This window comes from Nitrospirota bacterium (assembly GCA_040757595.1).
In the GTDB taxonomy this organism is placed as follows: Bacteria; Nitrospirota; Nitrospiria; order Nitrospirales; family Nitrospiraceae; genus JBFLWP01.
The window spans coordinates 165290-221892 of the sequence record JBFLWP010000001.1 but is presented as its reverse complement, the minus strand read 5'-3'; the positions used below and the strand labels follow the sequence as shown (position 1 = coordinate 221892).

Sequence of the window (56603 nt, the reverse complement as noted above, 5' to 3'; positions counted from 1 at the left end):
CGGCCTGGACCGGCGGGGCGCCGAGCAGGCCGTGGCCTACGTGGCGGCCGGCCGCTCGGTGCTGGGCGCCGTGCCGACCCAGGAGACGGTCGTGGCGGAGCGGTTCTTCGACGAGGGCGGCGGGATGCAGTTGGTCCTGCACGCGCCCTTCGGCGGCCGCCTCAACCGGGCCTGGGGCCTGGCGCTCCGGAAGCGGTTCTGCACGACCTTCGACTTCGAGTTGCAGGCCGCGGCGACCGACGAGGGGCTCGTGCTCTCGCTGGGCGAGAAGCACAGTTTCCCGCTGGATTCGGTCTTCGGGTTCCTCCGTCCGGAGAGTCTGCGCGAGGTGCTCACCCAGGCGATGCTGACCGCCCCGATGTTCACGAGCAGGTGGCGGTGGAACGTCACCCGTGCCCTGGCGGTGCTCCGGTTTGCGAAAGGGAAGAAGGTCGCGCCGCAGATCCAGCGGATGAAGGCGGAGGATCTGCTCGCGGCGGTCTGGCCCGCTGCGGTCGCCTGCCAGGACAACCACCGGGGCGAGCCGAATCGTGGGCCGGTGCCGGACCATCCGCTCGTGCAGGAGACGGTGCGGGACTGTCTCACCGAGGCGATGGACGTCGAGGGGCTCAGGGCGCTGCTCCGTCGGATCGAGCGGGGCGAGGTCCGCTGCCTGGCCAGGGATACGCCGGTCCCGTCGCCCTTCTCCCACGAAATCCTGAACGCCAATCCCTACGCCTTCCTGGACGACGCCCCGCTGGAGGAGCGGCGCGCCAGGGCCGTCGAGATGCGGCGGAGCCTGCCGCCTGAGCTGGCGGGCGAGGTCGGCGCCCTGTCGCCCGAGGCGATCGCCGAGGTGGCGGAGGAGGCGTGGCCGGTCGTGCGGGACCCGGACGAGCTGCACGACGCGCTGCTCACGCTGATCTGGGTGCCGGAGTCCGAAGCGTCAGCCTGGGCGCCACATCTTCCGCCCTTGATCCAGGCCGGCCGCGCGGTAGCCGTGACGGTGGGACGCGGGGACGCGGAGACGCGGGGATCCGATCACGCCGCGTCACCCCCTCCCCCCCTCCCCGCGTCGGCATCTGTGCGCGGTTGGATTGCTACGGAGCGGCTGGCGATGATCCGAGCTGCGTTTCCCGACGGGTGGTTCGATCCGGATATCAGCCTCGCCGGAGGGGAGACTCTGCCGGAGCGGGAAGAGGCGGTTCGTGCGATCGTGCAGGGCTGGATGGAGAGTCTCGGCCCCGCGACCGTGGCCGAGCTGGCAGCCAGGCTGCACCTTCCGCCCGAGGCGGTGCACGGCGCCCTCGTCCGGCTCGAAGCCAGCGGGCAGGTCCTCCGCGGCCGTTTCCGACCTTGCGGTCAGGCGCGAGGCGCGGGGCGAGAGGCGACAAGGAGTTTAGAAGGATCTACCCCCGTGCCCCCAGCCTCTTGCCCCGTGCCTGTTGAAAAAGAGTGGTGCGACCGCCGGCTCCTCGCCCGTGTCCATCGCCTGACGATCGGTACCTTGCGGCGCGAGATCGAGCCGGTCACGGCCGCGGACTTCATGAAGTTCCTGTTCCAGTGGCAGCATCTCTCGTCAGGCGCGCGGCTGCACGGGGAGGCCGGCTTGCTTGAGGTCATTCGGCAACTGGCCGGATTCGAAGCGGCCGCCTCCTCCTGGGAGCGGGCGATCCTGCCCCTGCGGGTGTCCAAGTACGAGCCGGACCTGCTCGACCGGCTCTGCCTGGGCGGGCAGGTGACTTGGGGCAGGCTGACGCCCCATCCGCGTCTGGAATCGGAGGCGCGCGATCAGCCGGAGCCCGGTCGGGCCAGACGGCCCAATCGGCTCAATCGGGTCGTGCCGACCAGCCTTGCGCCGATCGGTCTCTTTCCCAGGGACGACGCCGAGTGGCTGCTCCGCTGGTCCGGACCGGCCGGGCTCCAGGGATCGGAAACGGCGCTCAGCCCGGTCGCCCTGGATCTCCGACGGCAGTTGGCGACGCGCGGAGCGAGCTTCTTCGCCGACCTGGCGAAGGCGACGGGGCACCTGGCGTCCCAGGTGGAGGAGGGGCTCTGGGAGCTGACGGCGGCCGGGCTGGTCACGGCCGACGGGTTCGACAATCTCCGGGCCCTGCTGGACCCGCGACGCCGGCGAGCGGAGGGAAGGGAACGGGCCAGACGACCCAGGTACGGAGCCGGCCGCTGGTCGCTGCTGCGACCCATCGTCACCCATCACCCGTCACCCATCACCGCTTCGGAGCCGCTCGCCCGGCAACTGCTGCGGCGCTACGGGGTGGTGTTCCGCGACCTGCTGGGGCGCGAATCCCTCCCGGTCGCCTGGCGCGACCTGCTGGTCCAGTATCGGCGGATGGAGCTGCGCGGCGAGGTGCGCGGGGGCCGGTTCGTCAGCGGGTTCGTCGGCGAGCAGTTCGCGCTGCCGGAGGCGGTGGAATCGCTCCGGGCCATGAGGCGACTGGGCGTCCAGCGGCAGGAGATCCGGATCTCGGCGGCGGACCCCCTGAACCTGGTCGGAATCATCCTGCCCGGGCCGCGCGTCCCGGCGGTTCCCTCCAACTTCGTCCTGTTCCGAGACGGAGTTCCGGTCCGCTCCGGCACGACCGACGACCGGGATCGTGCCGAAGACGTGCGGCCGGGAGTGGCGAGAGACGTTATCTGAGGGTCGGGCTGGACAGGACTTCGCTCCGCAAGGCCGCCAACATCTCGCCCGGCGTCGTGCGGTCCGAGCGGAAGAGCGTCTGATACTTCTCCTGCGTCAGCGCGAAGAACTCAGGCTGCCGGGACTGAGGCACGGCCAACAACGTGCCCAGTGAGGCCAGGTACTCGCCCCGTCCGATCGCCATGTCTTGCTTCAAGTTCTCATAGTTCAACGAGGCGAAGGCTTCGGCCTTGTACTCGTCCTTCACCAACCCGTCTTCCGTGAACCAGGTCTTGCCGCTCGTGCTGGACAGGATGTCGGTCGTGGGATCCGTCGTGGCCTTGATCGTGCCCTTGGTCGTGCAGGCGGGCAGGGTGAAGGCCAGCGCCAGGACGGGCAACAGGCGGAGAGCTGTCACAATGACACTTTTCATGACGACCTCCTGAATCGCCGGTCACGCAGGACCGCGAACCGGGGGCAAGCTAACAGGTTGCCCCAGACCTGTCAAGCCGGGAACTGGGCCGCATGGCGGTGCGTCCGGCCTTCGAGCCTGTTATGATACGCCCGCAAGGGCCATGGGACAGGAGTGGATCGAAGTCCGGATATCGGCTCCGGTGGACGGAGCTGAATTGCTCAGCCTGCTGGGAGACCCTGGCGTGACCGGGGCCTGGGAGGAAGACGGAGTCGTCCGGCTCTACTGGCCGGCCGACCGCTGGAGCGGGGACCGGCTGGCCGAATTGAAGCGGACCCTGCACCGGCTGGCTCCGGCTGCGTCCGGTCCGGTCACCGTCGGCACCCTGCCGGCCGAGGACTGGAACGAGCGCTGGGCCCGCTCGGTCAAGCCGCTCCGCATCGGGTCCCGCCTCGTCGTCCGGCCCAGGTGGGAAGCTGCGACCTTGCGACCGGGCGAGATCGAGATCATCCTGGACCCCAGGCAGGCCTTCGGCACCGGCCATCATGCGACCACGCGGATGCTGCTGGAATGGCTGGAACAAGGCGTCCGTGGCGGGGAGTCGGTGCTGGACGCGGGGACCGGCAGCGGCATCCTGGCGATGGTCGCGCTCAAGCTCGGCGCCAAATCGGCGCTGGGCCTCGATCACGATCCGGTGGCCATCGCCTGCGCGAAGGATTATGCGGCCCTCAATGGATTCGGGGATGAATTGGAGCTGCGCGTCGCCGCGCTCGACGACCCGACGAACGGCGAAGGACGCGGATACGACCTGGTGCTGGCGAACCTGGATCGTGGGACGATCCTGAATTCGGTCAAGACCTTCGAGCGGCATCTCCGGTCCGGGTCCCGGCTCCTTTTGTCCGGGCTGCTGGCCGAGGACCGGGCGGAGGTCGCGGCGGCTTTCGCCTCGGTCGGCGGCCTGGTCCGGAAGAGCCGGGAGCAGGAGGGCTGGCTGGCTCTGGAACTGATCGCGCCGGAATCCTGCGAAGGGGGCGACTCCCGTGAGGGGACATCGTGACGAAACGCGAGACGACACCGACCGCTCCGCACGTGCACCAGATCAACGTCTCCAAGGGCGGGGTGCCGAAGCGTCCCGTGCCCGAGGCCCGCGTCACTGAAAAGGGAGTAGAAGGGGACAGGCAGAGGAGCCGTCTGTTTCACGGGGGGCCGGATCGGGCGGTCTGTCTCTACTCCCTGGAATGGATCGAAGCCTTGCGGGCCGAGGGCCACGCGATCGCGCCGGGCAGCGCCGGAGAGAACCTGACGATCGCGGGACTGGACTGGAGCCGCCTCAAGCCCGGGGATCGGCTGAAGGTCGGGAAGGACGTGCGGCTGGAGATCACCAGCTACACGGATCCCTGCCGGCAGAACGGCTGCTGGTTCAAGGACGGAAATTTCGATCGGATTTCACAGAAGAAACATCCTGGCTGGAGCCGGCTCTACGCCAAGGTGCTGACGGAAGGGCTCGTACGAACGGGCGATCCGGTGGCGATCGAGGAGGCAAAGGGCTAATGGCGTATGGCGTATAGCGTATGGCTCGAACATGAAGCTCCTGCCATAAGCCATAGGCTATAGGCCATACGCTCTTGGGTTGCCGATGATATCGCGCGTACTTGAGCCGGAGCTGATGGACGATCCGGAGCAGGCCAGGGCCTACGCCAATGCCGATTTCGCGGAAGAGAACCAGGGGTTCGTGGACCGGTTCCTGGAAGTCTATCCGGAACTGACCCAAGGTCACCTGGTGGATCTGGGCTGCGGCCCGGCCGACATTCCGATCCGCTTCGCCCGAAGCCTGCCCGAGTGCCGGCTGACCGGCGTGGATGCCTCGCCGGCCATGATTACACTGGCGCAGGAGGCGGTCCGGGCGGCGGGGCTGGCGGATCGGATCGCGCTGCGCTGCGAGCGATTCCAGACCCTCGCGCTTCCGGAGCCGGCCGACGCGGTCGTCTCCAACAGCCTCCTGCACCACGTTCCCAATCCGCTCCAGTTCTGGTATCGGGTCAGGCAACTGGCCAGGCCAGGCGCGCCCGTGCTCGTCATGGACCTGCTCCGGCCCGAGTCTCCGGAGGAGGCCCAGGCGATCGTGGACTGTTACGCGGCCGACGAGCCGGCGATCCTCCGCCGGGACTTCTACAACTCGCTCCTGGCCGCCTTCACGGAAGACGAGGTCGCGGCCCAACTGGCCGAGCTGAACCTCAGCCGGCTCCTGATCGAAGTCATTGACGACCGCCATTGGGTCGTATGCGGGCGGATCTATTGAGCGACACAGCCATGAGCGCCGGAGAAGAGCGGGCCGAGCTCGATCGCTTGAGGAAACGGGTCGCCGACCTGGAGCGGCTGCTGAAGGCCCGCGCGGGCCGAACCGTGCATGAACGAGAACATGCGGGTGGGGAGCGGGTCCTGCAGGAAAGCCAGGAGCGGTTCCGACAGCTTGCAGAGAACATCCGGGACGTTTTCTGGATGACCGATCCGGAAAAGAACCGGATGATTTACATCAGCCCGGGCTATGAGGAGGTCTGGGGCCGCTCCTGTGAAAGCCTCTATGCCGCACCGCGCACATGGCTCGACGCGATCCATCCCGAGGACCGGGATCGGGTTCTCCGGGCAGCTCTGTCGAAGCAGGTCACCGGGGACTATGACGAGGAGTACAGGATCGTTCGTCCCGACGGATCGCTGCGCTGGATCTGGGATCGGGCGTTTCCGATCAGGGACGACTCCGGGGCCGTCTACCGCATCGCGGGGATCGCAGAGGATATCACGCAGCGAAAACGACTCGAAGAGGCGCTCGAGAAGTCTTCGCGGGATCTCCAGACCATCATTCAGGCCTCCCCGCTGGCCTTCATCGCCCTCGACGCCGACGGCAACGTCACGACCTGGAATGCAGCAGCCCGGCGCATCTTCGGGTGGACCGAGCAGGAGGTCCTGGGCCGACCGCTCCCCTACGTGCCCGACGACAAGCGGGACGAGTCCGACACCCTGTGGGAGTCCGCGATGCGCGGGAAGTTTCTGGAAGGAGTGGAAATCCGCCGTCGCAGGAGGGACGGCACGATGATAGACCTTGCCCTTTGGGCTGCCCCGCTGTGTGATGCGAACGGCAACGTGATCAGCACGATCGGGCTGCTCGCCGACATCACCGAGCACAAGCGGGGAGAGGAAGCGCTCCGCAAGAGCATCGAGCGGTTCGAGCTGACCGTCCAGGGGTCCCGGGACGGCCTGTGGGATGCATGGGCCGTGCCGGGCGACCCCTTCGCGCCCGGCAATCCGATTTATTACTCCCCCCGGTTCAAGGAGCTCCTGGGGTATGCGGACGACGAATTCGAGAACGTCATCGCGAGCTGGGCGTCACGGCTGCATCCCGAGGATCGGGAGCGAGTCTTCACCGCGCTGCGCAACCATCTGGAACGGCGGGTCCCGTACGACATCGAATATCGGATGTTCACCAAGAACGGCGAGTGTCGCTGGTTCGCGGCCCGAGGGCAAGCCATCTGGAATCAAGAGGGGCAGCCCGTCCGCATGTCCGGTTCGTTCAGCGACATCACCGAGCGGAAACGGTTGGAGGAGCATCTGCGTCAAGCGGCGAAAATGGAGGCGGTCGGACGCTTGGCGGGAGGGGTGGCCCACGACTTCAACAACCTCTTGACCGTCATCATCGGGCACAGCGAGCGACTGCTCAAGGCCTTGGGCGCCGACGACCGACATCGGCGATCCGTCGAGGGGATCAGGCAGGCGGCCGATCGGGCGGCATCCCTGACCAGCCAGCTCCTGGCCTTCAGCCGGAAGCAGGTGATCCAGCCCAGGCTCCTGGACATGAACGCGGCCGTCTCCGGGCTGACCCCGATGCTCCGGCGCCTGATCGGGGAGAACATTCGCCTGGTGGCAAACCTCGAGCCGCGACCCTGTCTTGTCAAAGCCGATCCAGGACAGGTCGAGCAGGTCCTGATGAACCTGGCGGTCAACGCCCGCGACGCCATGCCCCAAGGCGGCACCCTCACGATCGGCACGGCGATCACGCTGAGCGAGGGCGGGGCTGGCCCTGGTCAGGGCGACTTGCCCGCCGGGCCCTACGTGTGCCTGACGGTCCGTGACACCGGACTCGGCATGGATGCGGAAACCAAAGCGCACCTCTTCGAGCCGTTTTTCACGACGAAGGAACGGGGCAAGGGGACGGGGCTGGGGCTGGCAACGGTGTACGGTATCGTCGTCCAAGGTGGGGGGACCATAGACGTGGACAGTTCTCCCGAACGGGGCACGACGTTCACGGTCTTGCTCCCTCGCGCTGCAGGGAGCCTGCAGACGGAGAAAGCTGCCGGCCCGCCGGCTGTCGAGACGAGCCACACGGAGACGATCCTTCTCGTCGAAGACGACGTGCTGGTCCGGGAGTTCCTGTGCGACCTCCTGGAAGGATTGGGGTATCGCGTGCTCACGGCTGCCAGTGGAGAACAGGCGCTCCAGCTTTGCGAGACCGGCAAAGAGCCTGTCCATGTCCTTTTGACCGACGTCGTGATCCCCGATATGAGCGGACGGGTCCTGGTTGAACGGGCCGCGACCCTTCGGCCGGACATGCGGGTCCTGTTCATGTCCGGCTATACGGACGACGTCGTGCTCCGTCATGGCATCTCGGAGGCGAGCGCGGCGTTCTTGCAGAAGCCGTTTCGGTCGAACGTCCTAGCTGCCAAAATCCGCGAGGTGTTGGATGCTCCCAAAGGGCAGGGCTCATAAGTGCTGGTGAGATCGCATTCTGGCTGGATCTGTCAGCCGGCAACAGGTCTGGACGCCTCTCGCAAGACTCCCTTCATCGGCTTGGCACTCTTCGCCGCGACGCTCGTGGCGTTCCTGACGCTGACCGTGCTTCCGGCCGACGCGCAGCTCGACCGGCTGCGCAAGCTGAAGAAGGAACCAGCGCCAAGTCAGGGTGACGATGCCCCTATGATTCCCATCCCGGCCGGCTGGTTCTGGATGGGTGTGGACGGGATGGCCGGGCTGGAGGACGAGCGGCCGCGGCACCGGGTCTGGCTCGACGCCTATGCGATGGACCGGCACGAGGTGACGACCAGCCAGTATGCGCGCTTCCTCGCGGCGACCGGCCGGACGCCGCCCTGGCTGTGGGAGACGGTGAACCCGAACCTCCACGGGGACCGGCCGGTGATCGGCGTGGACTGGGAGGACGCGGACGTCTACTGCCGCTGGGCGGGGAATCGCCTGCCGACCGAGGCGGAGTGGGAGAAGGCCGCCCGCGGGACGGACGGCCGCAACTTTCCCTGGGGCAACCAGCCGCCGACGGCGGAGCTGGCGAACCATGCGCTGGGCGCTAGGTTCAGCTACAGCCAGGCCCTCATGCCGGTCGGCCACTACGAGAAGGGCCGGAGTCCCTACGGGCTCGACGACATGGCGGGGAACGTCTGGGAGTGGGTGCAGGACTGGTACGACGGGAGCTACTACGAACAGAGTCCGGAGCGGAACCCGACCGGACCGGAGCAGGGCCAGTTGAAGGTCTTGCGGGGAGGGTCATGGTCGGAACTGCCCAAGTATCTGCTGACCTACGGGCGCTTCAAATTGCCGCCGGGCACGAGGAACAGCTACACGGGCTTCCGCTGCGCGAAGTCGGTGACGGGTGATCGGTGATGGGTGACGAGAAAGACGCAGGCCGGTACCGCCTCTCTTCTCACCCATCACGCATCACCGATCACCCATCACGGCCTCGCGAGGACGGAGGCGATGACGAGGACGGTGAGGGCGGCCAGGACGGTCAGATAGACGACGATGCTCCGGTCGCCGAGCCAGGAGGTCTGCCACTCCTCGGGATAGAGCGGCTTGCCTTCCACGTAGAAGCCGTCCTCGAAGAGCCCCATGGCCCGCTCGATCTCGATCAGCGCCTGCTTCGCCATCCGGTGGCGGTTGCGCTGCTGGAGAATGAGGTAGGCGAAGACGCCGCAGAAGAGGGCCACCCCGGAGATCGCGAAGAGCTTGTGGGTGACGTCCGGGTGGGGCTGGGCCGGCACCGCCAGCATCGTGACGAGCAGGAGCACGAGGAAGGCGCTCGCGAAGGCGGTCAGGCGCATCATCTGCTCCCTCCGTCTGTAGATCTCCTCCTTGTACCAGGGGTAGAGGATCTTCAGGGTCTCCAGCCGTTCCTCGCTCAGTATCGGCATCTCGAGGTTCCTTTGCGCTCCGTTCCTACCTACCGGTCGTCCGCCTGCAGGTATCTGATCATCCACCCGACCAGGAGCGTGACCATCGTCCGGAAATCTTCTGGCTTGGAAAAGCCATGGTCGGCGCCGGGGAGGACGTGCAGCTCCTTCGGACCGGGCAGCGCCTCGAAGAGCCTCCGGCTCTGATCCACCACAGAGGCGTACTCGTCCTTCTCGCCCTGCACGATCAGCGTCGGGACCTTGACGCCCGGGGCCGCCTCGTAGCCCCGATGCCTGGCGCAGTCCTCATAGAAGCCATAGTGGAGCTTGACGCGCCCAGGCCCGCCGGTCACGTCCGGGATGGTGCCGGTCTTCTTCCATTCCACCAGGCCCTCCGGGCCGAACTCGAGCCGGAGCATCTCCTCGAAGTCCGGCACCGGACACTTCAGGCCCAGGCAGGCCAGGCTGGCGCCCCGGCCGGTCCACCGGCCGGCCGCCAGGATCGCCACGAGCCCGCCGAAGCTGGACCCGACCAAACCGATCCGTTTGTAGCCACGTGAGGCGACCAGGTCCAGCGCCGTCAGCGCCTGGCCAACCGCCCTGCTCACGGTCGTCTGCTCGAACGGTCCTTCGCTCTCGCCCTGACCGAAGAAGTCGAACCGGAAGGTGGCGATCCCCTTCGGGAGGAGCTCGGCGGTCAGCGTCCGGTTCGTCGTGCTGTTCTTGTTGGAGAGGAACCCGTGACAGAGGACGACCGCCCGATCGGTGGAGGGGGACGGGGCGGCCAGTACCGCGGACACCCGGTGGCCGTCCGGATCGCGAAAGACGAGGGGCTCTTCCATGACGGACATTGTAACAGAATCGCTCGACGAACTAGTCGGTCGTCTGGCCGGGCGGCTGCGTCAGCAGGAGCCGGATGACTTTGGAGCCGAAGAGCGTCAGGCTCAACCCCAGCAGGCCGGCGCTGATCCAGCCGGTGATCCGGACGGGCAGGTCGCTCATGTTGAACTGCCAGACCAGCGTGGCGACCAGGGCCAGGCCGATGATGCCCAGGTTGAGCGCGCCCAGTTGCACGGCGTGCCAGGACTGGACCTGGGCGGTCAGCTCAGCCAGGTATGCCCCGCGCCTCTTGTTGCTCTTCACGCGGCCGACGGCGAGGGCGATCGGGAGCAGGTGCGAGAGCGCGCCCATGACCGTTTGCAGGACGAAGCCGACCAGGGCCAGATGCGTGTAAGCGATCAGGTGCAGCTTGCCGAACGGGAGGGCCGGCGGGTTCCAGAGGGAGTTGATCGAGACGAAGACGCCGGCCACGACCGCCACGAAGAGGAAGAACGTGGCCAGCAGGAAATGATCCGACGCGGCCTGGCTCGGACGTCCCGCGCGCAGCCAGGTCTGCAGGATGTTGGCCGCGTAGAGGAGGGTGCCGGCGACGAGGATCGCGCCTCCCGCGATCTGGACCGGCACGAGCGTCGCGAGAAAGCCTCCGATCAGCACGGCGATGCCGGCCGGGAGCAGGAAGAAGGTCCAGCGGGCCAGGCGGGGGCTGAAGAGCGGCGCGTTCAGCACCGTGGGGTAGAGGGTGTGCATGGTGCCGATGATCGTCAGGGTCACGAAGCCCAGGAGGTTCAGGTGGATGTGGGCGAGCCGGCCCTGCCCCGGCAGGGTGGAGGGGAGGAACTGCAGTGCCATCGCCTCGCCCATGCCCAGCCCCAGAAGGAGCGCGACGAGTGCCACCCCGTAGAACCAGAGGCCCAGCGGCGGCGAGACCAGGCTGGCCCTGGCCTGGCGGACCGCGTCGCCCAGCACGGCGAGGAACGACAGGACGATCAGCAGGCCGGCCGCCCCGACGAGCAACGGCCGCCCCAATCCGAAGCCGGCCAGCATGCCGACCGCCCCCAGGTTGACGGTGGCGAAGAGGCCCGGGTGGGACTCGGGCCGGTCACGGCCGGTCAACAGGAGCGGAGGAATGAACCCCAGCAGCCCCCCAAGGATCATCTGGGCCACCCCGCCCACGAGCGCGCCGTGCACGTGGAGCACGCGGAGGACGGGCGGGAGCGGCTTGCCCGTCAGCATGCCAAGGAAGAGGGCGAGGCCGAGGGCGGCGGAGAGCAGCAGCCAGAAGAAGCCGGTCACGAAGAAGAGCGGCGGTCGGAATCCCATGGGTTACTGTCCGGTCAGGAAATAAAAGTGGTTCGTCGGACCCCTGCCGTGGCCGATGGCCAGGCCGTGGCGGATCGCTTCGGTCACGTACTGCTTGGCCGTCTGGACCGCCTCCGGGACCGACTTCCCCTTGGCCAGTTGCGCGGCGATGGCCGAGGCGTAGGTGCAGCCGGTCCCGTGGGTGTGGGGCGTCTCGATGAATTCGCCCTTGAAGACGTTGAAGAACCGGCCGTCGTAGAGCAGGTCCGTGCCCTTTTCGGCCAGCAGGTGCCCGCCCTTGATCAGGACGTGCCGGCAGCCCAGCTTGTGGATGGCCTTGGCCGCCTGCCGGGCGTCGGCCAGCGAGGCGATCGTGAGGCCGGAGAGCCGTTCCGCCTCGTGGACGTTGGGCGTCACGAGGAGCGCCAAGGGAACGAGCGACGCCAGCAGATGGTCCACCGCGTCCTGCTGCAGAAGCGGATGGCCGCTCTTGGCCACCATGACCGGGTCCACCACGAGGTTGGCGGCCTGGTACTGTTTGAGCTTCCGGCTCACCGTCTCCACGATCGCGGCGGAGGACAGCATGCCGGTCTTCACCGCGGCCACCTCGAAGTCGTCGAAGATCGCGTCCAACTGCGCCTCGACGATGGCCGCTGGCAGGTCGTGGACCGCCGTCACCCCTTTGGTGTTCTGCGCCGTGATCGAGGTGATCACCGACAGGCCGTAGACCCCGTTGGCCGACATGGCCTTGAGGTCCGCCTGGATGCCGGCCCCGCCCCCCGAATCAGACCCGGCGATGGTCAGGACCTGCTTCATGTGTCATCTCGCTGTGACCGTACCCGACAAGCGTATGGCAACGGGTGCATATTTATACGAATTGCCCTCCGACAGTAAAGAGTTTCCCGGACGATTGCCGGTTCGGGCGAATCCGTGTATAAGTCACGAGGCCGTTCGGGAGAGGGGAAAGCGATCCATGACCGCGCGCCTGCTCGTCTGCTCCGTGCTGCTGGCCTGCCTCGGCTGCGCCGGGCCCGCGCTCGTCTCGCGGGACGTCCAGAACGAGCCGGCCCTCCTGATCAGATTGGACGCCTACGCCGATCCGGCCGGGGTCGCCGAGGTCAAGAACGACCATCCGGCGGTCTGGGCGGACGGGGACCTGGAGGCCATGCTGGGCCGGCTCCTCGTGGAAGAACGGGCGGGGCTCCTGGAGAAGGTCCCCCCTCCGGAGCCGGTCTTCTCGCCGGACGAAGCCCGCCTCCTGGCTCCCGGCGTCAGACGGGCCTTTCAAATGGCCGGCCCTCCCGAATGGATCGTGTTTGCGGTCGCCCGGCAGGCAGGCGGGGGCCAGACGGTCACCTCCGGGGGGCTCTTCCTCAAGGACCAACTCCTGCACGTGGTCATCGCCAACCACCGAGAGCCGGTCGCTTCCGGATCGGACGGGCTGAAACAGGTCAGGGCCCATCCGCTCCGAGCCCTCAAGCGGACCGGGAAGACCCTGGGGTTCAACCCGCCGAAGGCGGTCGTCTCGTCGGCGGAGAGCTGGCCGGCCGGCTATGGCGGGACGCCCGCCGCCGCGCTCGTCCTCGACTTGCCGACGTTCATGGCCAGCACGACCCTGCCGGCGCCGACGGCTCCGGCAGGCGACGGGGACCTGAAGGCGCAGGTGGAGAGATTGCGCGAGGAGATCGAGCGGTTGAAGGAAAAGCTGGAAGACCAGGAAGTGGAGATCGCCCGCCTCAAAGCCCGTCTGGGCGAATCGGACGGGGCCCAGCGCAAGCCGCCCAAGAAGTCTCGTTAAGCGTCCACCCGCGAGCGTCCCGCCGCCGGACCGATCAAGATGGATGCTGCACGAGCCGCTGAATGCGCGCCCTCGCCGCGTCGCTCAGGCTGAGGAACTGCAGACCGAACCGTCGTCCCAGCGACCATTGGACCACGCCGATCGCCACCTGGATCGGCGTCGGTTCGTCCGGGGCGCTGATGGACAGGGACAGGCGCGTCCCCTTGGGCATGCTCCGGTCGCACTCGACTCCGCACCCTCCCAGGGAGAGGTCCGTGACCGTTCCCTTCCCCTCCGTCTGCATGCCGGCAAATGAAATGGCGAAATGCACCTGCATCCGCGGATGTTTGCGCAGCTCCTCCATGCCTGACCTCCGAATTGATGACACCGACGATGAGATGCCGCCGCAAGTGATACGGATCGAGGAAGACTGCGCAATCAATTCTTGTGCCACGAGCAACCTGTGCAATGGGGCAAGAACGTAATGAAACCAACAGGATTTACCTCGTCGTGAGCCAGGAATGGGCGTCGCGAGACGAATGAGCGTACATTCCTGTGCAAAATGTGGCAGGAACACAAGGGAGGGACGGTCGGCCTCGATGGGTGGGCGGGGGCTTCGACTGAAGCTGACGAGGCTCAGTGCGCCCAGAGCCGGCTGATCAGACGGCCGCAGCCATAGCCGGCAAGCATCAGGAGGAAGACGTAAAAGGGGAGGAACAGAACGGCCAGGGCCCCCTGCGCGTCCGGGTGGAGGGCGAGGGACAGGTGGACCCACAGGGAGAGCCCGAGCGCCGCAAGCCAGGCGCCGGCGACCCCCGCGACGCGACGCGCGACCGTGACGGCTCCGTGCGGCGGTGCCGTGCCGAGGTGAAACAGGAGGAAGACCGACAGGAGGACGAACGGCACGGCGTTGAATACGCCCACCAGAAACAGATTGTACCCGGGCGCGAGGAGCTCCATGCCGAAACGCTGGAGCGCGGTCCGGAGCGGAACGTTCCGGCCGTAGACCTCATGGCCCAGGTGGATGAGCCAGGGCAGGGTCAGGCCCAGGCCGACGCCACCCCAGTAGAGCGCGATCGTCAAGACGGTGAGGCGGCTGTTCCCTTCCGCCATCCGGGTCAGCCTCCTGCATGCCCGACCGGGCCGGCGATGGCCTTCAAGGCCTCGGCGGCGCTGTCGCGGACCACGGGATCGTCGTCCTCCAACAATTCGTTCAGAGCCGGCATGGAGTCCTTCGCGGAGGGTCCGATCGCCCCCAAGGCTTCAGCCGCCAGGTACCGGTGCAGGGCGACCTCGTCCTTCAGGATCGGAATCAGCGCCGGCACCGATTCGGCCGCCTCCGGCCCCAGCTTGGCCAGTTGGTGGAGGACGTAGGGCCGGCTCTGTCCGAGCTGCAACATGCTCGTGAACGAGGCCACTTCACTCTGCCGATCGCGCTTCGCCCGGTCCACGGCGGATTGAGCCAGCGCGCCCGTGCTCTTATTCTCGTCGTGCAAGAGATGTGTGAGAGCTGGAAGGGCCGCGTCGGGCGCCGCGGTGGAAAAGGCGAACTCCGTGACGGCCGCGTAGCGGATCTGCCAAGCTTTATCCTGCAGGGCCTGGGTGAGGGCGGGCAGCACGAGGCCGGCCGGGATGCCGATGCTGCCGAGGGCGCGGACGGCCCGGTCCCGGACCAAATCGTCCTGGTCCTGCAGCACGGCGATCAGCGCAGGCACGGCCGGCTTGGCCACAGGCCCCAGGCCGGCCAGCACGGCGCAGGCTTTCCGCCGCACCTGAGGGTCCCGGTCCGCGAGGGCGGGGAGATAGGCGGCCGTCACCCTTCTGGCCGCGGGCAGGTCAATCGTCTTGAGGGCTTGGGCCGCTTCGACGCCGGCATATTCGACGGGATCGTGGAGGGCCTGCTCGATCAGGGCGGGCACGGCGGGTTTGGCGGCCGGGCCGATGGAGGCCAGCGCCTGGGCGCCCATGATCCGGCGGTCCGGCTCTTCCTGCCTAAGCGATTCGATCAGGGCCGGCACCGCCCGCGCTCCGGTGGACTGCCAGTACCAGCCGGCGAGCAGGCCGATCAGGACGATCAGCCCGCCGAGGTTCAGCCCTATCTGTTTCGGCGTCATGGTGGCGCAGCCGTTCCGGACTCACGCTGCCCGCCTTACAACTCTCGGAATTGCTCTTCAGTCAATCTGGCTTGTTTGAGGATCTTTCGGAACGCTCCGGTCGGCAACGTGCCGGGATGCATGGCGACGTAGGTTTGTCGCCCATCGGGATGGCGCAGGATTCTATGGCTTCCGGACTGTCTGACTTCTTCAAAGCCGGCTCGGAGGAGTTTGGCCAAGACCTCACGCGCTGAGAAGGGCATCCGGAATCTCGATGTGCGTGACGACTGACTGGGATTCGACGGGGACGGGTTCGCCGTGCGCGCGCTTTTCCGCAATCCAGGCTGCCGTCAATTCTTTCGCAGCGGCCAGAGCGCCCTCAACGCCTTTCCCATGCGTGGTCAAATCCAGGGCGGGAACGCGGGCGTAGTAGTAGCCTTCAAACTCCGGTTCCTTCACCGGCTCCAGGAAAACCGAATATCGCATCGCTTGACCTCGCAGTGTTCCTGCACCAACGTCAAACGGACCCTTCCCTTATATCATGCGTGAATGGCTTAGTCACGCCGGCGCATGATTACGCCCGGTCAACGGCCGGGCTGTTGCTTTTTCTTAGGGTTCGGCGTACTAGAGTAAGCGCCGCTTCGGCGGAGGAGACGCGCGTCGGAACAGTATCTCTCCCACAACCTGGTGTTCGACTGATGCCGGGCGGCGGTGAGGCGGGGACCTCCGTCATGAAACCGGTGACGACCGTCGCGGTGGCCGTCTTCGCGCTCGTCTCGCTGACGCACCTCCTGCGCCTCATCCTGGGCTGGGAGGTCGTCGTCGCCGGAAAGGTGATCCCGATGTGGGCCAGCGTCCTCGGCGCCATCCTCCCCGGCGCCCTGGCCTACCTCCTCTGGCACGAATCGCATTAGACGCAGGACCGAGGGACAAGAATGAACGTCCTGCAAGAAATCTTCAAATGGTCTCAAGAGCTTCCATCTTGGCAAAGTGATGCTATACGAAGAATCTTCGGTCCATGCCCCCCCCTCACCCTAGCCCTCTCCTGCAAGGGGCGAGGGGAAAAGGCATCATGTAAGGCTCGCAGCCCACTCTTGCAATCCTCTCTCCCACTCCTTGGCCGGTTCTCTTCCGTTAGCGGGCTGGCCGGAGGCCGACTCGCGAATGCGGAGGCGAGGGCACCGCGACTTAGCGAGCAGATGCGGCGGCTTCCTAGCCGTGCCGAGGACTGTTTGAGCCGGCTTCGCGAAGCGGCATGCCGGCGAGTTCCGCAGGTGAGCAGGAGGCGGCGCTTAGTGCGGTCGAGCCGCAGCTTCTGAGCAGGGAGGCCCCGGCCAGCCCGCGCCGGTTCTTCACACCGGCCACTCCTCCTCGTTCCACGCCATCTCCCAAAACATCCACTCGTACCGCGAGCTGATCAGGAAGGCCTCCTCCATCCGCCGCTGCTCCGCCCGGCTCGCCTCCTTCGCCCACTCGTCCACCCTGGCGCGCATCCACCGCTGCACCTCGGCGAACTCCGGCGAGGCGTAGAGCAGGAGCCAGTCCCGGTAGGGATGGCCGGCCTTCGGCGGGCCGTGTTGCAACAGGTGCTGCCCCACCACACAGTAGATCCAGGCGCAGGGGAGGGCGACCACCGTGATCTCCGCCGCCGTGCCGGCCGCCGCCACTGCCAGCATGTGCCGCGTGTAGGCGTAGTTGGTCGGGGCCATCGGGACGGAGGCCATGTCCCGGGGCGTCATTTTCCAACGCTTGCCGTAACTCTCGTGCAGACTCCGCTCGACGACGACCGTCTCCTCCGCCAGCTTCGCGAAGCGCAGGCGCGACTCGGCGTCCGGCGCCCTCTGCGCGCCAGCCGCGAACACGCGCGAGAGGTCCTCCAGGAACCGGGCGTCCTGGAGGATGTAATACTTGAACTTCCTGGCAGGGAGCGTGCCCTTGCCGAGGGCGAGGACGAAGGGGTGGGCGAGCTGCGCGTCCCAGACGGGCCGAGCGAGCTTGCGCAGGTGCGCGGAGAACGACAAGGCCGGTCCTTTAATTGCGGCCGAGGCGGTTGATGCCGTCCAAGGCCGCGGTGCGGTAGCACTCGGCGAGGGTGGGGTAGTTAAAGACGTTGTGGACGAAGAAGTCCACGGTGCCGCCGTAGGTCAGCACGGCCTGGCCGATGTGGATGAGCTCAGTCGCGCCCTCCCCGATGATGTGGACGCCGAGCAGGTGCAGCGTGTCCCGGTGGAAGATGAGCTTCAGCAGCCCGTCCACGTCGCCGAAGATCTGCCCGCGGGCGATCTCCTTGTAGAAAGCCCGGCCGGTCTCGTAGGGGATGCCGTTCTCGGTCAGCTCCTCCTCGCTTTTGCCGACGGTCGAGATCTCCGGGATCGTGTAGATGCCGTAGGGCATGATCTTGGGCAGCGAGGACTGCTTGACGTTGAAGGCGTGGCAGGCGGCCAGCCGGCCCTGCTCCATGGAGGTGGAGGCCAGGCCGGGGAAGCCGATCACGTCGCCTGCCGCGTACACGTTGGGGACGTCGGTCTGGTAGTGCTCGTTGACCTTGATGAGGCCGGTCTTGTCGGTCTTGATTCCGATGGCGTCCAGGTTCAGCTCCTCGCTGTTCGAGGAGCGGCCCATCGAGTAGAGGAGCGTGTCGGTTACGATGGTCTTGCCGCTCTTGAGCGTCGTCACGGCCCGTCCGCGGTCGTCCTCCTTCACGGCAATGATCTCCTCGCCCAACTGGACCGTGACGTTGTTGGTCCGCATGCGGTAGATCAGGGCCTGGACGACCTCCTGGTCCACGAACCGGAGCAGCTCCTTCCGCCGGTCCACCAGCGTGACCTTGATGCCGAAGGAGGCGAACACGGTGGCGTACTCGCAGCCGATCACGCCCCCGCCCAGGACCGCCATGGTCTTGGGCATGGAGTCGTTGGCCAGGATCGTGTCCGAGTCGAAGATCGTCCGGTCGTTGAACGGGATGCCGTCCCCCCGGCGCGGGCGCGAGCCGGTGGCGATCACGACGTAGTCGGCCTGGAGGGTCTCCGTCTGGCCGTTCCGCTTGGTCACCTGCACCGTGTGCGGGTCCACGAACGAGGCGGTCCCCGAGATGATCTCCACGTCGTTCCGCTCGAGCTGGTTCGTGATGATGGCCAGCTCGTTCTTGACGACCAGTTCCTTGCGGGCCATCAGGTCGCGCATCGTGAAGTTCTTCTTGAGCGAGTAGGTGATGTTGGGGAACGACCGGAGCTTGAAGCCGTGCAGGTAGTAGATGGCGTCCTTGAGGGTCTTGCTCGGCAGCGTGCCGGTGCTGAGCGACGCGCCGCCGACGTGCGGCTCCTTCTCGACGATCGCGACGCGCTTGCGCAGCTTCGCGGTCTGAATGGCGGCCTTCTGGCCGGCGGGGCCGCTCCCGATCACCAGCATGTCGTAGTGGAGCATGGGACTCACCTAAGAAAAAGATAAGAGCGTATGGCTTATAGCATATGGCAAGACAAGAGCGTCAGAGGCTTGGAGCCATAGGCCATCAGCCATTAGCTCTTCGTCAGGGCCTTCGCGGCCTGGAAGGCCGCTTCCATGTCCGGCATCTGGGCCAGCTCCGGCGTGACCTGCAGGTAACGGACGACGTTGTCCTTGTCCACCACCAGGACGGCGCGCGCCAGGAAGTGCGGGTCCTTGACCAGCAGCCCGTAGGTCTTGCCGAAATCCCCACCTCTGTAATCGGACAAAAACGTCACGTTCTTGATCTTGGCTTCCTTGGCGAACCGGGCCTGGGCGAACGGGGTGTCCACGCTGACCGTGATCAGCTCCGCGCCCTTGTCCAGCCCGTTGTTCTTCTCGCTCAGGTAGTGGGTCTGCTGCTCGCACACGACCGTGTCGAGCGAGGGCACGACGCTGATGATCCGGACCTTCCCCTTGGTGTCGGCGATGTCCGTCAGCGAGAGGTCCCCCTGCGCGACCTTCACGCTCCGGAGCTGGTCGCCCGTCTTGATCCCCGGCCCGGCCAGGGCCATGGGCGTCCCCTTGAAGGTCACCGAGTTGCCGTCCCCCGGGGCCGCGGTCCCTTTCGCGACCGGGAGGTCCTTGTACATGAAGCCCGTCTCGGAGCCGCCCTTGGACGTGCAGCCTCCGAACCCGAGCGTGATGAGCAGCGCGGCCGATACCGCGAGGGTCTGTATGGAGTGAAAGGAAGGGTTCATGGTCGTCCTCCGTGCTACGTGCGCGGCCTGGCGTCCGTTCCGGGCGGTATCTTCCGACGGATTCCGGCTTGTGTCAAGGGCGCGCGCAGGCGAGTTGGTGAGCCGGCCGGTTCTTCAGTGGAGGAACCGCAGCAGGGCCGGATTCACGAGGTCCGGCCGCTCCCACTGGGGGATGTGCCCCGCTTCGGGGATCGAGGCGAAGGTGGAGCCGGGGATGGCCGCGTGCAGGTCCCAGCCGGCCTGGAGCGGGAAGACCCGGTCTTCCTTGCCCCAGATGATCAGGGTCGGCTGGCGAATCTCGCCGAACCGTTTGGCGAATCCCTCCTCCCACAGGGGCAGGCTCTTGGGCATGGCCATGATCGCGGCGATCAGCCCGGGCTGCCGCCGGTTGCGGTAGGACCGCTCGATCACGGCCGGAGTCAGGAGCGAGTGGTCGTGCACGATTTCCTTGAGCACGGACTCGGTCACGCCCCGGCCCAGCAGCCAGTTGCCGAGCCGGACGAGCCAGGTGGGCGCGCTCGTCTCCACCGACCGTTTGATGAGGGGGCTGGCCAGCCGGTCCTTGACGTGGTCGGGCAGGCCGCCGATCAGCACCAGCCGGTCCGCCCGGTCCGGGTAGGTGAGGGCCAGCCCGATGACCAGCCCGCCACCCATGGAGTTGCCGACCAGCGAGGCGCGCGGCACGCCGACGGCGTCCATGAAGCCGCGCAGGAACTCGACCATCTCGGTCGGCGTGTAGGCGATGTCCGGCTTGTCGGAGAGGCCGGAGCCCAGCAGGTCCAGCGTGATCACGCGGTGCGAGGCGGAGAGGGCGGCCTGCTGGTACTCCCACTGCCACAGGGAGCCGCCGAAGCCGTGGACGAGGATGACCGGCGGCCCGGCTCCCACGTCCAGGTAGGCGATCCGATCCCCGTTCACCATGACGGTCTTGATCGGCAGCCGCTGGATCGAATCGAACCAGAGGGGCATCTCCGGCTGGGCGGCGCAGGCGGTCAGGAAGAGCGGCATCAGGAGCGGGAAGGCCGGGAGGATGGGGAGGCGGGCGGGCATGGCTCGGCGTGCGCGCGGGGCGGGGGGCTATTCCAGTTGCACCAGCGTCTCGTCGGTTTTGACGTCCTCGCCGTCCTTGACGTAGAGCTCGACGACCGTCCCGCCGATCGGCGCCGGCACCCGGCTCTCCATCTTCATGGCTTCGATGATCAGCACCGGGTCGCCCTGCTTGACCCGGTCGCCCCTGGCGACCAGCACCTTGACGACCCGGCCCGGCATCGGGGAGGCCACGTCGCCCGGTTTGGCCGGCTTGGGCCGCTTGGGCTTCGCCGCTTTGCCCGTCTCCGGCCCCTCGGGCACCCCGGCCAGAACCTCCTGGAGCGGTTCCAGGTAGACCTCTTCCAGCTTGTCGTTGACGCGGATGTAGTAGGGCTTCCGCCCGTCGGCCTTGCGGCCCGAGCCGGAGACCTGCACGTGGAAGGTCTCGCCGTGGACGGTGACGTTGAACTCGATGGGCGCCAGGTGGAGCTCGTGCGCCACGGCCGGCCCCTTCTCCGGCGGCGGTTCCAGGGCTTCCGGCTTGAGCTCGCCCTTCTCCCGCTCCTCGAAGAACTGGCGCGCGGCCGGGGGGAAGAGGGCGAAGGACAGCAGGTCCTCGGGGGAGGAGACCTTGCCGGCCAGCTCCTGCCTCGCCTTGTCCAGCTCGGGCTCCAGCCGGTCGGCCGGCCGCCCCTTGATCGGCTCCTCGTCCCCGATGGCCCGGGCCGCGATCTCCGCGCAGACCGGACCGGGGGGCCGCCCGTAGAGGCCCAGGAAGTAGTTCTTGGTTTCGTTCGTGATGACCTTGTACCGTTCGCCGGTCACCACGTTGAGCGTGGCCTGGGTGCCCACGATCTGGCTGGTCGGGGTGACGAGCGGGGGATAGCCCATCTCCTGCCGCACGCGCGGCACCTCGTCGAGCACCTGCTTCATCTTGTCCAGCGCCTGCTGCTCGGCGAGCTGCGCGGCCAGGTTCGAGAGCATGCCGCCCGGAATCTGGGAGGTCAGGATCTCCGCGTCCACACCGGTGAAGTCGCTCTCGAACTGATGGTACTTCCTCCGGACGCCGCGGAAGTGGTCGGCGATCGGCGCGAGGCTGGGCAGCTCCAGCCCCGTGTCGTAGGGGGTGTTCCGCAGGGCGGCGACGAGCGTCTCCGTGGGCGGGTGGGAGGTGCCGCCGGCCAGGGGGGAGATCGCCGTGTCCAGGATGTCCAGCCCGGCCAGCACCGCCATGAGGGCCGACATGGAGGCCATCCCCGAGGTGTAGTGGCTGTGCAGGTGGACGGGCGTCCGGACCGCTTCCTTCAGCTTTTTGACGAGCCGGTAGGCGTCGGCCGGGGCCAGCAGCCCGGCCATGTCCTTGATGCAGAGGGTGTCGGTGCCGAGGTCCTCCAGCCTCTTGGCCAGGTCCACGAAGCGGTCGAGGCTGTGGACCGGGCTGACCGTGTAACAGATGGAGGCCTCGACGTGCTTGCCGCAGGCCCGCACCTCGCCGATGGCCCGCTCCATGTTCCGCACGTCGTTGAGCGCGTCGAAGATCCGGAACACGTCGATGCCGTTGGCGGCCGCCCGCTCGACGAACCGCTCGACCACGTCGTCCGCGTAGTGCCGGTAGCCGACGACGTTCTGCCCGCGCAGGAGCATCTGGAGCCTGGTGTTCGGCATGGCCGCCCGCAGGGCCCGGAGCCGTTCCCAGGGGTCCTCCTTCAGGAAGCGGAGGCAGGTGTCGAAGGTGGCCCCGCCCCAGACCTCCAGCGACCAGAAGCCGACCGCATCCAACTTCTGGGCGATCGGCAGCATGTCCTCGGTCCGCATGCGCGTGGCCAGCAGGGACTGGTGCCCGTCGCGCAGGGCGACGTCCGTGATCAGCAGCCGCTTGCCAGGGGCCGCCTCGACGCCGAAGCCCGGGCCGCCGGGACGAGCCTTGGCCGCGGTGAGCGATCGATTAGGTCGTGCCGTCCGATGGGTGACGCGTGACGGTTTCCCTCTTTTCTCCTTACGCCTCACGTTTCACGTCTCACGTTTCACGGTTAGAGTCCCTCATACGCGGCGATGGCCGCGGAGACGGCCAGCACCAGGTCCTCCGGCTCGAAGTGCTCGTCGTACCGGAACAGCTCCGGATGCGCGTCCAGGTAGGCGGTGTCGAACCGCCCGGCCCGGAAGTCCGGCTCCTCCATGATCCGCATGAGGAACGGGATCGTGGTTTTCACGCCGCGCAGCACGTACTCCTCCAGCGACCGGTGCATCCGGCTGACGGTCTCCTCCCAGGTCCGGCCCCGCACCGTGAGCTTGGCCAGCAGCCCGTCGTAGTAGGGCGGCACCGTGTAGTCCTTGTAGACGGCCCCGTCGATGCGCACGCCGATCCCGCCCGGCGACAGGTAGGCGGTCACCGTGCCGGTGGAGGGCCGGAAGTTGTTCCGCGGGTCCTCGGCGTTGATCCGGCACTGGATGGCGTGGCCCTGGAGCGTGACGTCCTCCTGCCGGATGTCCAGCGGCTGCCCGGCGGCGATCGCGATCTGCGACCGGACGATGTCCACGGCGGTGATCTGCTCGGTCACTGTGTGCTCCACCTGGATGCGCGGGTTCATCTCGATGAAGTAGTAGCGGCCCTCCCGGTCGAGGAGGAATTCCACGGTGCCGGCGTTGTCGTAGGCCACCGCGCGGGCGACGGCGGTGGCGGACTCGCCCATCTCGGCCCGCAAGGTCGGCGTCAGGACCAGCGACGGGGCGATCTCGATCAGCTTCTGGTGGCGCCGCTGGATCGAGCAGTCCCGCTCGCCCAGGTGGACGATGTTGCCGTGGCGGTCCGCCAGGATCTGGAACTCGATGTGGTGGGGCCGCTCGATGTACTTCTCGATGAACAGGCTCCCGTCCCCGAACGCGGCCTGGGCCTCGCGGGCCGAGGTCTCCATGCTGGCGCGGAGCTCCTCGTCGGAGTGGACCACCCGCAGCCCGCGCCCGCCTCCGCCGGCGCTGGCCTTGATCATGACCGGGTAGCCGGCGGCGCGGCTGAAGGCCAGGGCGTCGTCCTCGGTCTTGACCGCGTCGTCCGTCCCCGGGACGATCGGGACGCCGACCTGCTTGGCCAGCTCCCGGGCCTTGACCTTGCTGCCCATCAGGTGGATCGCCCTCGGCGACGGGCCGATGAAGGTGATGCCCGCGGCCTGGCACAGGTGGGCGAACTGGGCGTTTTCGGCGAGGAAGCCGTAGCCCGGGTGGATCGCGTCGGCCTGGATCCGCTGGGCCAGGTCCACGATCTGCCGCCCGTCCAGGAACCCCTTCACCGGGCCTGGCCCGACCAGGTAGGCCTCGTTCGCCTTCTTGACGTAAATGCCGGTCGAGTCGGCTTCGGAATAGATCGCGGCCGTCGCGATGTTGAGCTCGCGGCAGGCGCGGATGATCCGCATCGCGATCTCGCCTCGGTTGGCAACCAAAATCTTCTTGAACATCGTGGTCTTAGGCCTCAACGTCCGTCCGAGAATCCGCGTAAGGTAGCACACCGCTGTCGGGCTTGTCGAGGGTGGGAGAGGTGCGCGGCGCGAGGCACGGGGCGGAAGCGACGGAGCGGACGGACAAGGCGGGATTCGGTGGAGACCGGCGCAGGAGCGAAGGGCGAGGGAAGCTAGGGTTCGGGGAGGCGGACCCCTAGCCTCTCGCCCATCGCCTCGCGCCACCGATTATTTCGACTTGATCAGGAAGCCTTTGGACCGGGAGGTCCCGCCTCCGGCGACGACGTCGATGAACGACATGCCGGCTCGGGCCTCGGGCACGATCACCTCGATCGTCGTCTCGTTGACGAAGGTGTATTTCACGGGCGCGCTTCCGGTGGCGCTGAACGCCACGCCGTGAAAGCACTCTTTCGTGCCGAAGTTCTCGCCCTTGATGACGACCTTGTCGCCGGGCTTGGCTTCGTCCGGCTCGACTTTGAGGATCTTCGGTCTCCTGCTCCGGTCGCAGACCGGGTCCTTTTCGACCTTGGAGGCGTCGAACCCCTTGATGGACTCCGTGCCGAACAGGCTGTACCCGGAGCCCTCGACCATTTCCCCTTCGGGGGCCTTTCCTGCCGGCGCTTTTCCCTCCGCGGCTTGCCCCTCCGCCGCCCGCGCGACGCTCACCGGCGCGGCCGCGAGGCCTGCGCACACCGCCAACACCATGAGGACCGAGAACTGCTTGTGCATGGGCGCCTCCTTAGGACGATGGAACGATAAGAACGGATGTCACGGCTTCTGACTGAACGGAATGTACACTTCGTCCACGATCTTCTGCCCCTCCGGCGACAGGGCGAAGGCCAGGAAGGCCTCGACCGACGGGGTCGGCTCCTTTCCGGTCAGCAGGAGCACGGGCCGGCGCAGTTGATAGCGGCCGTCCTTCACGGGCGGCTCTTCCGGCTCCACCTTGTCGATCGGCAGCAGGCGAACCGCGGCGCCGGTCTTCACGGCGTCGAGGGCCGGCTGGAGCGACATGTAGGTCACGGCGGAGAGCGGCGGCAGCGTGCCGGCCACGGTCCTGGTGGCCTTCTCGTCCGGCCCGATCACCTTGGTCGAGTCCGGAATCTTCCCGTCGAGGCCGAAGTACCGCTCGAACGTGTCGCGAATGTTGCTTTGGCGCGGCCGGTCGATGAGCAGGATGCGCGTCTCCGGCCCGCCCAGCTCGGACCAGTACTTGATCTTGCCGGAGAAGATGTCGGCGACCTGCTGTTTCGTGACCTCCTTGGTGTGGTTCGAAAGGTTGACCATGATGGCGATGCCGTCCCAGGCGATCTGCGTGGCTTTCAAATCCGGGTGGGGCGTTCCGGTGACCGCGACCTGGGCCTGGCCGGACTTGACGAGCTCGACCGGCTTGACCGTCTTTTCCCACTGGATGTCCACGTAGGCGCGCGGGTTGGCTTTCTGGAAGGCTTGCGCCAGCCGCTCGATCACGGACAGCTCCGGCCCGTTGCCGGCGACGGCCACCCCGCCGGAGACCTCCGCCGCGGCGGGTGCGGCCAGGCACAGCCAACCAGCCAGGGCCAGTCCTAACGCAAGAACCCCTTTCGTCATCATGGAGCCTCCGACCGGGGTGCGGCGGAGGCCGGCATCTTCCCGGAAATCGGACAAGACTGCGGAAAACGGCGACGAAACCAACATGAACCGCGAAGACCGCGCAGCAACGAGCGTATAGGTATGATCAACCAGGGAGGGGGCAAAGTCAAGGGAAGCGGAACGGGGGCCGGCCGGACGTTACGAGCTCTCTCCGCCGCCGGAGTCGGAGGTCACGTTCGGCTGCGGCGTGGCGCGCTTGCCGGAGAGCGGGGGCAGTTTCGAGAACTTGTTCATCCGCTCGTTGAGCATGTCGTAGGCTTTCATCTCCTTGAACCCCGGCTTGTGGTCGCCGACGACCTTGGAGGCGAAGGACGACATCAGCCTGGTTGCCCTGGTTGCGCGGCAGTTGGGACACTCCGTGTCCTCCGCCTTGAAGCTGACCGGCTGCACGACCTCGAACTGATTGCCGCAGCCTTCGCACCGATACTCATAGAGGGGCATCGCGCACCTTGCCTTGTGCCAATCCGGAACCGGTGGCGGAATTATAACTGAAAACCGCGGCGGATGCGACCCCCTGGCGCTTGACCGGCACGCAGGCGGTCGAGTATGTTAGCCGGGGCCGTCAACGAGAAAGAGGGAGGATATGCCGCTTTTGCTTCGGAAGTACAAGTTGGCCAGTGGGATGGTTCGGGAGGAACGGATCGATGACCCGGACCGGATCGAGCGGTACATGAAGCTGTTCGAGAAGGAAGACGTCAAGAAGCTCGAGGCCGGCCAACGGGTGTTCATCGAGAAGGACGAGTGGCAGCTCCTGCCGTAAAAAACCGTGACGTGTGACGCGAGACACGTGATGGGCAGTGTTTCGTCGCCGTTCCCTCCTCTTGGTCGTTAAGCCCACCACCAGCTTTTCTCACACGTCACGCATCGCGCGCCACGGCCCATGATCTACTGGCTCCACATCGCGCGGTCCATTGACCGGACGACGCTCCACCGCGAGCGGTGCTCGGAAGTTCCGTCCCACTTCGTCCGGACGGATTTCTGGGAGGGGGGCTGGTTCGACTACCCGAACAAGGAGCGGGCCCTGGCGGCGATGGAACAGTCCGGGACCTCCGATCAACGGATGTGCCCGCTGTGCAAACCCTAAGGAATGTGATGCGTGATCGGTGAACGGTGATGGGTAGGAGAAAGGATTCGCTTACCTCTTCTTGATCACTCATCACCCATCACGCGTCACGCATCACGGTCGTTTGGCATGCCCCAGCTCGCCGTCCTGTTGAGCACGTTGATCTGGGGCGCGACCTTTCCCGCCACCAAAGCCGCGCTGGAGCAGATCCCCCCCTTCTCGTTTCTCTTTTTGCGGTTCCTCCTCGGGCTGCTGCTGACGGTTGCGGTGCTGCTCGTCCTGTCGCGCTGGCGGCTCCGGTCCGACCGGGCGACCTTGCAGGCCGGACTCGTCGCCTCCCTGTTCTGGACCGCCGGCTACGTGCTTCAGACCCTGGGGCTGCAGCACACGAGCGCGTCGAACTCCGCGTTCATCACGGTCCTATACGTGGTGTTGGTCCCGCTGTTCCTCCGGCGGTTCGGGGGCATGATCTGGCTCTCGGCCGGACTGGCGCTCGGCGGCCTCTGGCTGCTGGTGGAGCCGTCCGCCTCGATGAACCTCGGGGATCTGCTGACCCTGGGCTGCGCGGCCGCCTTCGCGGGCCACATCTGCTGCCTGGAGTCCTACACGAGGCGGGTCGAGCCGATTCCCCTGTTCCTGTGGCAGATGATCGCGATCACCGGCGCGACGGGCCTCGCCATGCTGGTCGAGGCGCCGGGCGCGGCCCAGTTGGCGCCGACGCCGGTGCTGCTGGCCGCGCTGGCCGTCACCGGCCTGCTGGCGACCGGCGCGTTCGCCGTGCAGATTTGGGCGCAGCGGCTGATCTCCGCCCAGCGGATCGCGCTGTTCTTCTCCCTGGAGCCGGCCTTCGCGGCCTGGCTGGCCTGGTACTTCCTGGGCGAGCACCTCTCCTCCAAGGCCTGGATCGGGAGCGGATTGATTCTCGTGGCCATGCTGGTCGGCGGGATGAGAAGCACCGGGCCGGGCGAGGCCGGCGCGACGGTGGCGTCGCCCGCCCACTGATTGGAAGCCCGATGGCGCAGAAGTTCGGCAACGGCCGGTGGGTGAAGGAGGGGTTCCTGGACAACCGGGTGGCCGGCCACGTGGTCGGGCGGATCACGTTCGCCGGGGTGGGCCCGGTGGACTTCTATCTGAAGGGAGACTGCCGGGGGGAGATCGCGGGCAAGGCGATCCGGCTCCGCAACGGCGGGTTTCTCGACGAAGAGCTGGCCGCGCAGGTCTTGGCGGATTTCGAGGCGCCGCAGGTCGGGGAGGTGAGCCTCATCTCGTTCGATCCGCACCCGATGTTGTCGCCGCACCCGTATATCGAATGGTTCTCGACCCGCAAGAACCACTACCGGATCGAGCTCAAGGCGGGGGACGCCTGGATCCTGACCGACCAGGAGGCGGCCGAGCTGGACGGGGAAAGCGATCGGATCAGGAAGGAGTTGAGCGGGCTGGTCCGTCCGACCAGGGAGCGGTCGGATTCCGACTGGGTCTAAGCGCGTTCATTTCCGGGCCCGTGACCAGTGGTACCGGGCCGCCCGTTCCAAAAACGTCTGCAGAGCGCGGGGATCGTGCAGCCTCTGTTCTTCCTCCACGGGGATCAGAGGAAACCGCTCCATAAAAGCCCGCGCGAAGAGGCCGATTCCGTCACGCGTCTCCGTTCCCTGATCGTCGAAGAGAGGAACTCCCGCGAGACCGCAACTCGGCGAGCCGCTCTTGAAGACGAAGCCGGAGAGGCCCAGGGCTTCCAGCTCGCCGAGCCGCCGGTGCGCAAAGCGGGACATCGCCTCCGTGTGGTCCACCGCCGTGTCGATCGTGACGAGGCGGGGCGCGCGGGAATCGCCGACCAGTTGCAGCGGCTCGCGAGGAGTGCCCAGTCCGACTTCCACTTCGGGGCACACCGGAACCCATTCCACCCGCCGCCCGAGGGTCTCGATCAGGAACCGGTCCAGTTTGTGCCCCCCGTCGTAGCGGACCGCGTCGCCGAGCAGGCAGCGGCTGACGCCGATGCGGAGGACCGGACCATCGGCAAGGCGGTCTTGCTCTTGGGGCGCCATCACCCGCTCAACGGGAAAGGATGTCTCCGAGGGCCGGCTCCAGCGTCGAGTAACGGAACTGGTAGCCGCCGCGCACGGCGGCTGCCGGTTCCACGCGGGGGCCGGTGGTCAGCAGGGTTGCCAATTCCCCGATGGCCAGGGTCAGGACGAATCGCGGGACCGGCAGCCAGGAAGGCCGGTGGAGGACTCGCCCGAGTGTGCGGCAGAACTCGATCATGGTCACGGCTCCGGGGGCGACGCCGTTGACCGCTCCCGCGACGGTCCGATCGCGCAGGATCCATTGGATGAGCCCGACGAGGTCAGTCCGGTGAATCCAGGACATCCATTGCGTCCCCGGCGCGACGGGCCCGCCGAGGAACAGCCGGAAGGGAAGGAGCATCCGGGGCAGGGCGCCTCCGTCCTCGCCGAGGACCATGCCGGTCCGGAGCCGCACCACCCGCAGGCCGAGCGATTCGGCCTGTCGAGCCTCCCGCTCCCAGGCCACGCAGAGGTCCGCGAGGAAGCCGGATCCGGCCGGCGTCTCTTCGGTCATCGGCCGGGAATCGCCGGGACCATAGTAGCCGATGGCGGAGGCGTTCAGCAGTAGGGGCGGCCTGATGATGAGCGAGCCGAGGGCCTCGACCAGCAGCCTGGTGCTCCCGATGCGGCTGTCGCGCAGGAGCCGCTTGCGCGCCGCCGTCCAGCGGGCCTCGGCGATCGGCTCGCCGGCCAGGTTGACGACCGCGTCGGCTCCGTCCAGGACCCGCTCCCAGGCGCCGCGCGTGCGGGCGTCCCAGCCGACCGCGTCAGCGGATGGTCCCAGGAGGCGGGCGGCCTTCCCCGGGTTCCGGGAGAGGACCGTGACCCGATGCCCGTCCTGGGCCAGGCTCCGGCAGAGCGTGCGGCCGATGAAGCCGGTCCCGCCGGCGATGACGATGTTCATGGAGCGGGATTATACGAGCGAGCGGGCACCCGTTGCATCCCCGGATGCTGGCCGGCAGGGAAAGCGGAAGCCGGTCGGCCTCATTTGACACCTTCGACAGCCACTCACTACAATGCCGCTCGAACGAACCTTTCGGGAGACCGCATGAACGACCGTTTTCTGAGAGCCTGCCGCCGGGAGCCGGTGGACTGCACGCCGGTCTGGTTCATGCGCCAGGCCGGCCGATACATGAAGGAGTATCAGGCGGTCCGGGCGAAACACTCGATTCTGGAGGTCTGCAAGACGCCCGAGCTCGCCGCGCAGGTCACGCTGCAGCCGGTGGAGCGGTTCCCGCTGGACGCCGCCATCATCTTCGCGGACATCCTCCTGCCGCTGGAGGCGATGGGGCTCTCGCTGGAATTCGCGGAGGGGGAGGGGCCGGTCATCCACAATCCGGTGCGTGACCGGGCCGCCGTCGAGCGACTCGCGGTGACGGACGGGGAGGAGCTGGGCTACGTGGCGGAGGCAGTCCGCCAGGCGAGGCTGGCCCTGGCCGGACGGGTGCCGCTCATCGGGTTCGCCGGCGCTCCGTTCACCCTCGCCAGCTATGCGATCGAAGGCGGCGGCTCCCGCAACTACGTCCTGACCAAGCAATTCATGTACCGGGAGCCGGAGGCCTGGCATCGGCTGCTGGACAAGCTGGCCCGGGTCGTGACCGGCTACCTGCGCCGCCAGGTCGGGGCGGGCGCCCAGGCCGTTCAACTGTTCGACAGTTGGGTCGGGTGCCTCTCGCCGAACGACTATGCGGAATACGTGTTGCCCCACGTCCGGCTGATCTTCGAGGGGCTGAAGCGGGAGCGGGTGCCCCTGATCCATTTCGGAACCGGCACTGCCGCGCTGCTCGCGCTCATGCGCGAGGCGGGCGGAGACGTGATCGGGCTGGACTGGCGCGTCCAGTTGGACGAGGCCTGGGCCGCGCTGGGCCACGACGTGGCGGTGCAGGGAAACCTGGACCCGGTCGTGCTCTTCGCCCCGCTGCACGAGATCGAGCGGCGAGTGGAGGACATCCTCACGCGCGCGGGCGGGCGGCCAGGACACGTGTTCAACCTCGGCCACGGGATCCTGCCGAACACGCCGGTCGAAGGGGTGGCGGCGGCGGTGGACCTGGTCCACAAATTGAGCCAACGCTAGAGGGCGTGAAAGGTGAGACGTTAGACGTGAGAGGTCGTTGGTTCAGTAGCCTCTGTTCGTCTCACGCCTGACCTTTCACGTCTTACGAGGAGTCAAGATGCCGGGACCGCAGAGACCGATCGCCGTGTTGCTGATGGCCATGGGGGGACCGGACTCCCTGGAGAACGTGGAGCCGTACCTGCTGGACGTGCGCGGCGGCCGCGCCACCCCTCCCGAGCTGGTGAAAGAGATTCGCGAGCGCTACCGCCTCACGGGCGGCAAGTCGCCGGTGCTGGGGATCACGCGCGAGGTGGCGCGGAAGCTCGAGCAGAAACTCAACGGGCCGGGCGGGGAGCGGTTCCGGGTGTACGTCGGGCTGCGGCACTGGCATCCCTACATCAAGGAGGCCTACGCCGAGCTGCTGGACGACCGGCCGGAACGACTGATCGGCCTCTGCATGGCCCCCCAGTATTCCTCGATGAGCATCGGGGCCTACGTCAAGAAAGTGGAAGAGGCGCGGGCCGAGCTGGGCGGGGACTTCCCGGTCAGCTACGTGCAGAGCTGGCACAAGCATCCCGGACTGGTCAAGGCCCTGGCCGAGAACGTCGCGGCCGGACTCCAGAAGTTTCCCGCCGAGGTGCGCGCCAGGGTGCCCGTCATCTTTACGGCGCACAGCCTGCCGGAGCGCATCCTGCAGATGAAGGACCCCTATCCGGAAGAGGTCCGGGGAACCATGGACGCCGTCTGCGCGCAACTGGGCTCCGTGACCGCACGGTTCGCCTTCCAGAGCCAGGGACGCTCCGGCGAGAAGTGGCTGGGCCCGACCGTGGAGGCCGCGATCGAGGAGTTGAGCCGGGAGGGGCACAAGCACGTCCTCGTCGCCCCGATCGGCTTCCTCTCGGACCACGTCGAGATCCTCTACGACGTGGACATCGAGTTCAAGAAGCTGGCCGAGTCCCTCGGGATGAAACTGGAGCGCATCCCCATGCTCAACGCGAGCGCCGCGCTGGTCGAGACGCTGGCGTCCGTCCTGGAAGAACACCTCGCGTCGCCGGTCGGTTGATTCCCCGTGCCCGTGACTGATCCGCACCAACAACCCAAGCGCGTGGTCGTCGTCGGCGGCGGGATCGCGGGCTTGGCCGCCGCCTTCTCGCTGCAGGAGCTGTTCGCCCGGGCCGGGCTCCCCCTGGCCTGCACCGTGGTCGAGGCCAGCGCCTCCTGGGGCGGGAAGATCGCGACCCACCGGGCTGGAGACTTCCTGATCGAGCGCGGGCCCGACTCCTTCCTGTCCCAGAAGCCGGCCGCGTTGGAGCTCTGCGCGAAGCTCGGGCTGTCCGACCGGCTGATGAACACGAGCGAGTCGGAGCGGGGCTCGTTCGTCTATTCGCGCGGCAAGCTCCGGCAGTTGCCCGAAGGGCTCGTGGTCTTCGTGCCCACCAAGCTGGGACCGTTCTTGCGGAGCGGGCTCCTGTCCTGGGCCGGCCTCGCGCGGATGGGACTGGACCTGGTGTTGCCCAGACGGACGAGCAGCGGGGAAGACGAGTCGCTGGCGTCGTTCTTCACGCGGCGGTTCGGGCGGGAGGCCTTCGAGCGCGTCATCGAGCCGCTGATGGCCGGCATCTACGCGGGCGACGCGGAGCAGATGAGCCTGCGCTCCACGTTCCCCCGTTTTCTCGAGCTGGAGCGGAAGCATCGGAGCCTGATTCGCGGGCTGCTCGCCGCGCGCGGAGGGGGCGGGCGGGCGGGGAGGCGCGAGGGGCCCGGGCGGACCATGTTCGTGACGCTCCAGGGGGGGCTGGGCGAGCTGATCGAGGCCCTGGTGGAGAAGCTCGAGGGGACGGGCGTCTCGCTGAAGGCCGGCGAGCGGGTCACGGAGCTGCGGGCCCCTTCCGTCCGCTCCAAGGTCTGGACCTACGACCTGGTTCTGGGCAGCGGCGCCACGATGACGGCCGATGCGGTGGTGCTGGCGACCCCGGCCTACGTCACGGCCGATCTGGTCCGGCCCCTCAGCCGGAAGGCGGCGGAGAAACTCGAGACGATTCCCTATGCCTCCACCGCGACCGTCTCGCTGGGCTACGGCACGGCCGACCTGGGGCCTTCGGTCCGGGGCTACGGGTTCGTCGTGCCGCGCGCGGAGCGACGGGACCTGATCGCGGCGACCTGGACGTGGTTGAAGTGGGCGCATCGTGCGCCGTCCGCTCAGGCCCTGATCCGGTGCTACGTCGGCGGGGTGGGACGCGAGGACCTCCTGAAGGCGGACGACGAGACGCTCGTCCGCCGCGTGCGTGAGGAGCTGCGGACGATCGCGGGGGTGACGGCCGAGCCGAAGTTTGCCGAGGTTGCCCGATGGGAGCGCGCGATGCCCCAGTATGTCCTCGGCCATCAGAATCGGCTGGAGGCCGTCCAGGTGGCGCTGAATCCCTTCAAGGGCCTCTATCTCACCGGCTCCGCCTACCGCGGCATCGGCATTCCCGATTGCATCAAGGACGGGGCGGATACCGCCGCCCTGATCCTCCAGCACTTTACGGAGCAGCACGCGTAACGAGAGCGCCCGCACGGGGTTTGCGTCTGCCGAACGCCGAACTTTATAGTAGCCGTCATCGGTGAACGGTGAATGGTGATTGGTGGGAGGCCGTATGGAGGCGTTGCTCTGGGCCTTGGCGGGGAGCGGCATCGCCGCCGCGCTGCTCGCCATGCGGCGGTCGTCCAGGCTGTCGGAGGAGATCAAGCGGCTGAAGCGCGAGCAGTACGACACGGGCGGCCGCCTCCGGCAGATCGCCGAGGAGATCCGGGAGGCGGTCGAACCCCTGCGGGTGCACCTGGCCAAGGTGGCACGGGGCGGGACCGTGCCGCCGGAGATGATCCTGAACGGCCGGCTCTACCTGGACGTGTCAGCGTTCGAGGCCCAGCGCATGCTGGAAGAGGCGGCCGGGCGCGATCCCAGAACCGTCGCGCTGGTGGACGTCCGCACGCCCCGGGAGTACGCGATCAAGCGGCTGGCCGGCGCCAGGCTGGTGCCGTTCGAGGAATTGGATCAACGATACCGGGCGGACATTCCGGACGACGCGGAGAAGGTCCTGGTCTATTGCGCGAGCGGGGAGCGAAGCCGCTTGGCCTGCGACTTTCTCGCCCGGCGCGGCTACACCAACCTCTACCACATCCGGGATGGGATACAGGCCTGGCGCGGCCAGACGGAAGGCGAAGGCCCGGTGACCCTCGTCCAAATCGAGCGGAAGACGTAGCCGTCAGCGTTCAGCTTCCGATCTGAGAGCTGACCACCGAGAACTGAAAACTTCCCCATGGCCACCCCCTTCACGATTCTGAACGTCAGCGGGCCCTATCGGGAGCCCCGTGAGCCGGCCTTCTCCTACGACTATTCGGTCCAGCGTCCGACCTGGCCCACCCCGCAGGCGTTGCGGGTCAAGATCTCGATCGGCGAGGAGCTCGACTATCTCAAGGTGAGCGTGCTGGGGGTGGGCGGAGGGAGTCCGGGGCAGCAGTTGCGGGTGAACCAGTTGCTCACGCGGCTGATCGCCGACCGCAAGGTCCAGATCGCCAACGAAGAAGGGCTGTTTTCCGATCGGCTCGACGTCGTGATCGGCCCCTTCACCGGTCCGCTCCAACACCTGTTCCCGAAGCTGGAGGCCTGGATGCTCGATTCCAAGACCGCGCTGCGGGAAGAGGTGCGTCAGAAAGTCGGTCTCTAACCCCTCCCGCGCCGCGCCCCTCCTCGGCGCTCTGCTCCGCGCTCGGGCAGGACCGTTAGCACGCCAGCGCGCGGTCCTTCACGACGTGCCCGTTCAGGCTCGTTCTTCGCATGGGACGTCACCCACAGAATCTGTGGACAAGCTTGTGGGCAACTGCCAGGATCGCGCGCGATTCTCTTGCCTGGACGCAGTTGTGACGGTCTGCCCAAGTTTTAGTCATTGTGGAGGGGGGCGGGAAGACCCACTATATCTGGAGGAGCACGTAGTTTCCGGGATTGATTCCGGCGGCCTGCGCATAGCTTGTGCATAAAAGCCGGGCGTCAGAAGATGCGGCGGTAGTGCTTGGAGTGGACGCCGGACTCGTCGGCAAAGCCCAGGGAGCCGACGTCCGGGTTGCCGGGATCGTTGAGATCGATCCGATAGTGGCCGCGGACCTGCTCCATGGCGACCTCGAAGGGGATGGCCTGCGGGTAGAGCTCGCCGGGAGCGTGGGCGCCGCGGGCGAGGACGCGCAGGGCCTCGGGCGCCGCGTACTTGGGGTCCGAGAAGACGTAGATGTCGGCGATGGCGTGCTCGCCCAGCTTGTGGCCGGGCGTCGTGGGCGGCAGCATCGTGGAGAGGGTGTTGGCCAGGCGGGCCTGGCGAAACCGCTTGAGCAAGCCGATCACCTGGCTGTCCGTGGCCTGCGGCGGCACGGTCAGGCTGACCGCGTTGACTTCGAGGATCGTGGCCTTCACCTGGAACATGACCGGCGCCGCGTCCGGTTCGTCGGGCCCGGCGTCTTTCACGCTCTCGGGGACGGCCCCCGGCTTGTGCTTGGGGTCCGGCATGAAGACCGAGATCAGCAGCCACAGGCCGAGGATGACGCCGAAAATCACGACGAGCGGATGGGCGCCGGCCCGCTTGCCCTCTTGATACGGGGCCTGCTCGGTCGGTTCCCTCCGTTCAGATTCCACGACGCCCTCGTCCGTGCTTCATTCCTCAGCCTTGCCGTTGTTTCGCCTCTTCCCAGAGGACGTCCATTTCGGCCAGCGTCATTTCGTCCAGCGGGCGGCCCGAGCGGGCGGCCTGGCTCTCGATGTAACGGAACCGTTCGGCAAACCGGTTGACGGCCTTCCGCAGCGCCTCTTCCGGGTTGACCTTCAGCATCCGTGCCAGGTTGACCAGCGCGAAGAGCACGTCCCCGAATTCCGCTTCGACCCGCGGATCGGGGGCGGTCGAGGACGGCTCGTCCAGCTCGGCGCGAAGCTCCTCGAGCTCTTCCGTGATCTTCCCGAACACCTGTTCCCGCCCCTGGCTCGTGTGGGGCCAGTCGAACCCCACGCGGGCGGCGCGGGCCTGGATCTGGAAGGCGCGAAGCAGGGAGGGCAGGGTCTTGGGCACCCCGTCCAGGCTGGAACTCGGACGGTCGGAGGCGGGGTGCCCGGCCCGCTTGCGCTCTTCCCGTTTGATCTCCTCCCAGCGGCCCAGCACCTCTTCCGCGTTCGCCGGCTGGCCCGGCTCCGAGACGTCGCCGAAGACGTGGGGGTGGCGGCGCACGAGCTTGTCGGCCAGGAGCCGCACGACTTCGTGGATCGTGAAGGTGCCGGCCTCCGCGCCGATCTGAGCGTGAAAGAGAATCTGCAGGAGAAGGTCTCCGAGCTCTTCCCGAAGGTGCGCGGAATCCTGCCGGTCGATGGCTTCCAGCACTTCGTAGGCTTCCTCGACCAGGTACGGCTTCAGGGATTCATGGGTTTGCTTCCGGTCCCACGGACAGCCGTCCGGGGCGCGGAGCCGCGCCATGAGCTGGACGAGACGATCGAACTGTTCGGACATCCGCAATCCTTCCTTCAACGCCGGGAAACGAGCGACGGACGACCCCGTCCGCCGCGAGCCATTATACCCGTTTTGCAGCCGGCATCAATCGCCCGCGCGGTTGCGCCGTTCCGCGCGAATGTGCTAGGGTACGTCGCCACGAGCCACCATCAAGGGGGCGAGCATGAGCGCGCAGGAAGGCGAAGGATTTGTCGTGCGCGACCGTCGTTCCCGCTCCGAGGAGGGCGGGGCGCCGTCGGCCGGGCAAACGTCCGCCGCCGACTCCGCTCGGCAGGCCCAGCCCGATCCTTCGGCCTTCTCTCAAGAAGCCGCTCACCAGCATGAGCCAGGCCCTCCGGTCACGTTCTCCTCGTTCGTGTTTTCGCTCGGCACCTCGGCGCTGATGCTCATGGGGGAGCAGTTGGATCCCCGGCAGGAGCGCTTGCCGGTCAACCTGACCCAGGCCAAGGAAATCATCGACATCCTCTCGGTGCTGGAGGGCAAGACCAAAGGAAACTTGACCTCCGAAGAACAGGCGGTGCTCGCGGAGATGCTGTACGCCCTGCGCATGAAGTACGTGAGTCTGGCCTCACCGTCCGCAGGGTCCGGCGTCCGCTAGGTGCTCGACCTCGCCTTGAGCCAGGATAGCCGATCCGCTGCGCCTCTCCGCGCCTCGACCTGCCTGCACGCGTCTCTCACGCAGTTGCCCCATCGGTCCGCTGACTCCGGGGGGGACGGGTCCGCCATGACGAGCCGGCGCAATCCTCTGATGGTCCATTCAGCCTGTCGTGCGATCGGTGTCGCCGGCCTTCCGGCCACTCTTCTGCTCTTCGGCCTCGCGGCCTGGCCGCCGGCAGGGCCGGCTGAAGGCCGGGCCGAGAATCCCGGGACGTTGTCGGCGGAGGACCGTCGCCAGGTCGGGATGGGTTGGGGCATCACCGGCTGGGGGCTCGTCGAGGTGGGAGACTATCGGCGTGCGGCCGAAGCCTTCGCGGCGGCCAGCCTGCTGCTGCCCGACGAGGCGGGCGCCCTCGTGGGGCTCGGCCTGAGCCGGCTCCGGCTGTTCCAGGACGAGCCGGCCCGCGAGGCGTTGGAGCGGGCCCTCCGGGTCGATCCCCAGGTCGGCAGGGCGCACGCGCTTCTGGGCGCGGTGTACGAGCGGCGCGGGGAGGCGCGGACCGCCCTGCGCCATTACGAGGTCGCCTTCGATCAGGATCCCAACGACGTGGCCGTGCAGGAACGGCTCCCGGCCGTCCGGCGCGCGGCCCGCTACGACGCCAGGCTGGATCGGCTTTTCAGCGCGCACTTCGTGATCAAGTATCCGGGGCCCAGGTATCGGGCCGTGGCTTCCGCCGTCGGGGACCGTCTGGAGGACGTGTATCGGTCGGTCGGACGGACCCTGTCCTACTATCCGGCGGAACGGGTGACGGTGATTCTCTATTCCAAGCGGGAGTTCCGAAGCGTGACCGCCAGCCCCGGCTGGGCCGGAGCCCTGTTCGACGGCGTCCTGCACCTCTCGACCGACGAGGCCGGCCGGGCCTCGTCGCTCGGCCGCGCGGCCCTCCGCCACGAGTACGCCCACGCCGCGGTCCACCGGCTGAGCCGGGGGCGCGCGCCGGCCTGGCTGAGCGAAGGCCTCGCCCTCCATTGCGAAGGCGGGGAAGCCTCGCGGGGGATGCGCCGGCCGTCCGGCGAGGGCGCGAAGGAGCCGCTGCGTCTGCTTCACGGAAACTTTCTCGAACGTGCGCCGGACGCGGCGCGGGTCGCCTACGCGGAGAGCTACGGCGCCACGGCCGAGCTGATCCGGCGCTACGGCATGGGACGGGTGAAGGACCTGCTGGCCGCCCTCGCCGGCGAACCGGATTTTTCTCGGGCATTTGAAATGACCTTCGGAGAGCGGTACAGTGACTTCGACCGGAGGTGGCTGTCCTCGCACGGGACGGACGGGCAGTCGGGAGAACGGGGAGGGTGATGCCCGATCCCAAGTTGGTCGAAACGCAGCGGCGCGCGGAGTCGGCCACCGAGGCCGAGCGGCACCGGTACCATCTGCGTCCGGTCTGGATCGTCCTGTTCCTGCTCATCCCCTGCCTGGCGCTGACGGTCTACTATTCCCAGGACACGGCTCAGTACGCGGTGCCCGGCGGCGCGCAAGCGATTCTGCCGAGCCCCAACTACGCCTTCGTCCTGCTCCTGGTCAATCTGGACCTGATCGGGCTCGTCGTCCTCACCCTGCTCCTCTCCCGGAATCTGATCAAGGCGTACTTCGAGCGCCGGCACCGGCTGGTCGGCGCCGGATTCCGGGCCAAGCTGGTGGCGGCCTTCATCGGGTTCTCCCTGATTCCCACCGTGCTGCTCGCGTTCGTGGCCAGCGGGCTGGTGAACAAGGCCGTGGACGTGTGGTTCAACGAGCAGGTCGAACAGGTCCTGAAAGATTCCTACGACGTGGCCCGGATGCACCACGAGGGCCATGCGACGCTCGCGATGAACAGTGCGAGAGCGATCAGCCGGGAGATCTTCCGCGAGGACCTGCTCATCCCCGAGCAGCGGGAGCTGCTGGCGTCGGCCATGGGCCGGAAGCGGGCGGAGTACAACCTGGCCGGCGTAGAGGTCTATTCCGCCAAGATGGAGGTCCTGGCCAGGGCGGTGGACCCGGAGGTGCCGGCGCCCGTGCTGGACCTGCCGATCGGGCAACTGGTCCTGCAGGCGCTGCGCGGCAACCAGGAGCTGACTTCGGCGCAGGAAGCCCAGACCGGACGCTTGATCCGGGCGGCGGTCCCGATCGCCTCGAGCGAGCGGGAGGGGGGAGCCGACGGGGTGGTCGTCGTGGACGCCTACGTGCCGGAGTCGCTGCTGACGAAGATGGAGGGCATCTCGCGCCAGTACACCCAGTACCGGGAAGTGAAGGCCATGCGGAACCCGATCAAGGCCGGGGCCTACCTGTTCGTCTCGATCATCACGGTCATGATCCTCTTCGGCGCGACTTGGTTCGGGTTCTACGTGGCCCGCGGCATCACCGTGCCGATCCAACGCCTGGCGGAGGCGACCGAGACGATTGCGAAGGGGAACCTGAACGTGCGCATCGCGGTCAAGGCCACGGACGAGATCGGCACGCTTGTGGACTCCTTCAACCGGATGACCGAGGACCTCCGGACCAGCAAGTCGAAGCTGGAGGAGGCCAACGTCTCGCTCCGGCAGTCGAACGTCGAGCTGGACCGCCGGCGGGCCTACACGCAGGCGGTGGTGGACACGATCGCCGCCGGGGTCCTGTCCATTGACCGGGGCGGCGTGATCAACACCTTCAACCCCTCGGCCGAGCGGATCGTCGGCGTGTGGGGGGACCAGGTGCGCGGGCGCCCCGTCAACGAGGTGTTCAAGGAGTTGGGCCTGGACCTGTTTCAGAACGCCTACGACCGCATGTTGGGCGAAGGGCGCGGCAGCCTGTCGCTCGAAGGGCCCGTGGAGATCAAGGGCAAGTTCCTGACGGTCGGGCTCAACTGCTCGCGCATGAAGGACGAGGCGGGGAAGGACCTCGGCCTCGTGTTCGTGTTCGAGGACCTCACCGAGCTGATCAAGGCCCAGAAGGTGGCGGCCTGGAAGGAGGTGGCGCAGCGCATCGCGCACGAGATCAAGAACCCGCTGACGCCCATCCAACTCTCGGCCCAGCGCCTGCGCAAGAAGTTCGCGGAGAAGGCGGCGGATTTCGAGTCGGTCTTCGACGAATCCACCGAGGTCATCGTCAACGAGGTCACCGGCCTGAAGCGGATGGTGGACGAGTTCTCCAAGTTCGCGCGGATGCCGGCCCCCCAGATGTCCCGGGAGTCGCTCCACGACGTCATCCGCGAGGTCGTGACGCTGTACAGCGGGGCCCACCGCGACATCGAGTTCGTGGTGTCGCTGGATGAGACGCTGCCCCCGGTGAACCTGGACCGGGAGCAGATGAACCGCGTGTTCGTCAACCTGTTCGACAACGCCATCCAGGCCATGAACCAGAAGGGCCGCCTGTGGGTCACGACCCAGTTCGACACGAAGCGGCGCCGGGCGGTCGTCAGCGTGGCGGACGAAGGGATGGGGATCAACCAAGACGACCAGGACAAGCTGTTCGTGCCGTATTTTTCACGGAAGCGGACCGGCACCGGGCTGGGTCTGGCGATCGTGCAACGCATCGTCACCGACCACGACGGCCAGATCCGGGCCGCCAACAACGTGCCCAAGGGAGCGGTCTTCACGTTCGAGCTGCCTGTCTGAAGAAATCGTGACAGGTGAAGGGTGGCGAGTGATCGGTATACATGGGAAAACGCTGTGGTTCCGAGGGTAGACCTGTCACGCATCACGCGTCACACATCACGAGGGGTTGATGGCGGAGTCGATTCTGATCGTGGACGATGAGCCGGGGATCCTGAATTCCCTGAGCAAGATCCTGGAAGACGAGGGCTACCAGGTGACGACGGCGAAGAGCGGGGCCGATGCCCTCAAGCTCGTCGCGACCGAGCCGCCGGACCTCGTCCTGCTGGACATCTGGATGCCCGAGATGGACGGGCTGGAGGTCCTCAAGCGGGCCAAGGAGCAGTCTCCCAGGCTGCAGGTCATGATGATGTCGGGGCACGGGTCCATCGAGACCGCCGTCAAGGCGATCAAGCTGGGGGCCTACGACTTCATCGAGAAGCCGCTCTCGCTGGAGAACGTGACCCTGCGGGTCCGGCACGCGCTGGACCAGCGCCGGCTGGAGGAGGAGAACCTCAAGCTGCGGACCAAGGTGGAGCGGCGCTACGAGCTGGTCGGCACCTCGCCGGTCATGCAGCGGATGCGGCAGCTCATCGCCACGGCGGGCCCCACGAACGGGCGCGTGCTGATCTCCGGCGAGAACGGGACCGGCAAGGAGCTGGTGGCCCGGGCCATCCACCTGCAAAGCCCCCGCGCCGGCAAGCCGTTCGTCGCGGTCAACTGCGCGGCCATCCCGGAGACCCTGATCGAGAGCGAGCTGCTCGGCCACGAACGGGGGGCGTTCACGGGCGCGACGACCCAGAAGCGCGGGCAGTTCGAGCTGGCCGACGGCGGCACGCTGTTCCTGGACGAGATCGGCGACATGAGCCTGAGCACGCAGGCCAAGGTGCTGCGGGTGCTGCAGGAACAGCAGTTCACCCGCGTCGGCGGCAGCAAGCTGATCAAGGTGGACGTGCGGGTGATCGCGGCTTCGAACAAGGATCTCCCCAAGGAGATCGAGAAGGGGACCTTCCGCGAGGACCTCTATTACCGGCTGAACGTGCTGCCGATCGAGGTGCCGCCCCTGCGGGAGCGCAAGGAGGACATTCCGCTGCTCGTGAAGCACTTCCTCCGCGTGGCCGCGGAGGAGCAGGGGCTGAAGGTGAAGGACATCGAGCAGGGCGCGCTGGACGTGCTGCAGCAGTACGACTGGCCGGGCAACATCCGCGAATTGCGCAACCTGGTCGAGCGGCTGCTGATCATGGTGACCGGCCCGGTGATCGACGCCTCGCACGTCTCGGTGTTCCTGGAGTCCAAGCCGGGCGCCCAGGCCCCGGCGCAGGCCTCCTCGATCGCGGTGGCCGCCAAGACCTACGGCTCCCTCCGCGACGCCCGCAACGCCTTCGAGCGCGAGTACATCGCCCGCAAGCTCCGCGAGCACAACTGGAACGTCTCCAAGACGGCCGAGGACCTCAAGATCGAGCGGAGCCACCTGCACCGGAAGATCAAGCTGCTGGGGGTGGAACTCCGCCCCGAAAGCTGACAGGCTGCGGGAAATCGTCTCCAATTTTCTTCTCTTCTCATCACTTATCCCACGGGGAACCGGGAATACGGTCTCCGTGCGACTCTGCTAACGGTCCGTTAGGCGGTGTTGAGTCGGTAGCTGCCTATGCCTGGTCAATCACAGATCGTCACCGTTGAGAAGCTCGTGCAGGGCGGGCGGGGGCTGGCCCACGTGGACGGGCAGGTGGTGTTCGTCCGCGGCGCGATTCCCGGCGAGCGGGTGTCGGTCGTCGGCGGGGCCCGGCACAAGGGGTTCCAGGAGGCCGCGGTCCGGGAGGTGCTGGAAGCCTCGCCGGATCGGGTGAGCCCTCCCTGCCCGGTGTACGAGACCTGCGGCGGCTGCCAGTTGCAGCACCTGGGCTACGGGGCGCAACTTGCCCAGAAGGCCGCCATCCTGCGGGAGACCCTGTCGCGCGTGGGCAAGCTGGAGGTCGGGGAGATCCCTCCGGTCGTGCCTTCGCCCGATCCGTACGGCTATCGCGGCACGGTCCGGTTCGTCGTCTTCCGCCCAAACCAGCGGTTTGCACTCGGGTTTCACAAGGAGGGGACGAACGAGCCGGTCGCGGCATCCGGCTGTCTGCTGGCGCCGGAGGCCGTGCGCAAGACGGCGGCGGCCGTCGAGGAGCGGCTCGGCGGACAGGGCCGGCTCCCCATGCGGATCGAGTCGTTGGAGATCAGGCGGTCCGTGGCCTTCGGCTCCGTTCTCTTGATCCATCGGGCCGGCCCGGCCGGCCGGGATCAGGCGCAGCGGCTCTTCGGGCTGTTCCGCGACTTGCCCGACGTGGTCGGGCAGGTGGTGTTGGCCCGGGACCGGAGGCGGTGGACGGACGGGCAGGATTGGCTCGCCGATCGGCTGGACGGGCTGATCTTCCGGATTAGCGACCGGTCGTTCGCGCAAGCGAATTGGCCCTTGAACGAGACCCTGTCGCGCACGGCGGGGGATTGGATCGAACCGGAGGCGGGCCTTCGGGTTCTGGATCTCTATGCCGGCATCGGGACGCTGGGGTTGCCCATTGCGCGCCGTGGCGCGCTGGTCACGCTCGTGGAGGCCAATCCCTTTGCCCTGGCCGACGCGCGGCATGCGGCCAAGGCCAACCACGTCGGCCGGACCCGCTTCCGGCCGCTTCGCGCCGAGGCGATGTTGGAGACCGTGCAGCCAGGGGACTACGACGTGATCCTCGTGGACCCGCCGCGAACCGGTCTGAGTCCGGACTGCCTCCAGGGGTTGACGCGGATCGCGGCCGAACGGCTTCTGTACCTCTCCTGCGATCCCGCCACCCTCGCCCGCGACCTCGGCAAGCTCTGCGGTTCCGGCTACCGGATCGCCCGCCTCCAAGCGTTCGACCTGGTCCCCCAGACGGCCCATCTGGAAACGTTGGTGGAACTGACTCGTTGACCGATCCGCACGCCTCCGGTATGATCCGACTCCTCCGACTGGGAGTCGAGAGTCTTTGGTGTTGAGCCTTCGGTTCTTTCAACTCAACACTCATAATTTCATAACTCAAAACTCAGCAAGATGACGACCTACAGACAGGCAGGGGTGGACATTGACGCGGGCAACGAATTCGTCCGCCGGATCACGCCCCTCGTCCGTTCGACCTTCCGCCCCGAGGTGCTGACCGACCTGGGCGGCTTCGGCGGTCTCTTCCGCTTCCAGGCCGACCGGTACAAGGAGCCGGTGCTCGTCTCCGGAACCGACGGGGTCGGGACCAAGTTGAAGATCGCTTTCTTGATGGACCGGCACGACACGATCGGGATCGATCTGGTGGCCATGTGCGTGAACGACGTGGCGGTCTGCGGGGCCGAGCCCCTGTTCTTCCTCGATTATCTGGCGACCGGCAAGCTGGCCGTGGGCAGGGCCGAAGCCATCGTCCGGGGGATCACGGAAGGCTGCCGGCAGGCCGGCTGCGCCCTGATCGGGGGCGAGACGGCCGAGATGCCGTCGTTCTACGCGGAAGGGGAGTACGACCTGGCCGGCTTTGCCGTGGGGGTCGTGGACCGGCCGAGGATCGTGGACGGGCGGGACATCAAGCCGGGTGACGCGGTGGTCGGCCTGGCCTCGACCGGCCTGCACAGCAACGGCTACTCGCTGGCGCGCCGCGTCCTGCTGGAGGACGGAGGGCTCACGGTCCAGAGCAGGCCGTCCGAGTTGGACCGGCCCCTGGGCGAGGTGCTGCTGACGCCGACCCGCATCTATGCGAAACAGATCCTGGCGTTGGCGGCGGAGTTCCGGATCAAGGGGATCGCCCACATCACCGGAGGCGGCCTGACCGAGAACGTTCCGCGGGTCCTGCCGGCCGGCTGCGTGGCGACGCTGCGCCGGGGGAGTTGGCCGGTCCCGCCGATCTTCGCCCTGCTCAAGAAGCTCGGCCGCGTCGAGGACGAGGAGCTGTACCGGGTCTTCAACATGGGCATCGGGCTCGTGCTGATCGTGGCGCCGGAACAGGCCGAGGCCCTGCTCGCGCGGGCCGCCGCGCTGGGCGACCGCGGGTTCCGGATCGGCGAGATCACCGCCGGGGCCGGCGGAGAGAAGCGGGTGGCCTATGTCTAAGCTGCGCCTGGCCGTGCTGGCCTCTGGCCGGGGGTCCAACCTGCAGGCCATCATCGAGGCGATCGAGGCCGGGAGCCTCGACGCACGGATCGTTCTGGTGCTCAGCAACAAGCAGGACGCCGCGGCGCTGGAGCGGGCGCGCCGGCACGGGCTGGAGGCGATGTTTCTCGACCCCAAGCCCTACAGCGGCCGGCCGGACAGCCGCGAGGCCTACGACCGGGCCATCCTGGAGGCGCTGAAAAAATACGAGGTCGAGCTGGTGATCCTGGCCGGTTACATGAAGATCGTCACGTCCGTCTTGATCGAGGCTTACGAGAACCGGATCATGAACATCCACCCGTCGCTGCTGCCGGCGTTTCCCGGCCTGGAGGTGCAGAAGAAGGCGCTGGATTGGGGAGTGAAGCTGGCCGGCTGTACCGTCCATTTCGTGACGGAGGGGGTGGACGAGGGCCCCATCATCATCCAGGCGGCGGTGCCGGTGGTGGAGGGGGACACGGCCGAGACCCTGGCCGCGCGCATCCTGGAGCAGGAGCATCGGATCTATCCGAAGGCGATTCAGCTCTTCGCCGAGGGCCGCCTGCAGGTGGAGGGGCGGCGGGTGCGCGTCTTCGGCGCGTCGGCTTCGAGCAAGGGACATTTGATCTATCCGATGTGATTCCATGCCGGACCAACTGGAAGTCTTGGAAGAACATCTGCGCATGGCGCGGCTGCGGCGAGTCGCGGACGTGACCGCCTACTGGCTCGGGCACGCCTCGCTGAGCCACGAAGAGGCGCTCTCCGTCATCGAGCATGCCCGTGGGGAAATCCTCAAGCTCTGTCCCGGCAAGGAAGACGTGTTCGACCTGGTGCTGCGGCCGCGCTTCCTTCGCATTCTCGACGAGCGGGCGCTGGCCCAGTGGGGGCTGGCTGACGCGATGAACTAACTTCCGGTGGAGTCCTGCGCGCGAGTCGTGTATAATGCGGCCGGCTTTGAGCTTGCGCGGGCGCCGATCCTCCTCCCCGTCTCCTCCGCGGCCTTGAGGCTCCGGCAATCCAGCCGGAGCGATTCCCGCGGCGAACCGTGAGGCGCCTGCGCAAGCTCTTTTTCGGCAGTTGGTTTTTCGCCATTGCCATAAGCCATCGGCCATAGGCTCTTCTCTTAGTCAGGTGGGGGGCTAGCTCAGTTGGGAGAGCACGACGTTCGCAACGTCGGGGTCGCGGGTTCGACTCCCGTGCCCTCCACCATTTTCCCATAGCGATCTCCAGTCGAACCCGCGACGGGGGGTTCCGAAGGGGGTGAGCCCCCTTCGCGGGGATCGTACAAGGGGGCTGGCCCCTTATGTAGGAGCCGGTGAGGCAGGGCTTCAGGGCCGAACCGGCGACGGAGGGCGGTTCAAATCCCCTGCCCTCCACCAAACCCCGCCGCTTGATATTCGTCGCTCGTCGTTCGATTTCGAAAGGAAGTGCTTGCCCGGGTACGGCAGCGCCCGATAGGAGCGCGTCGCGCATTTCATTCAGAAGACGCTTGAGGTCGCAGTCCGCTCCACCAAGGAGGTAACCTCCCGGGGCATCTTCTCGTCTGCAACAGACATGGCGACTTGCTCTCCCTACAGCTTGGGCAAAGGAAAAGGTTGCCGCACCTTCTCCGAGTCCTCGCTTAACTCTCGTCGATCCGCACCTTGTCCGCGAGACCCAGGTCATCCAGAATCTGGCGGAGGTCTGAGGTCAGACTCAGGGCAACGTCTGTCCTAACGGTCACGGAGAAGTCGACGCCGACCTTGAGGTCGGAGCCTGACCGGAGCTTGGGGAGGACCTTCGTCCCTAGGCGATTCCACAGCTCGGGCGGCACAGCGCCGACGAGGCGGATGGTCTTCGTCTGGACGCCCGGCAGTGGAGCAGGGGAAGGCTGGGGTTCGGAACCGGATTCCGGCACGGGGAAAGCTGATTGCGGTTCCGGCCCCGGCGTGGGCGCTGGAACACCGGCCTTGAGCGTCTGCGCCTTGGCCTTCGTCAGCAGGAAGACCCCAGACTCGAAGGCCACCTCATCCGCGGTGACCGGTTCCTGGAACCAGACCCGCTCGTAGGTTCCGTCCGGCTTCTCGCCGGAGGCGAGGCCGAAATCGCCCCTCCCGACGAACTCGACGATCTTGCCCCGCAGGGTCGTGTCGGGATCGAGAAGCCTCGTGAGCGAGCCGTTCAGGAAACTCTGCCGCAGGCTGGCGAGCGGCCACGCGGCGGACTCCTTCAGCGCAGGCGGCCAGTTCCTGTCGATGTAGCCCGCGCCGACGGACTCGTTGAGCAAGGCTGCCGACTTGAGTGCGGCGATGACTCTGCCGCACAGGGTCTCGCCGCTGCTGGAGTGGCCGGCGCCGAGGTCGATGGTCTTGAGCCCGTCCGCCTCCTGGTGGTCGGCGATTACGGCAAACCGATAGCCACCCCAGACCTCGTCCTTGGCGGCATCCTCTGCGGCCGCAACCTTCGACTGGAGATCGGCGCGATCCGTCCGGTCGAAATCACCTCCCAGCGTGCCGTCGGCCACTTCTCGGGCGACCCGCTTCCAAGCGAGCCACAGCTCCACCTTCTCGCGCAGGTCCCGGCCCGGCTTCTTGATGCACCACACGAGCGATCCCGGGTAAAGGCGCGGGGACTTGCCGCGCTGCTTGGTCCATTCCGCGATCTGGCTCCTCAGCGAACCGGCGCCCGTCCACTCGGCCTCCGGCTCGGTCATCACGAGCGTCAACCTCGGCGTGTCCGTCACCTCCGCGCCGTCGCGGGGGAACGGCACAACGGGAATGCTGGCGCCCCGGCGGAACTCGTCCTCGACGAGCTTGCGAATGGCCGGCTTGATCTCGGTCTCCTCGTCCAGAGAAGCCCGCCGGTCGCTGACCACCTTCTTCATCGTGGGCTGGTGGCCGATCTTGAACCCGTCCGACCCCACCTTGCGGATGAAGTAGGACTTGTCCTCGAGCGCGAAGGCGGCGTTGTCCACCGAGGTCGTGTCCACCTCCGGCTCGCCGAGGGCGAAGCGCAGTTCCGGCAGGTGTGCGACCTTGTCCGTCTGGCCGCCCGACGACTCGAAGAGGATCGCCGTTCCGACGCGGCGGTGGATGTCGCGGAGGGGGCCCTTCGTGTCGGCGTCCAGCGCCTTCGCGTGGGACTGCTCGCCGGCGATGTCCGCGTCGATGGCCGCAAGCAGCCGGGATTCCCCGAGCTGGCCGAGGATGACACTGCGGAAGCCCGGATCGAAGAGCGGAGCCGACCCGAGCGTGATGAGGGGCTCCGTGCGGGCCTTGCGGAAGCTCTCCTGGGAGGCGATGGCGATCCACTGAGCCAGCATCGCCAGGGTCCCGCGCGTCTGCTGGTATTGGGGAAGCGCCTGCCATTTGCGCTGGAACACCGAGAGCGTGGCCGGATGGAAGGGGTAGCAGGCCTCGAAGCGCCGCAGGAGGAACTCCCTCGCCTTGGCCTCCGTCGCCGCGGTGTCCACGGCCGTCCACTCCGGCGGAAGCTGCGCTCGCCGTTCGAAGCACCAGTCGGCGAAGGCTTTGGCCACGTTCTTCCTGACGCGCTCGGTTCCCAGGTCCTCGAAGAGCCGCCGCCGGACGACCTCGCTGATCTCCGTCTCGTCGTTGGCGATGAGATCCTTGGCGACGCGGCGGACGACCTTGGTGATCTTGTCCTGCCACTGCAGGTCCCAGTCGGTCATCTCGACCTGGCTGCGCGGGAGGCTGATCACGGCCGCGCCGTGCGTCGTCCCCGTCGTGGCGACCGTCAGGTTCTGGATGAAGGCGTGGAACGACTCGGCCATGCCGCGATGCCGGTTGAGGAAGTTGAGGACTTCGTCGAAGAGGAGGAGGACGGGAGCATCCGCCGCCTTGAAGACGCGCGCGATGGACTCCGTCCCCGGAGGTGTCGTCTTCGCGGCGGTCCCCAGCACCTCGACGCCCTTGTCGCCCGCGAGCTGGCGGGCGATGTCGATCCAAGGGGTCTCCCGACCGTCCTGCGGGTCCCAGGCATTCCCCACGAACATGCCCACCCGCGCCCTGGGAACCGACGAGAGACCGGCGTCGCGCAAGAGGTCGGAGACCCCCGAGTAGCCGGCCGCCTTCTCGCCGCTCGTGCCGAGGTGGTAGAGGGCCGTCAGGGTATGCGTTTTGCCGCCGCCGAACTGGGTGATCAGGGTCAGAACGGGCGCGGTGTTGTCCGTCTTGCCCGAGAGCCTTCGGAGCACCATGCCGGCGTGCTCGCGCAGGGCCCTGGTAAAGCACGTGCGCGAGAAGAACTGCTTCGGGTCCCGGTAGTCCTCGGGCGCTGTCTTCGCCACGACCTGTTCGAGGGCGATGGCGAACTCGTCCGGGTTGAAGGACCGTCCCTCCCGGACCTCCCTTCGCGGCGTGGCCACCCTGTACCAAGGTTCCATCAGAACACCTCCAGTTCACCACAGAGACACTGAGAACACGGAGAAGAAATCATAGAATTCTCCTGCGGATGCCATCCTTCAGAACGGGCACGTTGAAGTTGATGAGCAACCCAAGCTTCCAACCGCCGAGCTTCAGATATGTGAGCAACTGGGCTTCGTGAATCGGTTCAATGGATTCGATAGCCTTAATTTCGACCACCACCGCGTTCTCGACCAACAAGTCGAGACGATAGCCGCAGTCAAGCTTGATTCCCTTATATTCGACCGCGAGGGGCCTTTGTCGCTCGTAACGAACCTTGCGAAGAGTCATCTCGTAACACAAACATTCCTCGTAGGCGGATTCCAACAGGCCAGGACCCAGCGACTTGTGAACTTCAATGGCCGCTCCTATGATTTGCTCTGTTCTCTTGTTCAGTTCCATCTCTGTGTCCTCTGTGTCTCTGTGGTGTATCCTCATCTCGGGACTGCCAGGAGCATCGCATCGAGCAGGCGTTTCTCCTCGCTGCCTTTCGGGTACAGGGCGGAGAGCGCGTTGGCGAGCCGGAGGAATTCTGGCCCGCGCTCCTGTTCTGCCTTCAGGAGAGCTCGCAGGGCGTTCGCTCGACCGCCGGCCTGAAGAAGCATCGCCATGTGGACGCGGTCGAGCGTCGTCGCTTCGCGGCTGGTCTCCAAGGCCTCGTCAGGTACGTCCGCGCCGGCCTTCCTACGCCCGCGACCACGCCCCTTGCCTTTCACCCCTGCTTCTTCGTCGTTCTCCGTGAAGAGCATCAGCTGGTGGATGTCCGCGGCAGGAGCCTTCTCCAGCCGCTGGGCGACGACCTCGGCGCCATCCTTTCCGAAGAGGATTCGGGTACGCTCCGCGACTGGGAAAAGGCGGACCACCCCCTTTTTCGTCTCGATGATCCGGCCTTCCCACTTGGGGAGGTTGATGCCCAAGGGCTGGGCGAATCGGCGTACCACGTCAAACACGAGGGTATAGCCCTTCGCCTTGGCCGACGCCGTTTCCTCTTCGTCCTCATCGTCATCGGCGGCAGAAACCTCCTCCTCTTCGTCCCCTCTCCCCCTGGGAGAGGGATGGGGTGAGGGTTGGGGTGAGGGTTCTCCACCGTTCGTGCTTTGAAGCGTCCAGAGGAACAACGCCGTCAAGCGCGCGTCTTCCTCGACGGCCCCTGCGGCGCCGTTCCGAGCCTTGGCCTCGGCTGTGCCGAGTACTTGCTCCAAGGCGGAACGCCCGACGACCTCCCACACCTTCTCCAGGTACTCGGCCAGCTTGACCTCTCGGCCATCGGCAGTCTCGACCCGGCTGTACCGGCTGAAGATCTCCAGGGCAGGTCCGATGCAGGCAAAGACGAGGTCCGCGCCGCGCACGCCCTCGTGCTGCAGCTGCTCCATCCAGTCGGCCACGCGCGCGGGCAGTTCTCGCAGCACGCTGGCCCAGTCGCCGATGGGGGCATCGTCGGGACGGGGACGGCAGATAAGATGGACGCTGGTGGCGAGAGCGGCGGAGTCCTGGGCACGGAGGCGCGATCCCATTTCCGTGGCGATGGGCCACGAGCCAGTAATGGTCCAGCCACCGCGGATCATGCCGGAGAGCAGTGCCTCCCAGCCCTCCGTGGTCTTGTGGGCGAAGACGACAGCACCCACGCCTTCCTCGCGCAGCACGCGCCGGCCCTCGGCGAAGGCTTTCGCCATCGCTTCCTCGTAGAAGGTCTTGTCCTTGGGACGGCCATCCTTGGTTTCCGAGCGCTCGTTCTGGACGGCTTCGCGGCTTTTCGGCGTGAGTGAATTCTTGGGATCGAACGGATCGCGCAGCAGTTGATGGCCCGGCAGCGCGCGCTTCAGCCACACCAGGAAGAAGTCCGAGAGATCCGCGTAGGGCACCGCGTCATAGTACGGCGGGTCGGTGAACCAGACGTGGGCGGTCTCGTCGGGGAGTGGATGCTCGGTGGCATCGGCGGGTTGCAACTGACCGCTATTCGAGCGAGGCCAGGCTTCGGCAACCTTCGCCACCCAGTCGAGCGCGCCTTCCAACCCGGTCCCTTCGCCGGCGTATGGATGGCCTTCGCAGAAGTCCCAGACGAAGGGTAATGCTTGGCGAGAAAACGTGTTAGCAACTTTCTCCCACGGATTGTCCCAACGGCAGACCGTGCTGAGCCTGTCCGCGCACCGATTGACGACGAGAGCCATTGCTTCCCGCACCGCATTGTCGGTTTTTTCTGACAGTCTGGAAGCCTGTCCCACCAACGTCACGAGCGCCACCTTCTGCCGCGCCGTGAACAGGTCGCCCCACTGGAGCATGCCGTAGCGCTGGACTCTGAAGCCCAGCGTGCCGATTGGCGGCAGCGGCTCATCCGGCACCGGGCAGAGACCCTGCTTGCCTCCGCGCTCCCAGTCGGCGAGCAGCTTCGCCACGCGCGCCTGCGCCTTGCGCACCGCCTCGTAATCGCGCTCGGTCGGAAGCCGATAATGCCGGCCCGTCTCGCCGGGCTTGAGCGTCACCACGGCAAGCAGCCGCGCCCCGCCGGTGCGCCGGCCCTGCTCATCGAAGGTGACGTCCGCCCCGCCGCGCTGCGCGGCGAGCTGCGCGCGCACTCGCTCCGGCGGCAGCACCGCTCCACAGCACAGGCACTTCGCTTTCGCGCGCGTGACGGTGCCGGCGGGCACCTCGCTCTCCGCCTTCGGCTCGAAGACCTCGAACGCCACGTGAGGATACTCACCACGGAGACACAGAGGGCACCGAGACTCCTCGTGTTTCTTCTCTGTGCCTCTGTGGTGAATCCTGTACCGCAGGGCACGCTTGCGGTTCGCCTTCTTCGCAAGCCAAAACGAGCGCATGAGCGGGATCTCCGCGCCGCAATTCGGCGACTCGCAGCGCACCGTCCGCGCCCAGAGATAGGTGATCGGCCCAGCACCGTCGGGGTCCATGGGGTAGAGGTCGGCCAGCTCTTTCTCTGCCTCGCGTTTGATCTCGGCGCCCACGCGGCGCAGCTCCTGCGCGAGTTCTAGCCCGTGCCGCGGAATGTCCTCCAGCATCACCTTGAGGATCAGGCATGCGACGGGATTGAGATCGCTGCCGAAGGCTTCGCAGCCCAACCGCAGTGCCTCGAGCGGGATAGACCCACCGCCCGCAAACGGGTCCACGATGAGCGGCGGCTCGTCGCCATGAGCGGCCTTTACGAGCCGTCGGCTGATGTCGAGGTAGTTCCGGTTTGCCGAGAGGTCCCAGTTGGCGAAGTCAGCGATGAACTTCAGCAGCGCCTTGCGCAGATCCTCATCCGTGGGGCCGACCCTGCCCTGAACGCTGGGCAGCAGTTCCCGGGCCTTCAGCTTGAAGCCCTCTGGGCAACGCCGATCGCAAGGGTCCGGCCAAAGAAGCCCGAGCAGCATTCCTCGGCAGGCGGCCAGCGGCCGCCGCGCCCACCACAGGTGCAATGTGCTCGGGTGCCCGTGCCGGATCGACTTCTCGCGAGCCGAGTGCTTCGACACCGCGGCAATCGGGAAGTCCACCTCTGCCAGGCGTTTGCATTCTTTCGGGATCACTCCATTGCTCCTGATTTCCTCGCTGATCCCTGACGCCGCTCCCTCTTCGTTCAGTGCGGCTTCAGGCTTTTGCTTGTGATAGCCGCTCGTGAGCGGAGTCGTTGCCTTGTCTCCACCACCAACAGGCACCGGCTCGCCGAACAGTTCCGCGCCGGCACGTTCGCGCGCACACACCTCCACGACACCGATTGGCTTTCCGAAGAGAAGGAACTGCGGAATGGCGAGTGGTTCGACGCGCCGCAGCCGCTCACGATCCGGGCTCCGTAGTTCCTCCCGCAGCTCCATTAGGAGCCGGCCAAGGACGTTTATCCCGACAAGAGTCGCCTCGTCGGTTCCCTTCGCGCCCCAGAAATCGTCCTTCCGAGACTCTTCGACAATCTGTCGGTCGCCCGTAGCCAGGAGCAGCTCGCCGAACTTCTGCCAGTTCTGGGCGAGCTTGGCCCGAAGGCACCACCGCATGATGTTCACGCGGACCTTCTCCCAGTCAGACCTCGTGTCCTTGCGGTGGGGCTTGCTCCTCATCTTGGCGGTCATGGGACTCGTCTGCTGAATGATCAGCCGCTGGACCTCGGGCTTGTGTGGAAACCGGCATGCCTGGTACAGCGCCTCGGACGTCAGAATCCGAACTCCGTTCACCTCAAGCGGAAAGCCGGACGCCATGTTCGAGAGACCACCGAACCGCTCGTTGGTCTTCCGAAAGACCACCGCGTCTTTTCGGTCATACGTTCGTAGTTCAGCGGCTCGGCTCATCAGTTCGTCTTCCTGGGGAACAACGGATACCAGGGGTCCCCGGCCCAGAACGCCAGCGGGCAGTTGTTCGGGCAGTTGCGGAAGGTCACCAGTAGCGACCCGAAGCCCAGCGTTTCCAACACCATGTTCCCAAGCGGTCTCTGGTACACCTTCAAGTAGGGACACATGGATCGGATTGTCGTGCCTGCCTTCAGGAACTCCTGTTCGAGCAGGTGGCGACCTCCCTCCGACGAGAAGAACTTGTTGTTGCCGACATTCCCTGGCTTCCTGAGGACCGGGGCGTAGTTCAATCTGGCCACGTACTCCCGGGTTAGGTCGTGGTCCGGCACCGCCGTGGGGCGGAGGACGTCAGAGGAATTGACGTAGGCCTTGCGATCTTCGATCTCGACGCATCGCCACCAATGGACGTCGACCTTCTTCCTTGCTTCCTCGGCGGCCTTCTCAATCCCGGTTCTTGCGTAGTACTGGCCGCCGCAGTGCTGAGCGATGGTCACGACGTGAACGGTGGCCTCCCCAGGCGCATCCGATTGAATCCAAGGGATGAGGTCGTTTCTGACGCGGTTGCCCGTGAAGATTCCATCGTCGAGGTATAGGTAGGCGTCAGGGTCCTCACCGCAGTCGTCGATCCTCAGGCCGCATTTGTCTTGGAGGATCGAGCTGAACATCTCCAGCATCTCGCGCTGGCTGTTGCCGCCTCCCTGGATGTCGAGGAACTCCACGTTCTTCCAAAAGGAACAAGGATCGCCGCCAGCCAGGTCCTTGTTCTTCACCAGGTGTGACAGGAACTTTTCCACCGTAGCCTTGGGGATGTAGGTGCGCTCCAAGACGTGGTCCAGTTCGGCCAGCATCGGCTCTTGGACTTGTTCGTCGAACTGTTCAATCCACTTCTCCACGTGCTCCGGCGTCGGCGCGTCAATCTCACCAGCTCGGTAGTCCGTGATGGTCTCCGCGATGGACTTGAGGAGGCGCGTTCGCTCGCTCATTTGCCATCCTCCCGATCCCCGTACGGCGGGGATTCTTCGCGTACCTGCATCGGCCTGGTCATCGCATCCACCGACAGGTAGTAGTGGGCCACCTTCGTGACCTCGTGCCACTCGAAGCGGGCGGGGTCCTTGATCGGTTCCTGAAGCTGGGGCTTGGTGCCGCAGTTGGTGACGACATAGAGCCAGTAGCAGTCGCGCCGGTCCTCGGCCACGCGACGTTCGTTCGGGGTGAGGAGGATGGTGCCCGTCGCATCGGCCAGGCCCTTCACCTCGATGAGGCGGAGCTGACCCGAGTTGATGTCCAGGCTGGTGACGTCGTACCCGAGGTTCTTCTCGTGGACGTCGTAGACCTGCCGACCTTGGGAGCGCTCGTACTCCATGACGACCCGCATGGCTGCGGCCTCGGTCTCCGGGTTGGGCTGCAACCGCCGGACTTCGGGCGTCTCGCGTTCGGGATGGGGCAGAACCAGGACGCTCGCCATCCGTTCCACAGCCTGAAGGGACAGCGCGCGCTGCTGATCGAGTTCCCTCCGCCGCCGTTCCCGGCGCTGGAGCAACTCGGCATGCCGGGCCTCAGCCTGGGCGAGCCGGCCTTCCGCGCCCTGCTCGCCACGATTGACGGCTTCCTGCGCCTTCCCAATCTCATCGTCCGCCCGCTGGAGGAGTTCGGTGAGCGACAGTTCTACGTGCTGGGCGATCCGCTCGACCTCGGCCAGGCGGTCCTTACGGGTCTCTTCTAGAAACGGGGTAAGCGCCTGCTCGTTGAGCCAGGCCGTCGCCTCGGGAACCGTGGCGACCGCGGGGCGCGTGTCCAGCGCGTCCGCCGGTGTGAAATTCCCAAGGAGGTTCGGCTCGCGGAGGGTCGGCTTCCCGTCGTCCGAGACCTCGACGGCGAAGAGTCGCTCGTGGATCACCTGGCCCAGGCCGTCCACAACACGGGCCCGGTAGAAGTCGATTCGCGCGGGCGCATCATGCTGGAGGGAGTAGAAGGTCGCCCCCTTGCCGAAGACGTCGAGCGCCTGCGCGTAGGTGTGCCGCCGGATCGCCTCGAAGAGAGGATGGCCGGGCGTGACCCACTCCAGGTTGTTCGTCTCGGCCGTCTCCCGGTCCGTCGAACAGCGGGGGTACTTGGCCGCCAGCTCCGGTAACTTCCAACTCGGGTCGCTCTCGTAGCGGCGCAGCGCCGGCGGAGTCCTTCCGGGCTCGAACGTGTGCGGAAGCCGCGGAAAGGTCTTGAGGGCAAGCGGGACGAACTCGGCAGCCTCCCGGATGAATCGCGCGATGGTCTCGGGCACAACGCGCCGCTCCTGGGCCCGCGCCCGGCGCTCAATGAGCATCTCCAGGTTGAGTTTCTTCGAGGCCAGCCCCTCAAGGGCGTTCTGGCAGATCGCGCGGAACTGGCGCTCGTCCACGTTCCGCAAGAGCCGTTCCTCGAGGTCGGCGTCGCCGAGGCGCCCGGCATAGTAGTCGCGCAGCACCCGCTCCACGTGTGCCGCCGGGAGAACCTCGCCGACCACGTTGAAGACCGCGTCGTCGTCGAGGGCGTCGCGGATCTCCTGGAGTTTCTCCAGCAGCCGCTGAAGCACCCGACCCTCGATGGTGTTCGTGGCCACGAAGTTGAAGATCAGGCAGTCCTTGCGCTGGCCGTACCGGTGGATGCGGCCCATGCGTTGCTCGAGGCGGTTCGGGTTCCACGGGATGTCGTAGTTGAAGAGGATGTTACAGACCTGGAGGTTGATCCCTTCGCCGGCCGCCTCCGTTGCGACGAGGACCTGGATGTCCCCTTCGCGGAACTGCTGCTCCGCGTGGAGACGGGTCCCGCGCTCGTCGCGCGAGCCCGGCTTCATCCCGCCGTGGATGCACCCGACCCGGAAGCCCCACGACTTCAGCCGCTCCACCAGGTAGTCGAGCGTGTCCTTGAACTCCGTGAAGACGAGCAGCCGCTTCTCCGGGTGGTCGAAGAAACCCTCCTGCTGGAGCAGTTCCTTCAGCTTTGAGAGCTTAGCTTCCGCGCCGGAGTCCTCGACCGTCTGGGCCTGGCCGGCCAGCGCCTTGAGCTCCTGAATCTCCTCGTGGATCTGCTGGGCATTGCCCGCGAGCGTGATGGCCTCCAGCCTCTCCTCGAGGCGCTCGCGTTCGCTCTCCTCCATTTCCTCCAGCTCATCCGGGTCGGGAAGGTCAAGCGGGGCCGATCGCGCGAGGTCCTGGGCGCGCTTCAAGCCGTCTTCCAGACGCTTGGCCCGGTTCTCGAGCGAGTGGCGCATCGCGTAGGTGCTTGAAGCCAGCCGCCGCTGGTACAGGGACATCAAGAAGCCCACGGCACGAGCCCTCGGGTCATCGCCCTGCGCCGCCGCCTTAGTGCTCTGCTGCTTCACGAAGCGGGTGATCTCGCGGTACAGGTCGAACTCCGCTCCGTCGATCTGGAACTCCACGGTGTGCGGGAT

53 protein-coding genes and 1 tRNA gene (2 of these 54 running past the window's edge) are annotated in these 56603 nt (G+C 66.8%); 26 read left to right on the top strand and 28 right to left on the bottom strand.

Translation table 11 applies throughout. The features are described 5' to 3' along the window. Positions 1 to 2638: the 3' portion of a DEAD/DEAH box helicase gene (locus AB1411_01235; protein ID MEW6542214.1), read on the top strand. Its footprint begins 1913 nt before the window's first position; only the last 2638 of its 4551 coding nucleotides appear in the window; its start codon lies beyond the left edge, outside the window; the stop codon is at positions 2636 to 2638. Here AB1411_01235 and AB1411_01230 read toward each other — a convergent pair. Continuing rightward, positions 2631 to 3050 carry a DUF3015 family protein gene (locus AB1411_01230; GenBank protein MEW6542213.1) on the bottom strand — a complete coding sequence of 140 codons (420 nt, stop codon included), beginning with the start codon at positions 3048 to 3050 and terminating at the stop codon, positions 2631 to 2633. The two genes, AB1411_01235 and AB1411_01230, sit on opposite strands and share 8 nt — an antisense overlap. A gap of 142 nt (positions 3051 to 3192) precedes the next feature. Between AB1411_01230 and AB1411_01225 the strand changes: the two genes are divergently transcribed. The 5 genes from AB1411_01225 to AB1411_01205 all read left to right on the top strand — a co-directional run bounded on the left by AB1411_01225 (position 3193) and on the right by AB1411_01205 (position 8690). Beyond that, positions 3193 to 4086, top strand: a complete 894-nt coding sequence (locus AB1411_01225; protein ID MEW6542212.1) for a 50S ribosomal protein L11 methyltransferase — start codon at positions 3193 to 3195, stop codon at positions 4084 to 4086. Then, entirely contained in the window at positions 4083 to 4580 is a 498-nt protein-coding gene (locus tag AB1411_01220; GenBank protein ID MEW6542211.1) for an MOSC domain-containing protein, read from the top strand. The genes AB1411_01225 and AB1411_01220 overlap by 4 nt, the downstream gene beginning before the upstream one ends. 115 nt (positions 4581 to 4695) lie before the next feature. Beyond that, on the top strand, positions 4696 to 5328 hold the full coding sequence (locus AB1411_01215) for a class I SAM-dependent methyltransferase (protein ID MEW6542210.1): 633 nt from the start codon (positions 4696 to 4698) through the stop codon (positions 5326 to 5328). A gap of 11 nt (positions 5329 to 5339) precedes the next feature. Next, on the top strand, positions 5340 to 7787 hold the full coding sequence (locus tag AB1411_01210) for a PAS domain-containing protein (GenBank protein MEW6542209.1): 2448 nt from the start codon (positions 5340 to 5342) through the stop codon (positions 7785 to 7787). An 81-nt stretch (positions 7788 to 7868) separates the two neighbouring features. Next, positions 7869 to 8690 carry a formylglycine-generating enzyme family protein gene (locus tag AB1411_01205; GenBank protein MEW6542208.1) on the top strand — a complete coding sequence of 274 codons (822 nt, stop codon included), beginning with the start codon at positions 7869 to 7871 and terminating at the stop codon, positions 8688 to 8690. A gap of 68 nt (positions 8691 to 8758) precedes the next feature. Here the strand turns inward: AB1411_01205 and AB1411_01200 are convergent, their stop codons facing one another. The 4 genes from AB1411_01200 to thiD are packed head-to-tail and all read right to left on the bottom strand — an operon-like array spanning position 8759 to position 12151. Then, complete coding sequence (locus AB1411_01200) at positions 8759 to 9217, bottom strand: hypothetical protein (protein ID MEW6542207.1); 459 nt, start codon at positions 9215 to 9217, stop codon at positions 8759 to 8761. A 29-nt stretch (positions 9218 to 9246) separates the two neighbouring features. Next, positions 9247 to 10038: an alpha/beta fold hydrolase gene (locus AB1411_01195; GenBank protein MEW6542206.1), complete on the bottom strand. Its 792-nt coding sequence runs from the start codon at positions 10036 to 10038 to the stop codon at positions 9247 to 9249. A gap of 31 nt (positions 10039 to 10069) precedes the next feature. After that, positions 10070 to 11356 (bottom strand): cbb3-type cytochrome c oxidase subunit I, encoded by a 1287-nt coding sequence (locus tag AB1411_01190; protein ID MEW6542205.1) that lies wholly within the window; start codon positions 11354 to 11356, stop codon positions 10070 to 10072. 3 nt (positions 11357 to 11359) lie between these two features. Then, positions 11360 to 12151 carry a bifunctional hydroxymethylpyrimidine kinase/phosphomethylpyrimidine kinase gene (gene thiD / locus AB1411_01185; protein ID MEW6542204.1) on the bottom strand — a complete coding sequence of 264 codons (792 nt, stop codon included), beginning with the start codon at positions 12149 to 12151 and terminating at the stop codon, positions 11360 to 11362. Positions 12152 to 12308: 157 nt separating this feature from the next. Here thiD and AB1411_01180 point away from each other — a divergent pair, with 157 nt between their 5' ends. Beyond that, positions 12309 to 13133: a hypothetical protein gene (locus AB1411_01180; GenBank protein ID MEW6542203.1), complete on the top strand. Its 825-nt coding sequence runs from the start codon at positions 12309 to 12311 to the stop codon at positions 13131 to 13133. A 34-nt stretch (positions 13134 to 13167) separates the two neighbouring features. On the opposite strand, the gene AB1411_01175 is transcribed toward AB1411_01180, so the two are convergent. The 5 genes from AB1411_01175 to AB1411_01155 form a co-directional block, all read right to left on the bottom strand. Then, positions 13168 to 13476, bottom strand: coding sequence for a PilZ domain-containing protein (locus AB1411_01175; protein ID MEW6542202.1), 309 nt, complete (start codon positions 13474 to 13476; stop codon positions 13168 to 13170). Between the two features lie 272 nt (positions 13477 to 13748). Continuing rightward, a complete protein-coding gene (locus AB1411_01170; GenBank protein ID MEW6542201.1) occupies positions 13749 to 14225 on the bottom strand; it encodes a hypothetical protein in 477 nt (158 codons plus the stop codon). Positions 14226 to 14230: 5 nt separating this feature from the next. Continuing rightward, positions 14231 to 15226: a HEAT repeat domain-containing protein gene (locus AB1411_01165; protein MEW6542200.1), complete on the bottom strand. Its 996-nt coding sequence runs from the start codon at positions 15224 to 15226 to the stop codon at positions 14231 to 14233. 35 nt (positions 15227 to 15261) lie between these two features. Next, positions 15262 to 15468: a type II toxin-antitoxin system HicA family toxin gene (locus tag AB1411_01160; GenBank protein ID MEW6542199.1), complete on the bottom strand. Its 207-nt coding sequence runs from the start codon at positions 15466 to 15468 to the stop codon at positions 15262 to 15264. After that, entirely contained in the window at positions 15449 to 15664 is a 216-nt protein-coding gene (locus AB1411_01155) for a type II toxin-antitoxin system HicB family antitoxin (GenBank protein MEW6542198.1), read from the bottom strand. Before AB1411_01155 ends, AB1411_01160 begins: the two co-directional genes overlap by 20 nt. Before the next feature lie 272 nt (positions 15665 to 15936). On the opposite strand from AB1411_01155, the gene AB1411_01150 reads away from it, so the two are divergent. Then, entirely contained in the window at positions 15937 to 16119 is a 183-nt protein-coding gene (locus AB1411_01150) for a hypothetical protein (GenBank protein ID MEW6542197.1), read from the top strand. 438 nt (positions 16120 to 16557) lie between these two features. Here the strand turns inward: AB1411_01150 and tenA are convergent, their stop codons facing one another. From tenA to AB1411_01105, 9 genes are all read right to left on the bottom strand, one after another. Then, positions 16558 to 17226 carry a thiaminase II gene (tenA, locus tag AB1411_01145; GenBank protein MEW6542196.1) on the bottom strand — a complete coding sequence of 223 codons (669 nt, stop codon included), beginning with the start codon at positions 17224 to 17226 and terminating at the stop codon, positions 16558 to 16560. Positions 17227 to 17236: 10 nt separating this feature from the next. Continuing rightward, positions 17237 to 18628: a Si-specific NAD(P)(+) transhydrogenase gene (gene sthA, locus AB1411_01140; protein ID MEW6542195.1), complete on the bottom strand. Its 1392-nt coding sequence runs from the start codon at positions 18626 to 18628 to the stop codon at positions 17237 to 17239. A gap of 92 nt (positions 18629 to 18720) precedes the next feature. Continuing rightward, complete coding sequence (gene tpx, locus AB1411_01135; protein MEW6542194.1) at positions 18721 to 19386, bottom strand: thiol peroxidase; 666 nt, start codon at positions 19384 to 19386, stop codon at positions 18721 to 18723. A gap of 114 nt (positions 19387 to 19500) precedes the next feature. Continuing rightward, a complete protein-coding gene (locus AB1411_01130; protein MEW6542193.1) occupies positions 19501 to 20436 on the bottom strand; it encodes an alpha/beta fold hydrolase in 936 nt (311 codons plus the stop codon). Positions 20437 to 20463: 27 nt separating this feature from the next. Further along, the gene (gene oadA, locus AB1411_01125; GenBank protein MEW6542192.1) at positions 20464 to 22287 is read right to left on the bottom strand and encodes a sodium-extruding oxaloacetate decarboxylase subunit alpha; all 1824 of its coding nucleotides are present in this window, start codon (positions 22285 to 22287) and stop codon (positions 20464 to 20466) included. 158 nt (positions 22288 to 22445) lie between these two features. Next, positions 22446 to 23864, bottom strand: coding sequence for an acetyl-CoA carboxylase biotin carboxylase subunit (gene accC / locus AB1411_01120; protein MEW6542191.1), 1419 nt, complete (start codon positions 23862 to 23864; stop codon positions 22446 to 22448). 228 nt (positions 23865 to 24092) lie between these two features. Next, complete coding sequence (locus tag AB1411_01115; protein MEW6542190.1) at positions 24093 to 24593, bottom strand: IPT/TIG domain-containing protein; 501 nt, start codon at positions 24591 to 24593, stop codon at positions 24093 to 24095. Between the two features lie 39 nt (positions 24594 to 24632). Then, on the bottom strand, positions 24633 to 25454 hold the full coding sequence (locus AB1411_01110) for a substrate-binding domain-containing protein (GenBank protein ID MEW6542189.1): 822 nt from the start codon (positions 25452 to 25454) through the stop codon (positions 24633 to 24635). A 180-nt stretch (positions 25455 to 25634) separates the two neighbouring features. Further along, complete coding sequence (locus AB1411_01105) at positions 25635 to 25937, bottom strand: zinc ribbon domain-containing protein (protein ID MEW6542188.1); 303 nt, start codon at positions 25935 to 25937, stop codon at positions 25635 to 25637. 142 nt (positions 25938 to 26079) lie between these two features. On the opposite strand from AB1411_01105, the gene AB1411_01100 reads away from it, so the two are divergent. The 4 genes from AB1411_01100 to AB1411_01085 all read left to right on the top strand — a co-directional run bounded on the left by AB1411_01100 (position 26080) and on the right by AB1411_01085 (position 28040). Further along, the gene (locus AB1411_01100; protein ID MEW6542187.1) at positions 26080 to 26256 is read left to right on the top strand and encodes a hypothetical protein; all 177 of its coding nucleotides are present in this window, start codon (positions 26080 to 26082) and stop codon (positions 26254 to 26256) included. A gap of 120 nt (positions 26257 to 26376) precedes the next feature. Then, positions 26377 to 26580: a hypothetical protein gene (locus AB1411_01095; protein ID MEW6542186.1), complete on the top strand. Its 204-nt coding sequence runs from the start codon at positions 26377 to 26379 to the stop codon at positions 26578 to 26580. Positions 26581 to 26688: 108 nt separating this feature from the next. Continuing rightward, on the top strand, positions 26689 to 27561 hold the full coding sequence (locus tag AB1411_01090) for a DMT family transporter (GenBank protein ID MEW6542185.1): 873 nt from the start codon (positions 26689 to 26691) through the stop codon (positions 27559 to 27561). Between the two features lie 11 nt (positions 27562 to 27572). Further along, the gene (locus AB1411_01085; protein MEW6542184.1) at positions 27573 to 28040 is read left to right on the top strand and encodes a hypothetical protein; all 468 of its coding nucleotides are present in this window, start codon (positions 27573 to 27575) and stop codon (positions 28038 to 28040) included. A 6-nt stretch (positions 28041 to 28046) separates the two neighbouring features. On the opposite strand, the gene AB1411_01080 is transcribed toward AB1411_01085, so the two are convergent. Both AB1411_01080 and AB1411_01075 read right to left on the bottom strand, forming a co-directional pair. Beyond that, a complete protein-coding gene (locus tag AB1411_01080) occupies positions 28047 to 28601 on the bottom strand; it encodes a DUF523 domain-containing protein (protein MEW6542183.1) in 555 nt (184 codons plus the stop codon). Positions 28602 to 28608: 7 nt separating this feature from the next. Next, positions 28609 to 29523 (bottom strand): TIGR01777 family oxidoreductase, encoded by a 915-nt coding sequence (locus AB1411_01075; protein ID MEW6542182.1) that lies wholly within the window; start codon positions 29521 to 29523, stop codon positions 28609 to 28611. 144 nt (positions 29524 to 29667) lie between these two features. Between AB1411_01075 and hemE the strand changes: the two genes are divergently transcribed. From hemE to AB1411_01050, 5 genes are all read left to right on the top strand, one after another. Then, positions 29668 to 30693, top strand: a complete 1026-nt coding sequence (gene hemE, locus AB1411_01070) for a uroporphyrinogen decarboxylase (GenBank protein MEW6542181.1) — start codon at positions 29668 to 29670, stop codon at positions 30691 to 30693. Positions 30694 to 30790: 97 nt separating this feature from the next. Next, entirely contained in the window at positions 30791 to 31735 is a 945-nt protein-coding gene (gene hemH / locus AB1411_01065) for a ferrochelatase (protein MEW6542180.1), read from the top strand. 12 nt (positions 31736 to 31747) lie between these two features. After that, positions 31748 to 33214: a protoporphyrinogen oxidase gene (hemG, locus tag AB1411_01060; GenBank protein MEW6542179.1), complete on the top strand. Its 1467-nt coding sequence runs from the start codon at positions 31748 to 31750 to the stop codon at positions 33212 to 33214. 94 nt (positions 33215 to 33308) lie between these two features. Beyond that, positions 33309 to 33914 (top strand): rhodanese-like domain-containing protein, encoded by a 606-nt coding sequence (locus AB1411_01055; GenBank protein ID MEW6542178.1) that lies wholly within the window; start codon positions 33309 to 33311, stop codon positions 33912 to 33914. A gap of 57 nt (positions 33915 to 33971) precedes the next feature. Next, positions 33972 to 34379 (top strand): hypothetical protein, encoded by a 408-nt coding sequence (locus AB1411_01050; protein MEW6542177.1) that lies wholly within the window; start codon positions 33972 to 33974, stop codon positions 34377 to 34379. Positions 34380 to 34699: 320 nt separating this feature from the next. Here AB1411_01050 and AB1411_01045 read toward each other — a convergent pair whose 3' ends face one another. Both AB1411_01045 and mazG read right to left on the bottom strand, forming a co-directional pair. Further along, positions 34700 to 35335, bottom strand: coding sequence for a hypothetical protein (locus AB1411_01045; protein ID MEW6542176.1), 636 nt, complete (start codon positions 35333 to 35335; stop codon positions 34700 to 34702). Between the two features lie 25 nt (positions 35336 to 35360). Next, complete coding sequence (mazG, locus tag AB1411_01040; protein MEW6542175.1) at positions 35361 to 36194, bottom strand: nucleoside triphosphate pyrophosphohydrolase; 834 nt, start codon at positions 36192 to 36194, stop codon at positions 35361 to 35363. Between the two features lie 163 nt (positions 36195 to 36357). On the opposite strand from mazG, the gene AB1411_01035 reads away from it, so the two are divergent. From AB1411_01035 to AB1411_00995, 9 genes are all read left to right on the top strand, one after another. After that, the gene (locus tag AB1411_01035; GenBank protein MEW6542174.1) at positions 36358 to 36792 is read left to right on the top strand and encodes a DUF1844 domain-containing protein; all 435 of its coding nucleotides are present in this window, start codon (positions 36358 to 36360) and stop codon (positions 36790 to 36792) included. A 150-nt stretch (positions 36793 to 36942) separates the two neighbouring features. Then, positions 36943 to 38145, top strand: coding sequence for a hypothetical protein (locus tag AB1411_01030; protein MEW6542173.1), 1203 nt, complete (start codon positions 36943 to 36945; stop codon positions 38143 to 38145). After that, a complete protein-coding gene (locus AB1411_01025) occupies positions 38145 to 40418 on the top strand; it encodes an ATP-binding protein (protein ID MEW6542172.1) in 2274 nt (757 codons plus the stop codon). The genes AB1411_01030 and AB1411_01025 overlap by 1 nt, the downstream gene beginning before the upstream one ends. 109 nt (positions 40419 to 40527) lie before the next feature. Beyond that, positions 40528 to 41916, top strand: coding sequence for a sigma-54 dependent transcriptional regulator (locus AB1411_01020; protein ID MEW6542171.1), 1389 nt, complete (start codon positions 40528 to 40530; stop codon positions 41914 to 41916). A gap of 126 nt (positions 41917 to 42042) precedes the next feature. Continuing rightward, positions 42043 to 43332, top strand: a complete 1290-nt coding sequence (locus tag AB1411_01015) for a class I SAM-dependent RNA methyltransferase (GenBank protein ID MEW6542170.1) — start codon at positions 42043 to 42045, stop codon at positions 43330 to 43332. 120 nt (positions 43333 to 43452) lie between these two features. After that, the gene (gene purM, locus AB1411_01010) at positions 43453 to 44487 is read left to right on the top strand and encodes a phosphoribosylformylglycinamidine cyclo-ligase (protein MEW6542169.1); all 1035 of its coding nucleotides are present in this window, start codon (positions 43453 to 43455) and stop codon (positions 44485 to 44487) included. After that, the gene (gene purN / locus AB1411_01005) at positions 44480 to 45142 is read left to right on the top strand and encodes a phosphoribosylglycinamide formyltransferase (protein ID MEW6542168.1); all 663 of its coding nucleotides are present in this window, start codon (positions 44480 to 44482) and stop codon (positions 45140 to 45142) included. The genes purM and purN overlap by 8 nt, the downstream gene beginning before the upstream one ends. A 4-nt stretch (positions 45143 to 45146) precedes the next feature. Continuing rightward, the gene (locus AB1411_01000; GenBank protein MEW6542167.1) at positions 45147 to 45410 is read left to right on the top strand and encodes a hypothetical protein; all 264 of its coding nucleotides are present in this window, start codon (positions 45147 to 45149) and stop codon (positions 45408 to 45410) included. A gap of 225 nt (positions 45411 to 45635) precedes the next feature. Further along, positions 45636 to 45711 (top strand) — tRNA-Ala (locus AB1411_00995). A 412-nt stretch (positions 45712 to 46123) separates the two neighbouring features. Here AB1411_00995 and AB1411_00990 read toward each other — a convergent pair. The 5 genes from AB1411_00990 to AB1411_00970 all read right to left on the bottom strand — a co-directional run. Beyond that, positions 46124 to 48886: a DUF499 domain-containing protein gene (locus tag AB1411_00990; protein MEW6542166.1), complete on the bottom strand. Its 2763-nt coding sequence runs from the start codon at positions 48884 to 48886 to the stop codon at positions 46124 to 46126. Positions 48887 to 48935: 49 nt separating this feature from the next. Further along, a complete protein-coding gene (locus AB1411_00985; GenBank protein MEW6542165.1) occupies positions 48936 to 49307 on the bottom strand; it encodes a GxxExxY protein in 372 nt (123 codons plus the stop codon). A gap of 32 nt (positions 49308 to 49339) precedes the next feature. Then, positions 49340 to 53176, bottom strand: a complete 3837-nt coding sequence (locus tag AB1411_00980) for an NADAR domain-containing protein (protein ID MEW6542164.1) — start codon at positions 53174 to 53176, stop codon at positions 49340 to 49342. Next, entirely contained in the window at positions 53176 to 54069 is an 894-nt protein-coding gene (locus AB1411_00975; GenBank protein ID MEW6542163.1) for a hypothetical protein, read from the bottom strand. The genes AB1411_00980 and AB1411_00975 overlap by 1 nt, the downstream gene beginning before the upstream one ends. Positions 54070 to 54155: 86 nt before the next feature. Beyond that, positions 54156 to 56603, bottom strand: partial view of a helicase-related protein gene (locus AB1411_00970; GenBank protein MEW6542162.1) — the 3' portion only. Its footprint extends 996 nt past the window's final position; the window shows 2448 of its 3444 coding nt (coding positions 997–3444); the start codon falls outside the window, past its right edge; its stop codon occupies positions 54156 to 54158.

Coding starts and splice junctions, on each gene's coding strand:
- AB1411_01230 (MEW6542213.1), bottom strand. CDS start 3,050: ATGAAAAGTGTCATTGTGACAGCTCTCCGCCTGTTGCCCGTCCTGGCG.
- AB1411_01225 (MEW6542212.1), top strand. CDS start 3,193: ATGGGACAGGAGTGGATCGAAGTCCGGATATCGGCTCCGGTGGACGGA.
- AB1411_01215 (MEW6542210.1), top strand. CDS start 4,696: ATGGACGATCCGGAGCAGGCCAGGGCCTACGCCAATGCCGATTTCGCG.
- AB1411_01210 (MEW6542209.1), top strand. CDS start 5,340: ATGAGCGCCGGAGAAGAGCGGGCCGAGCTCGATCGCTTGAGGAAACGG.
- AB1411_01200 (MEW6542207.1), bottom strand. CDS start 9,217: ATGCCGATACTGAGCGAGGAACGGCTGGAGACCCTGAAGATCCTCTAC.
- AB1411_01195 (MEW6542206.1), bottom strand. CDS start 10,038: ATGGAAGAGCCCCTCGTCTTTCGCGATCCGGACGGCCACCGGGTGTCC.
- AB1411_01190 (MEW6542205.1), bottom strand. CDS start 11,356: ATGGGATTCCGACCGCCGCTCTTCTTCGTGACCGGCTTCTTCTGGCTG.
- thiD (MEW6542204.1), bottom strand. CDS start 12,151: ATGAAGCAGGTCCTGACCATCGCCGGGTCTGATTCGGGGGGCGGGGCC.
- AB1411_01180 (MEW6542203.1), top strand. CDS start 12,309: ATGACCGCGCGCCTGCTCGTCTGCTCCGTGCTGCTGGCCTGCCTCGGC.
- AB1411_01175 (MEW6542202.1), bottom strand. CDS start 13,476: ATGGAGGAGCTGCGCAAACATCCGCGGATGCAGGTGCATTTCGCCATT.
- AB1411_01170 (MEW6542201.1), bottom strand. CDS start 14,225: ATGGCGGAAGGGAACAGCCGCCTCACCGTCTTGACGATCGCGCTCTAC.
- AB1411_01165 (MEW6542200.1), bottom strand. CDS start 15,226: ATGACGCCGAAACAGATAGGGCTGAACCTCGGCGGGCTGATCGTCCTG.
- AB1411_01160 (MEW6542199.1), bottom strand. CDS start 15,468: ATGCCCTTCTCAGCGCGTGAGGTCTTGGCCAAACTCCTCCGAGCCGGC.
- AB1411_01150 (MEW6542197.1), top strand. CDS start 15,937: ATGAAACCGGTGACGACCGTCGCGGTGGCCGTCTTCGCGCTCGTCTCG.
- sthA (MEW6542195.1), bottom strand. CDS start 18,628: ATGCTCCACTACGACATGCTGGTGATCGGGAGCGGCCCCGCCGGCCAG.
- tpx (MEW6542194.1), bottom strand. CDS start 19,386: ATGAACCCTTCCTTTCACTCCATACAGACCCTCGCGGTATCGGCCGCG.
- AB1411_01130 (MEW6542193.1), bottom strand. CDS start 20,436: ATGCCCGCCCGCCTCCCCATCCTCCCGGCCTTCCCGCTCCTGATGCCG.
- accC (MEW6542191.1), bottom strand. CDS start 23,864: ATGTTCAAGAAGATTTTGGTTGCCAACCGAGGCGAGATCGCGATGCGG.
- AB1411_01115 (MEW6542190.1), bottom strand. CDS start 24,593: ATGCACAAGCAGTTCTCGGTCCTCATGGTGTTGGCGGTGTGCGCAGGC.
- AB1411_01110 (MEW6542189.1), bottom strand. CDS start 25,454: ATGACGAAAGGGGTTCTTGCGTTAGGACTGGCCCTGGCTGGTTGGCTG.
- AB1411_01105 (MEW6542188.1), bottom strand. CDS start 25,937: ATGCCCCTCTATGAGTATCGGTGCGAAGGCTGCGGCAATCAGTTCGAG.
- AB1411_01100 (MEW6542187.1), top strand. CDS start 26,080: ATGCCGCTTTTGCTTCGGAAGTACAAGTTGGCCAGTGGGATGGTTCGG.
- AB1411_01095 (MEW6542186.1), top strand. CDS start 26,377: ATGATCTACTGGCTCCACATCGCGCGGTCCATTGACCGGACGACGCTC.
- AB1411_01090 (MEW6542185.1), top strand. CDS start 26,689: ATGCCCCAGCTCGCCGTCCTGTTGAGCACGTTGATCTGGGGCGCGACC.
- AB1411_01085 (MEW6542184.1), top strand. CDS start 27,573: ATGGCGCAGAAGTTCGGCAACGGCCGGTGGGTGAAGGAGGGGTTCCTG.
- AB1411_01080 (MEW6542183.1), bottom strand. CDS start 28,601: ATGGCGCCCCAAGAGCAAGACCGCCTTGCCGATGGTCCGGTCCTCCGC.
- AB1411_01075 (MEW6542182.1), bottom strand. CDS start 29,523: ATGAACATCGTCATCGCCGGCGGGACCGGCTTCATCGGCCGCACGCTC.
- hemE (MEW6542181.1), top strand. CDS start 29,668: ATGAACGACCGTTTTCTGAGAGCCTGCCGCCGGGAGCCGGTGGACTGC.
- hemH (MEW6542180.1), top strand. CDS start 30,791: ATGCCGGGACCGCAGAGACCGATCGCCGTGTTGCTGATGGCCATGGGG.
- AB1411_01055 (MEW6542178.1), top strand. CDS start 33,309: ATGGAGGCGTTGCTCTGGGCCTTGGCGGGGAGCGGCATCGCCGCCGCG.
- AB1411_01050 (MEW6542177.1), top strand. CDS start 33,972: ATGGCCACCCCCTTCACGATTCTGAACGTCAGCGGGCCCTATCGGGAG.
- mazG (MEW6542175.1), bottom strand. CDS start 36,194: ATGTCCGAACAGTTCGATCGTCTCGTCCAGCTCATGGCGCGGCTCCGC.
- AB1411_01035 (MEW6542174.1), top strand. CDS start 36,358: ATGAGCGCGCAGGAAGGCGAAGGATTTGTCGTGCGCGACCGTCGTTCC.
- AB1411_01030 (MEW6542173.1), top strand. CDS start 36,943: ATGGTCCATTCAGCCTGTCGTGCGATCGGTGTCGCCGGCCTTCCGGCC.
- AB1411_01025 (MEW6542172.1), top strand. CDS start 38,145: ATGCCCGATCCCAAGTTGGTCGAAACGCAGCGGCGCGCGGAGTCGGCC.
- AB1411_01020 (MEW6542171.1), top strand. CDS start 40,528: ATGGCGGAGTCGATTCTGATCGTGGACGATGAGCCGGGGATCCTGAAT.
- AB1411_01015 (MEW6542170.1), top strand. CDS start 42,043: ATGCCTGGTCAATCACAGATCGTCACCGTTGAGAAGCTCGTGCAGGGC.
- purM (MEW6542169.1), top strand. CDS start 43,453: ATGACGACCTACAGACAGGCAGGGGTGGACATTGACGCGGGCAACGAA.
- purN (MEW6542168.1), top strand. CDS start 44,480: ATGTCTAAGCTGCGCCTGGCCGTGCTGGCCTCTGGCCGGGGGTCCAAC.
- AB1411_01000 (MEW6542167.1), top strand. CDS start 45,147: ATGCCGGACCAACTGGAAGTCTTGGAAGAACATCTGCGCATGGCGCGG.
- AB1411_00990 (MEW6542166.1), bottom strand. CDS start 48,886: ATGGAACCTTGGTACAGGGTGGCCACGCCGCGAAGGGAGGTCCGGGAG.
- AB1411_00985 (MEW6542165.1), bottom strand. CDS start 49,307: ATGGAACTGAACAAGAGAACAGAGCAAATCATAGGAGCGGCCATTGAA.
- AB1411_00980 (MEW6542164.1), bottom strand. CDS start 53,176: ATGAGCCGAGCCGCTGAACTACGAACGTATGACCGAAAAGACGCGGTG.